Genomic DNA, 57671 nt, shown 5'->3' on the forward strand with positions numbered 1-57671 from the left:
TTTATTTACTCAAAAATAAAAAGCAATCTAAGTTTTAACTCTCCCTAGGTTGCTTCTCATCTTAATTTGTTATTTAATAAGTTTTACAAACTTTTTCTTTCCTATTTTCAAAATATCTCCTGATTGAATAGACCTACTAAGATCCACTACTTCTTCTTGATTAAGTTGTACACCTTTTTGTTTTACAATACGTCTTAGTTCACTACTACTTGGAACAAATCCTGCCTCTACTAAACTTGATACTATATCTAGTAATGTATTTGACTCTTTCCCTATTTGAAGCTCTGGTAAATCTGTAGGAATAGCCTTTTTACTAAATGCTTCTTCGTAGTATCTGATAGCACCCTCTACCTCTTCTCTTGAATGGTATAAGCCCGTAATAATACGTGCTAATTCTAATTTAATATCTCTTGGATTTTCCCCATTGGATAATGCTTGTTTAATTTCATCAATACGGTCTGGATGTTCATCTGTTGCTAATTCAAAGTATTTGATAATGAGTTCATCTGGTACTTCCATCACTTTTTTAAACATAATGTTTGCAGGTTCACTCACACCGATGTAATTTCCAAGACTTTTACTCATTTTTTCTATACCATCTAGCCCCTCTAGTATTGGCATAAACATAGCAATTTGCTGTTCCTGTCCCATAGTCTTTTGTAATGTTCTTCCCATGAGAATATTGAATGTTTGGTCTGTTCCTCCAAGTTCAATATCTGCTTCTAATTCTACTGAATCGTAAGCTTGCATAAGAGGGTAGAAAAATTCATGAATTCCAATAGGCGTATTGTTATTGTAACGTTTTTGGAAGTCATCACGTTCTAAAATACGTGCAACAGTAGTGGTCGCTGCAAGTCTTAATACATCTTCAAAATTCAATTTAGAGAGCCATTCACTATTAAAACGAACCTCTGTCTTATTTTTATCTAATACCTTAAAGATTTGTTCTGCATAAGTTTTTGCATTTGCCTCTACTTGTTCAGTGGTTAAGGCATTTCTACCTTTTGATTTACCTGTAGGATCTCCTATCTTTCCTGTGAAATCCCCAATAACAATAACTGCACGATGACCTAAGTCTTGCATTTGTTTAATTTTGCGTAGAACAACTGCATGGCCTAAGTGAATATCTGGCGCACTTGGATCTAATCCTAACTTAATCGTTAATGGTTTATTTTCCTTTTCTGCCTTGATTAATTTAGCCTCAAGCTCTGCCTCATTTACTAAGGTTTGTACCCCTTTTGTAATAATACGCATTTGTTCCTTTGTAGATTTACTCATATTCAACACTCCTTTTAATTTAAATAGTTTTAAAGTTTGAGTTTAATATAAGCAAGTTCTATAAGACTTAGAAACGCTTTTACGAAAGATAAACATAAAAAAAGCCCACGTCCTTTAAATTTAAAAGGACGAGAGCTACTCTCGCGTTACCACCTTTAGTTTATAGATCATTCACATGATCTACCTCTTCAAGTACGCCCTAACAAGGGATAATACTCTAGCACTATAACGTGTGCAGGAATCCGTCACAGCCTACTTTCCCTCAGGTTTCGGTGTGAAGCTCAAAGATGTATTCATAGCTAGCACGTACATGCACCTCTCATCAACCGGTTACTTTCTGTATGCGTTACTTACTATTACTTGTTCTTATCATCGCTTTTCTTCATCTTATACTCCGAAATATAGTCTTATAACTATAAGTCTTCGTTATGCATCAATTAAATTACAACTATCATATGCCTTAACCAATGAAATGTCAACCCTTTTTTCAACAACACCAAAATAAGCCTTTTCTAACCCTTATCTGCTAATAAGTAGAATTTTATATACAAAAAAGGTAGATACTTTATAAGTATCTACCTTCAAGAAGTAGCGGAAGACGGATTTGAACCGCCGACACCATGGGTATGAACCATGTGCTCTAGCCAACTGAGCTATTCCGCCATATGATGTTTTAAAACATGGTCGCTATAGGGCTCGAACCTATGACCCCCTGCTTGTAAGGCAGGTGCTCTCCCAGCTGAGCTAAGCGACCACATTAAACGACCCAGAAGGGACTCGAACCCTCGACCTCCGCCGTGACAGGGCGGCGTGCTAACCAACTGTACCACTGGGCCAACTTTTGTTATCCTATTGGATAGTGGAGACAAAGGGAATCGAACCCTTGACCCCCTGCGTGCAAGGCAGGTGCTCTCCCAGCTGAGCTATGCCCCCAAAAGTTGCTATTTGCTTCGGTATTACCCGCTGCTGACTTGTATTATTTTGCACTAAAACTAGCTTTATGTCAAGAGACTTTTTAAAATTTTAAAAGATTTTTTTGTTGCTTTAAAATGTTTATATTTAAAATTAAAAGGCTATGCTTACTCTACGCTTTCTAGAGATCGTTGCATAGCCTCTACTCATCAAATTTACTTTAGTAACTACTTTTAGTTTTTATATCATAATCACCCTATTCATCCCATGTATCTATACATATATACAAATTTAAATCCGAAGCTTGAACTTGTAGCAAAGAATATAGACCATGGGAACTTAAGCATACGGGGTGACTCTAGCATACACAAGTAGCGTTCACCATTGATCTCTACGATAGGTTCCATGCCTTCTTTTAAGATCGTTAATTGTTCTTTATTTTTTTCTGCGTATTTACATAGTTCTACTGTAAAATCATGACGATTAATAATGGGTTCATCTGGTTCAAACCATTTTTCACTATTAGGAGGTATAGTTGCTTTAATTCTCGTTAAGAAATCTCCTTTAAGACTTCCAAACTTTCCTCCTCCTTTTTCTAACCTATTTATTTTACTCAAATAATAATTTGCATCTATTAAATTATAATTTGTATCTTTTTCTATTATTTCTTTTGCTATACTTACCCATGAAGATGTTTTAGAACTGTCTTTTTCTTGTAACTTCTGAAGTTGTTGTTCTAGACATTGATTAAGTTGTAAAATACCTTTTTGCATCCACAAAATATCTTTATGTGCAACCTCTAACTTTCTCATCAGCTGGATTTTTTTAATGGTATCTACATCTTGTGCCTCATAGTCTTCTTTTTGTTTTAATAAATCTTCTTTTCTTAGAAAAATGATTTCACCTTTTGTAAGATTAGTTTGTTGTGCGAGTTCTTGTATTTTCATGTAAACTCCCTCCCTTTCCTTAACCCTACACCTTCCACCAAGTAGAAAGTCAATACTTTTTATATATTTTATTCATATTTATAAATATAAACGAACCTAAATCCATAAGTATTAGGGGTGAAAAAAATAGAAAACGGAAACCTAAGCATTCGTGGCGTTTCCAACATGCAAAAATACTTCTCACCATTAATTTGAACAACTGGTTCCATACTCTCTCTTAAAATAGTCAGATTCAACTTATTTATATCTGCATACTTACATAGTTCTAGTGTAAAATCCTTTTTGTTAATGATAGGTTCATCAGGTTCAAACCAAAAACTATAACTTGGTGGCATACACCCTTTAGCTTTATGTATAAAATCCTTTGCAATATCTACAAACTTATTACCACTTGCTTCATAGTGTTCTATTTTCTCTAAATAGATATCTATATCAAGGTCTTGTTCTTTTATAACATCTCTTTTTATCTCCACACAAATTTCTTTTGCTCTATTCATTTCCTTTATCTTTTTATCCATATAGTCAGCGTATTTATCCATACAACCTTCGATAGAAATAACACCTTTTTGGATAAGCTTAATATCTTCTATTGAAATATCCAATTTACGATAAAGCTTAATCTCTTTTAAAATACGTATATCTTCTTCTGAATACTCTCTGTATCTATTTTGACTATTACGATCAGGTGTAATCAGACCTTCCTTTTCATAGAATCTTATATTTTTACTTGTAATCCCTGTAAGTTCTTCTACTTCTTTTATACGCATAATAATCCCTCCATATATACCTATATTACACCTTCCACTAAGTAGAAGGTCAACTATTTCCAAAAAAACTCATAAAAAATGGAGTAACTTCGCTTTGAAGGTACTCCATTCTATCATTATTAATCTTCTACTGTAACAATATGTTCTATTTGATGAGCTATATTATTTAACTTTTCTCTAAAAAATTTTGGATAGGCTTTATACTTTTCTAATTCACTTATTGGAATCCAGTTCATAAACTCTTTCCCATCTGCACAGTAACTATCACTCTTTAGTTCTTGTGTCCCACGTGGTTTCATCAGAAAGTAAAAAGCAACCTCATGGCAATCCAATCCCTCTATACTTCCATTACCTTTAAAGAAATTTTCATGTATAAAAGCTAATCTCTCAACTTCATATGTGATACCTGTCTCCTCATACACTTCTCTTATGACTGCCTCTTCCGCTGTTTCACCCATATGTACACCACCACCTACAGAGTAAAAATAGTCAGCTGTTTCATTACTGGCCAAAAGAATACATCCATCCTCTATAATAATTGCTGCTGCACGATAGCGAAACCAGTTTGTATCTGCTGTCATACAACAATCCTTATTGTAATCCTGCTCCATCATTCACCTCCTGAAATATACTTCTATCTCATCTTCTACCTACTTTATGCATAGTACTGAGCTTGTGCATTCCATAATTCATGATACAGTCCATCTTCTATTTCCAATAAGTCCTTGTGGGTACCATGCTGTATCAATCTTCCTTGCTCAAATACAGCAATCTGATTACAGAAGCAACAACTTGAGAGTCGATGTGAAATATAAATAGCTGTCTTATTTTGGATTAAATCTCTATTTAACCTTGCATAGATATCTGCTTCTGCAAGAGGATCAAGTGCTGCTGTTGGTTCATCTAATACAATAAATGGTGCATCTTTATATAAGGCACGGGCAATAGCAATCTTTTGAGCTTCCCCTCCTGAAATTTCAACACCTTCTTCTGATATTTCATTATAAAGCTGTGTATGAAGCCCATCTTCAAAACTTTCCATTCTTTTTTCTAGCCCTGCACGATTTGCACAATCCATAGCCTTTTCTTCATCATACTCTGAAGATACAGCAATGTTTTCTCCAAGTGTAAAAGAAAATAAATTAAAGTCTTGGAAAACTACAGAAAAACTCGCTAAGTACTCTTGGTAGTTATATTCTTTAATATTCATACCATTCAATAAGATTTCCCCTTCTGTAGGATCATATAAACGACAGAGTAACTTAATAAAAGTTGTTTTGCCAGATCCATTTTTACCAACTACAGCAACCCTTTCTCCTACATTAAATCGTATAGAGATATTTTCTAAACTATAGTGTTCACTACCAGGATATTTAAAACTTACATTTTTAAATTCAATAATCCCATGTTTCATAGTTTCTAGATCAACCGGTTGTGTACCAGACTCCTTACGATTAGGAAGATCAACAAAGTCAAAATACCATTGTAAATAATCTGTATTCTGCTTAATATTAGATAATGTCTGCATAACACCTGTAAAACCTGTCCCAAACTGAGTAATAGCACCTGTATAAAGTACAATGTTTCCTACACCAAACGCACCTAGTAGTGCTTTTAAACCAACAAAAAGATAGGTTGCTACATTTACAATAACTTGTATTCCACTTCCTATTGTGCCATATTTAGCCCCAAACTCTGGTACACTACTTTGGAATCCAAGAATTTTGCTTAAGTGAAAATTAATTTGATTTTCTATTAAAGGTCTTTGACCATATAAACGAACGTCTTTTCCCGCATTATATTCCGTTGAAAGTTGATAGGTATAAAAACGGTCATAATTAAAGTGAGGACCTGATTCATTCATCGCCTCAAACTGCTTCTTTTGTGAAATAGCATTTATCTTAATACTATAAAGAATTGAAATCACTAACAGAGCAATCAATAGAATACCTGCTATAGGTGAATTCATCAGTAGATCTAATCTACTTGTTCCTATACTTCTTGTCATAAACATCTCTATCATTAACGATATGGAAATAACTACTGAAAATAAATTCAATGTCAAAGTATTTAACTGAAAAGCAATGGCTACAATGCCTTTATAATAGCGCCCTCTATTCAGTTTTTCACGCATTTGACGTATATTCGTATCATCCATATCTGCATAATCTAGTTGGTAACCTTTGTCTGCTAAATCTAACTGATTTTTGTGCCCTAATACATACTGTAATGTATCAAACATCTGAGCAAGGAAATTCACTATCAGTCTACATACTAAGTTCAGTACAAGGGTTAAAACAACCAGCCCCATAATATGTTTAAAATTCCTTGACGGTAAGCTTAACTCATTTATGATTAATGAGGAAAAATAAATTGTAATAAACGGTAAAATTGAAGAAAATACTCCAGAAGCTATAGAGACAACGAGTAGCCAAGGCTGTACACGATGTATAACTTTCATTCCTCTTACTATAAGGCTTATTTCTCGTTTCATATTACTAAGAAATACACTCATCTTGTTCTCTCTCCTCCTGTTCTTTATAATATTTTGCCTGTACTTCGAACATATTGGCATACTTCTTACCTAATGCTAGAAGCTCATCATGAGTTCCCATTTCAATAATCTCACCATTTTCAATCAATATAATCCGATCACAAAATCTTGTACTCGCTAATCTATGAGAAATAAAGATTGATGTTTTATGGGCTGTTAACTCATTATATTTTAAATACATTGCATTTTCAGCAATAGGGTCTAAGGCTGCTGTAGGTTCATCTAAAATCATAATAGGTGCATCTTTATATAACGCCCTTGCTAACATCAACTTCTGTTCTTCTCCACCTGATAATTGCACAGCCTTTTCATTCATATCCCTTATTAAAAGCGTATCAAGTCCACCTGGAAACTTCTTAATAACCTTGTCCATTCCTGAAAGTTTAAGGCATTTTAGAAGATGTGGTTCATCTACCTCATGTTCTGCGCATAAAGTTATATTTTGCTTAATAGAAATTGGTAATAGACGAATATCTTGAAAAACAGGTGCTAAATATTCGTAATATGTACTTTTATTTACCTTTGCTAAATCATATCCTTCTACACTAATTTTACCCGTTGTCGGTGTATATAGGCCGCAAATCAATTTGACAAAAGTTGTTTTCCCTGCACCATTAGCTCCAACAACTGCTATTTTTTCACCAGCATTTATACTTAAATTGATATTTTTAAGGGTTGCTTTATCTTCACTTTCATAGCGATAGCTTACACCTTCTAATTTAATCCTACATGGCTGACCTTTATCTAAAATCATTTTTTCACTTGCTTGTTCTAGCTCATACTCTTCTAGTTCCAGATACTCCCTAAAATCACATACATTTAGACTTATCTGATTTACCTTAGCTAAACTGGTAATAATTGCTGAGCACCATGAAGCAAATCCTGAAATAATGCCAAAGTATAAAACAAAGTCAGATACTGAAATACTACCTTTCCATACTAAATAAATAAGATAGCCATAGGCAAGGCCATCTCTTAGTAAAACCATAATCGCCTCTACTACATTATTTAAGAAATAGAAAAGCTGCATTTTTACAGTCCATTTGATTCTTCTATTCATAAATTTATGGAATGCACCATAGAACCACTTTTTCATATTGTACAAGCGTATGTCTTTAGCTGTTTCAAAGGAACTTGACTTATATGTAAGATAAACTAATTTCAAATCTAGCTTCAACCATTTATCTCTATTACGAAATACCCAAGTATTCACCGCCTTACTTACAAAGTAACTTACAATTGTAGTTAAAATAATAAAAACAATGATAAGTGGATTTAGGGTTCCTAAAATCCCTGTATAAACACCAAAACCTAATCCATTTGCAAAAATAGTTATAAAAAGAATCAACAGTGCCTGAATGCCTTCATTTTCCCCACCATGAGCAATATCATAAGCCTTCTTAATCATAACTTGTGTATGAGGTCTATCCATTTTCTCATAATGAATGGCCATTGCCTTTGAAGAAATCGTCTGTTCCATCTTCTTAGTAACTTCTAACGTGTGCAAACTAGTCTTTTCCTGTATAAATCGTTGAAGTATGGTCAATATGAGCATAGCTATTGCTATACTTAATACCGAGTAAATCATCTGCCTTGCATTTGCCCCATTTTCAATCTCTCCTACTATAATCTTGGGAAGGTATACACCACATAATGGTAATAATACAATAATAGGCATCTTCCCTAAAATATAGAATAAAATTAATTTATCCCATTCCCATAGCTTTTTAAATGTAAAAACTGCATTACTTACTACATTATATTTAGGCTTCTTCTTTTCTTCCTGATTCATAATCTCACCTACCCCCATGTTGTTAAATTTATGTATACTTTCATATATTATCAAGAATATACTAACTTATCAATAAAAATGTTTATTTAAAGAAAAAAGAGACCATCTAGGATGATCTCTTTTATAATTTATCAAATTTTAAGTAGTCCTATCTACTAATGACTCTATATATTTTATCTTAATAAAAAAGCTTAAGTTCTTTTGAACTTAAGCTTTTGAACAGGGGCAGAAGGAATCGAACCCTCCTCTGGAGTTTTGGAGACTCTTATTCTACCGATGAACTATGCCCCTATATGAAAGGTTTATACTTTCAAAACTAAACATAACCATTTTAAAACAAGGATGTTCTACTTACAGCAGAACGATTGAAATTCTAAACTCACTTACGTTCGTTAAGATTTTCATATCTAGGTCAAACCCTCGAACCGTTAGTATTGGTCAGCTACACATGTTACCATGCTTACACCTCCAACCTATCTACCTCGTAGTCTACAAGGGGTCTTACTCCATTTCTGGATGGGAAGTCTTATCTTGAGGTCTGTTTCACGCTTAGATGCCTTCAGCGTTTATCAGCTCCAGACTTAGCTACTCTGCTATAGGCTTGGCAGCCTAACAGATGCACCAGCGGTCTGTTCATCCCGGTCCTCTCGTACTAAGGACAACGCCTCTCAAACTTCCTACGCCCACGACGGATAGGGACCGAACTGTCTCACGACGTTCTGAACCCAGCTCGCGTACCGCTTTAATGGGCGAACAGCCCAACCCTTGGAACCTGCTTCAGCTCCAGGATGCGATGAGCCGACATCGAGGTGCCAAACCTCCCCGTCGATGTGAACTCTTGGGGGAGATAAGCCTGTTATCCCCGGGGTAGCTTTTATCCGTTGAGCGATGGCAATCCCACTTTCATACCACCGGATCACTAAGTCCTACTTTCGTACCTGCTCCACCCGTCGGTGTCGCAGTCAAGCAACCTTCTGCCTTTGCACTCTACGAATGGTTTCCGACCATTCTGAGGTTACCTTTGAGCGCCTCCGTTACTCTTTCGGAGGCGACCGCCCCAGTCAAACTGTCCACCTGACATTGTCCCAAACCCGGATCACGGGCTATGGTTAGAAGTTAAGTATTACAAGAGAGGTATCCCACCGGCGGCTCCATGCAGACTGGCGTCCACACTTCTTAGCCTCCCTCCTATCCTGTACATGTAATACCCAACCTCAGTATCAAGTTACAGTAAAGCTCCACGGGGTCTTTCCGTCCTGTCGCGGGTAACCAGCATCTTCACTGGTNTATTGGCTGTATGATGACTGAGGTTTGCTCAGCCGGGTTTCCCCATTCGGACATCTACGGATCAAAGTTTATTTGCAACTCCCCGTAGCTTTTCGCAGCTTATCACGTCCTTCATCGGCTCTCGGTGCCAAGGCATCCACTCTACGCTCTTAGTAGCTTGACCTATATACAATGATTGTGTCATTGAATATTTGCCTTGTTCTTGTTAAATATAACAGAATAAGTATTAATTTCACTCATATAACATCTTGTAACGTTTCTACGAAACTAACAATCTGTAATATTAGTATTTCGAATTTCTAAAATTTATTTTCACTAACGTTCAATAAATTAAGAACTTCGTTATCGGTTAAATTGTAGATTCAAAATTTCTTTCAAATCTATTATTTGATTATGTTTAGTTTTCAAAGTACAATGTTGTCCAATTATGGACAATGGAGACGAAGGGGTTCGAACCCTTGACCCCCTGCGTGCAAGGCAGGTGCTCTCCCAGCTGAGCTACGCCCCCAAAATGGGATATTCTATTTGTGTCAGTGCTTTACGCCCGCCGCTGACTCTATGAAGTATACTAAAAGTGCATATGTATGTCAACAGTTTTTCTGCATTTTTTTGTCGTCTTTTTTAAATCAAACTTTCCTATATTTTTCCTGTAAATTCTCAACTTTCTTAGTATAAAAAAAGAAGTTACATGCTATATTATTTATACACATGAAACTTCTTCTTAATATCTATTTATCTTTTTTCTATAAGTTATATCCATTATAGAATTTATAGAAAAAAGATAATACTCGAAAGCATTATCTAAAGATAAAACGATCTTTATTTATATTTACCCATTCTCTTGCTTGTTCTGATTCAGGTACCATTTTAGCTAAAACACTATTACTATCTTCGATTCCATTAAATCTACAAAGTGCTTCTACTAAAACACTGTCAATTAAATTCACAGGGCCTACTCCAATATTCACATCGAAAATGATTTGATCTTCGTCTATATACCAAAGTCTATTTTGAAGTATTTTCACATCAACTTTCTTTGGCATTTTTTCAAATTGCTCATTATAAACTTTTACGCGTTCTTTAAGTTTACTCATTGTTTTTGTTATGTACCATTCACATAAAGGCAACATCATTGTTTCTTTAGTAATATTTTGTCCTTCAACAACAAATTTTCCTCTTACTAATTTAACAACAGGATTTTCCTTTGTTTCATCTTCTACAAATTCAATTCCATAGTTTTTACCTAAATACATACAGTGATTTGCATATTCTTTTGCACGTTGTATACGTAAAAGTTCACCTAAGATCCAATCTGCATTCCCCTTTACTTTATCCATGACACTAAATAGAGGTGTACCTACAGGAGCTAACACTTTAACACTACCATCTTCATCTACATTAATAGCAATGCTAGTTCTTTTTTTGTATGTTAGGTCATAATCGATCTTGGTTCCTTCAAAATTAAAACTTAGTTTCATATCATACCTCTTTACTTATATATTCTGTCCTCTTACTGTACAATGTAGTATTATAACATAAATTCACTAAAAGTTTGTATATTTTTTTTTGGTTTTTTTATCCATCTATTAGTTTTACAACTTTCAAAATTTTTCCATTTATGCTATACTACTATCTAAAGATACACCAACGTTATGGTTTAGGAGTGATGTTTAAAATGATAGAGTCTACTGAACTTGAACAATTTCAGAACTTTATAGATGACTTAATTTTACGCAATAAAAGTATACTAGATCAAATGACAAAATTACAAGATGCTTCTGCTCGTTTAAACCGAGCCATATCAAAATCAGCAACTATGTGCGGGTGTATAAAACTCGAAACTGCTAAGCAACAATTAGATTTTTCTAGCATTTCCAGTTCCGAGGAATTAAAATCCCTTCTAAGTACTCATCTTGAAGGCTATCCATGCCCTGATTGTAATGAATCCATAGAAAAAGAAATGGGACGTGTCCTATTCTATCTAGGAGCCCTTGCAAATACATTAGGCATTTCACTTTCTTCTGTCGTAGAAAATGAAAAGGCACGTACAAATATTTTGGGGAAATATTCATTAAAATAGCATTTAAATAAGTCTTTAAAAATCATAAATTATGATTTTTAAAGACTTATTTTTATACTTATCCCCAATTTATCCACATTTTGTGTATAAATTGGAATTTTTTAACATTTATTCTTCTAAAATCATGCCTCTTTGATAAACTTCACAGTTTTTAAAATCATTTTCTAGGTCATTCCAAAATTGTTCTCTAAATACTGGTGGAAAAATCGGAATTTTGGATGTTTGAATTTCTTTCTTAGATACAAAACGACATTCTTTAATAAATTGAACTTCAACTTCTGGATCGTATCCTGCCCTAATTGTACTTTCATCTTCTATTGCAGTTAAAAAGAACATACCTAAATGATGTGTATCGAGCTCATAGTCAACGTATTCACTCATATAAATTAATCTAAGTGGTCTGCACTTAGCATTACATTCTTCTTCTACTTCCCTTACAATGGTATCAATAACACTTTCCTCTGGCTCCATACCACCACCTGGAAGTGTCCACCATTCAAACCCTGTCTCTGGGTTCTTCTGTCTCAATAAAAGTAACTCTTGCTGCTCATTTAAGATAATAGCCGCTGCCCTTGGTCGTATATACATCCTGTCCCCCACTCTCTTTGTATTCCTACATTTATTATACCATACTTTCTACTTCTTAACCTACAAAATCACCCTTTCTCCTTGAAACACAGTCATTCCTAAGTTATACTGGCAACAATAACAGCAAGTATTTACAAAAGAAAGAGGTTAATTTATGAAAGATTTTAACTTAGAAATATGTATTGATTCTGCTGAATCTGCTATTATAGCTGCTGCAAATGGTGCAACTCGACTTGAACTATGTGGTCATCTCATGATAGGTGGCGTTACACCTTGTACAGGCCTTATCAAAATGGTAAAAGATGTTGCCAATATCCCTGCTTATGCTATTATTCGTCCTCGTTTTGGAGATTTTGTTTATTCTGACCTAGAATTCGAACAAATGAAAAGAGATGTTGTAGCATGTCGTGAGTTAATGGTTGATGGCCTTGTACTAGGTGCCCTTACACCAGACGGTCACTTGGATATAGAACGNAATTTATTATACCATACTTTCTAATTCTTAACCTACAAAATCACCCTTTCTCCTTGAAACACAGTCATTCCTAAGTTATACTGGCAACAATAACAGCAAGTATTTACAAAAGAAAGAGGTTAATTTATGAAAGATTTTAACTTAGAAATATGTATTGATTCTGCTGAATCTGCTATTATAGCTGCTGCAAATGGTGCAACTCGACTTGAACTATGTGGTCATCTCATGATAGGTGGCGTTACACCTTGTACAGGCCTTATCAAAATGGTAAAAGATGTTGCCAATATCCCTGCTTATGCTATTATTCGTCCTCGTTTTGGAGATTTTGTTTATTCTGACCTAGAATTCGAACAAATGAAAAGAGATGTTGTAGCATGTCGTGAGTTAATGGTTGATGGCCTTGTACTAGGTGCCCTTACACCAGACGGTCACTTGGATATAGAACGTCTTAAGCCACTAGTTGAACTGGCAAATGGTATGCATCTAACATTACATCGTGCATTTGATGTATGCTCTGACCCTTTCCGCGCCTTAGAAGAAGCAATAGAACTTGGCTTCCATACAATCCTTACTTCTGGTCAAGCTGCTAATGCTTACGAAGGTCGTGAATTATTAAAACAACTTATAGAAGCTGCTAATGGCCGTATTGACATTATGCCTGGAGCTGGTGTTACAAGTTCAAACTTAAAAGAAATTTTAACTACAACAGGTGCTACCAGCGTTCATTTATCTGCCAAAACACTTCGTCCATCTTTAAGTACACATAGAAATCCTAATGTTTATATGGGCTTGCCATCGATTGATGAATCAATCATCTATGAAACTAATCCTGAAGAAGTAAAAGCCGCTCGTCAAGTTCTTGAAACGCTTTAATCTCCTCTATAACTCCTACATATTTTTGTAGGAGTTTCTTCTATATATATATATATATATATATATCTTTTTACATATACCCTTTCCACTTACTTTTATAGCATTACTAAAACTGTTTCTTTTCTCATAGTAAAAAGGGCTGTTTCACAACAACCCTTTTATTATGAGAATTATTATTTTAATTTTGTATCTAAGTATACCCATGCTTTCCAGCATATAAATCCCCATCCGCAAAATAATCCTATAATAAGAAGAGGATTTAAGTTCTGCACGAATCTATGATTAAAGAAATATTTTTCCCAACCTGGAATGTCACTATAATAGTATGATCCTGGACCAAAGTTTAGTCCTTCTATTAATCCTATATCATTTTGCATAATATAGATTGCACAGCCTATTATAATAATGAAAATTCCTAGAGCTATGTAATTTAATACTTTAACTATTTGTGCCTGTTTCACAATAATCCTCTCCTCTGTTTAGTTTAAGCGATAATATTAGGAATTGGTAAGAAGATACCACTTAATAATAGCCATGCTACAAATAAAGTTAAAATTAAGTTGAATACTTGCCCAACTACATATAGTGTAAGTGGTTTACCACCTTGCATTTGACTTGCCATTTCTTTGAAGTTTGTTTCAAGACCAATACTCATAAAAGCAAGACAGAAGCACCATCCTTTAAAACCACTTAATGATTTAATAACTGCTTTAGTTGTTTCTGTACCAAATGCTGGTTCAACTAAGAATGAAAATACAACTGAAGCTAATACAAATCCAATAATAAATTTAGGGAATCTATGCCAAATTTCTGAAACCCCTACTTTATTTCCAGCTGTGTTATCTACTTTTGTTGTAAAGAAAATTGCTACTGCAAAAGCAATAAATCCAATTAAAATATTTTGAATCATTTTTACAAGTGCTGCTACTTGACCACCTATAGGACCTAATGCTTCACCTGCTAATACTACTGCTCCCGTTGAGTCAACAGTACCACCAATCCAAGCCCCACCAATCATTGGATCAATATTCATCCACTTACAAACAAATGGCATTGCTACCATCATAACAACAGTAAAGATAAGTGAAAGACCAACTGCGAAAGTTAAGTCATTCTTTTTCCCTTTACAAGCTGCTGCACTAGCAATTGCTGCTGATGTACCACAAACAGATGTTGCACAAGCAATAATCATAACCATTGATTTATTTGTGATCTTTAAGAACTTTGTACCGAAAAGCCACATGAAAATAATAACAACCGGTGTTACTAACCACGCAATTCCAAGTCCGTAAATTCCAAATTCAGCAATATTTGAAAAAAGTACTTCCGCTCCCATAATTACTAAACCTGTTTTAATATAAAACTCTGTCTGAATTGCTGGCTTTATCCATTCTGGTGTCTTTATGGTATTACATACTAACATCCCAATAAGAAGTGCCCAGAACGCATACTCAAGATAATTTTTCATTGTTACTTGTGCAGCTAATGTATACGCAAGTAATGCTAATAAAAATACACCTGCAAATCCTGCTATAAATTTAACAGGGCTTTTTCCCATACATTTCATACCAATACTAAATAATAGCGCTAGAACAATGAATGTAAACCCAACACCCATAATAAATTTACCATCTGCTAAAACACTTAATACTGATGGATTCTCTGCTGTTCCCCAAGTGGCTACTTTTACACCCTTAAATGTAAAAGCTTCAGTTGTTACACTGATAAATCCTAATGTGATAACAATAAACCCTAACCAAATAGCCCACCAATCTTCATTCTTATAAAGATCTGACCATTTAAATTTACTTGCTACTACTTGTTCAGTATCAACAACCTGATCTACTACTGCTGTGTTATCCATACTTTCCCTCCCATATTTTGTGTTTCTTCAAATATATCCACTGTTAAAAAAATAACAGTTATTTTATACTTTAAAAATAGCATATGTTATATTTATTCGTCAATAAAATAACAAAGTAAATTTTATTTTTGTACACTATATACAACCTATTTCTTTATCTCTCTATCAATTATGTAAATATTTTTCTCTTGGTATAAAAAAAAGAGATGAATATAAATATTCATCTCACTGCAATAGCATCTAATGCTTCTCCAATATTCGATACACCTATTATTTTAATCCCCTTTATAGGTGGTAATTTCTCTACATTAGCCTTTGGCATAATACATATTTTGAATCCTAATTTAGCAGCTTCAATAACACGTTTTTCTGCCATTGGCACACCTCTTACTTCTCCGGTTAAACCAATCTCCCCAAAAATAACTGTATGAGGGTCTATGGATGTATTTCTAAAACTTGAAGCAATTGCAAGTGCAGCTGCTAAATCAAGTGATGGCTCATTGATTCTAAGCCCACCTGCCAAATTGACATAAACATCATAATTACCTAAATCCAGTCCTGCACGTTTTTCAAGTACTGCAATTAAGATGACTACACGATTGTAGTCAAGACCTGTTGCTGTACGACGTGGCATCCCAAAACTTGTAAAACTTGCTAATGCCTGCACTTCTATGAGCATAGGTCTTGTTCCTTCTAGTGAACAACTTACTAACGATCCTGCAACATCCATAGGTCTTCCTGCTAGCATAATCTCTGAAGGATTTAAAACTTCTTTAAGTCCTATATCTTGCATCTCAAATACGCCAATTTCATTTGTAGAACCAAAACGATTTTTTACTGCACGTAGTATTCTAAATGAAGCATGTCTTTCCCCTTCAAAGTAAAGTACTGTATCTACCATATGTTCTAGGACTCTTGGGCCTGCAAGTGCACCTTCCTTTGTTACATGTCCAACAATCATAATAGTAATACCATATCCCTTACCTAAATTCATTAACTTGTGAGTCGCTTCACGAACCTGGCTCACACTTCCTGGTGCTGAAGTAACATCATCACAATAGACCGTCTGGATTGAATCTAGTATAACAAGATCTGGTTTAGTTGTTTTTATTTGGTTTTCAATAAAGTTCATATTTGTTTCTGCTAAGAGATTTAGATTATTTGTATGAACATTTAATCTCTCCCCTCGCATTTTTATCTGACTGACAGACTCTTCACCTGAGACATATAGTACTTGTTTATCTTGTCTACCGAGTTCTTCACAAATTTGTAAAAGCAAGGTTGATTTCCCTATCCCTGGATCTCCACCAACAAGGATTAAAGACCCTCTTACAATCCCTCCTCCTAGTACTCTATCTAATTCATTCATACCTGTGGTTGTACGAATTTCATTTTCTATCTTAATATCTTTAAGTCTTATTGGAGCATTACTTGTCCCCTTTACACTACTTGAAGTTAAAGGTGTCTTTTTAGCCTCAACTACTTCTTCAACCAAACTGCCCCATTCATTGCAACTTGGACATTTTCCCATCCACTTTCCTGACTCATAGCCACACTGCTGGCATACATAAACTTGCTTAAGTTTTGCCATAATCTATATTTCTCCTTTTATTAACTAACTTTTTATAGTATAACCTATTTAGGTATTCTTAAAAACTTCATTTCTTATTATCATATCACATTTCTACAAACTACACATTCTATAACCTGTCACTCTCTGTACTACTAAGTCTTTTCCCATTATACTTTATAGAACTAAATCCTATCTGCTATAAATTAAAAGAGCCGTTCACATCGTGAACGACCCTTGCTTTAATTAGCCTACTCTTTTAAGAACTACATTTTTAGGTTCTTTATTAAGATCTACTGAAAAAACAACTTTGCCTGTACTTGATGTTTTAACATGATCAACAAGCACATCTTCAATTAATAATTTATATTCAGTATCTGGCTGTATCTCTAATGTAATTTGAGCCATTTTGTTACCTTCAACTTCAAACTTCACTACTTCGTCTGTTACCGAAAAGTGATGTACAGCTGTACCTGGTAGCGATTCGTAAACAAGTGCACCATCTCTTTTGAGTTTTGTTACCTCATAAAATGATTTTGCTTTATAGAAACGTCCATCTACCTCAAAATCATTTACTTTTGTCTTTTCTTGTAAGTCATAATTTCCAAAACTAAGTGTGCCATCCTCGTTAAGACGAATAATTTCTGTAATAACAGCCATGATAAAACCCTCCACTAAATAATAAATTCAACACTTATCTATATATATGTCTATTATACACGATTTACTATAAAAAGTATAGGATTATTGTTTTTTCAGGATAATTGTGTCATTTTCTAAATTTACGTATACACTGTCCCCTTCTCTTAAATGCCCTGCAAGAATTTCATCAGCCAACTTATCTTCAATATAACTTTGAATGGTACGTTTAAGAGGTCTTGCTCCATACGCCTTATCATATCCCTTTTCAGCTAAGAAATTAAGCGCTTCAGCTGTAAGCTCAATTTGAATACCTACATTCTTGGTAATACGAGAAGTTAAATCTTTAATCATAATTTCAGCAATTTGTTTGATATGTTCAGTTGTAAGAGAATGGAACACTAACGTCTCATCAATACGATTTAGGAATTCTGGTCTGAATGAACGTTTTAACTCATCCATTACATTCTTTTTCATCTCTTCATAGTTTTTCTTCTCATCATTGACAGAAATAAATCCTACACGCTTAGGTTCAACAATATTACGAGCCCCCAAGTTAGAAGTCATAATAATGATTGCATTTTTAAAGTTAATACGTCTTCCTGTAGAATCTGTTATATGTCCATCATCAAGTATCTGAAGTAAAATGTTAAATACATCTGGATGTGCTTTTTCTATCTCATCAAATAGAATAACACAATAAGGTTTACGTCTTATTTTTTCTGTTAGCTGCCCGCCCTCTTCATAACCTACATATCCTGGTGGTGAACCAATAAGTTTGGATACAGCATGTTTTTCCATATACTCACTCATATCAAGGCGTACCATGGCATTTTCATCGCCAAACATGACTTCTGCCAATGCTTTTGTAAGCTCTGTTTTTCCTACACCCGTTGGTCCTAAGAATAAGAAAGAACCTATTGGACGATTTGGATCTTTCAATCCTACACGCCCACGTCTTACAGCCTTAGCTACTGCTATTGTAGCTTCTTCTTGACCAATCACGCGTTCATGTAAAATATTTTCTAGATTCTTAAGCCTTTCAGCTTCTTCTTGAGCCAGTTTAATAACTGGTATGTGAGTCCATGTACTTACAACTGTTGCAATATCTTCTTCTGTCACAGCTTGACGTTCTATTGTATGTGTTGCTTCCCATTCAGCTTGTGCTTTTACAATTTCTTCTCTTAATTCAGCTTCTAAGCGTTTAATTTCACCAGCTTTTAAGTAATCTTCACTAATAATAGCCTCTTCTTTTTGAAGTGCATACTCCTCTAATTTAGCTTCTAATTCTTTAATGTGTTCTGGTGAAGTATAACTTCTAAGACGTACACGAGATGCTGCTTCATCAATTAAATCAATTGCTTTATCTGGTAAGAAGCGATCTGCTATATAGCGACTTGAAAGACGTACTGCTGCCTGAATCGCTTCTTTTGTAATTTGCACTTGATGATGCACTTCATATTTTTCTTTAATACCTTCTAAGATAAGAAGTGTTTCAAGTTCAGTAGGTTCATCAACAGTTACAGGTTGGAATCTACGTTCAAGCGCTGCATCTTTTTCAATATGTTTACGATATTCTTCTAAGGTCGTTGCCCCTACAAGTTGAATTTCTCCCCTTGCTAATGATGGTTTTAAAATATTAGATGCATCCATTGCCCCTTCTGCGGCACCTGCTCCAATAATAGTATGCAACTCATCAATAAAAAGAATAATATCACCTGCTAAACGTACTTCTTCTAGTACTTTATTGATACGTTCTTCAAATTCACCTCTATATTTCGTTCCAGAAATCATAGAAGATAAATCAAGAGACACCACACGTTTTTCTCTTAATAAATCTGGTACAATACCCTCTACAATTTTTTGAGCTAACCCTTCTACTACAGCTGTTTTACCTACTCCTGGCTCTCCAACAAGACAAGGGTTATTCTTTGTACGTCGTGAAAGAATTTGTGTTATTCTTTCAATTTCCTTTTCACGTCCTATAATTGGATCAAACTTATCTTCTCTAGCAAGTTTTGTTAAATCACGACTATAACGATCTAATGTTGGTGTTGTTGATTTAATATTACTTTTTCCTTGTGGGGAATGGAACTGCCCTGGACTTACTGAAGGTTCATTTGAAACCATGGTTAAAATCTTAGAAGTAATATCTCTTGGATCTCCATTTAATACTTCTATCAATTTAACCGCTACACTATTTTTTTCTTTTAGAAGAGCAATAAGAAGATGTTCTGTCCCAATAGTTGTCATATTCATTTGAGCTGCAATATTGCTACTTGATTCAATCACACGTTTAAGACGAGGTGTATAGTCTCTTGAAATAACATTTGATTTGTTACCAAATCCAAGCACTTCTCTCATCTTTTCTATAACATCATCTTCCTCGATGCCGGCTTGCTCACATGCTAAACACGCTATTGAATCTTTAACATGTAAAAGCCCTACTAACAAATGCTCTGTTCCTAAGTAACTATGTCTAAACTGCTCTACTATTTCCTGTGCATAGGAAATGGCAGCTTTTGCTTGCACTGTAAACTTACTTTGCATGGGTTTCCTCCTGCTTCAATTGTTATAATTTCTCTCCACAATGGATGCAAAATGCTGCTTCTGGTGGATTACCTATATTACAATGTGGACAAAATTTAAGAATTTTAATACCATTCTCATCTCTTTTTACACTGGCATAGGTAGGTTGGTCTTCATTCCATGTTTGACGCACTTCTCTTTTATAAGCATCAAAACTATCTTTTTGTACATTAACTGTTTGCTCAACCTCTTTTTCAAGTTTTTCTAACTCTTGTGTAAGACTTGAAATACGATTACAAAGGGCATCTGGTGTTTCTTCCACTTTCCCTTCCATATAGTTTTTATAATAAACTTCACCTAGTTTTTGATAAAGTTTCTTTAGTTCATTTTTCAGAGTTAAAATGTCACTACGATATTTCGCTTGATCTACAGTTTTTTGAGTTTGGTCTAATGCTTCTTTACAAGTATTTTTAAGACTTGAACTAAGCTTATCAATTATATCTTTCATATTCAACATCGCCTCCATTTTCTTAATTGTATCACAAAAAGCGAGACTAGTGAACCAGCCTCGCTTGTGCATTATGTATCTAGTGCTAAACTTTGCTTAAGTGCTTTATCCACAAGCCTCATAAAGTCATCTTCTAAATGACATATTTTCTCTTTGAGACGTCTTTTATCAATTGTTCGAATTTGTTCAAGCAATATGACTGAATTACGTACAAGTTCATATTGTGTTGCATTAATTTCTACATGGGTTGGCATTTTAGTTTTGTGAACATTGGAAGTAATGGCTGCACATATAACAGTTGGGCTAAACTTATTGCCTACGTCATTTTGAATCACTAAAACTGGCCTTACCCCACCTTGTTCAGAACCTATAACTGGACTTAAATCTGCATAAAATATATCTCCACGTTTCACCTGCATTCTACTCACACTCCGTGGCGTGGTCGTAATAGGATTCGACCTCTCTTTCTACTTCAAAGTATAACTTTGATAACGATAAATTTAAAGCTGCCATCTCTTGATAGCCTCTTCTCATGGTATCTAAATCCACTTTTTCTGTATTGTGCTTTAAGGAAGTTTCTCCCTTTGTATGTTCACTTGGATGAATCATTTAAATCACTCCCTCATGCATACCTTTTGCCAACTTTTTTAAAATTATACATAAATACGTGGGACTCTTTTACCTATCATACACATGATTTCATAGTTAATTGTATCTGTTAATCTAGCTAATTCTTCGATAGATACTGTCTTATCTCCTTGGCTTCCAAATACAACAACTTCGTCCCCTACACTAATATCATCGATATGGGTTACATCTACCATAAATTGATCCATGCAAATATTACCAAGAACATTAGCGTACTGACCTCTTATGAGCACCCGCCCTTTATTAGAAAGTCTTCTAGAATAACCATCTGCATACCCAATAGGAATCGTTGCAACCTTCATCTCTCTAGGTGTACAGAACTTTCTACCATAACCAATATAATGCCCTTCCCCTAAAGTCTTTACATGTACAACTTGTGTCTTTAAGGTCATAGCTGGTTGTAAGTTAATTTTCTTTCCAAATAAATAATCAGACGGGTAATAACCATACATAATAATCCCTGGTCTTACCATGTTGACATATGCATAGCTATGTACCATTACTGCTGCACTATTGGCTGCATGCACAATAGGGAATTCTATACCTGCTTCATGGAGTTCATTTAGAAAACCTGTAAAAATGCTCCACTGTTCTTTTGTATAAGAAGGATCACTCTCATCTGCAGTAGAAAAATGAGTGAAAATCCCCTCCATATTAATGTTTGGCAATGTGGCAATGCGTTTAATCTCTTCCACACTTTGCGGATCTGCTAAAAAGCCAATACGTCCCATCCCTGTATCTACTTTAATATGCACATTAACAGATTTATTAAACTTAGCTGCTTCTTCTGAAATAAATTCTGCCATTTCATAAGAAAATACAGTTTGAGTCAAGTCATATTGAATTAATGCTTCAATATCTGCAGCAGGTGTGTATCCTAATACTAAAATAGGTTTTTCTATACCAGCCTCTCTTAGTTCTTCCCCTTCTTTTGCAATGGCAACTGCAAAACAATCTGCGCCTTCATCTTGAAAAATCTTAGCAATTTCGATTGCACCATGACCATAGCCATCTGCTTTAACAATACTCATTATTTGAGTATTGTGAGGAATAACTTTTCTGATTTCGTGGTAATTATGCCTAATAGCTTCTGTACTTACTTCTGCTACAACGCGTGGTCTTAGAGATAACATATTGAGCCTCCTTTTAAGACCTTACTTTATACTATTATACCCAAAACTTTCAAATACAATAGATATTGTAAGGTTGCCTTCTGTATCGTATATTTCCATTTTCTTTGGGTATTTTGTCTGTTCATCAAACCATACTTTTTCGCTTGCCATATATCTAAATCTGCCTGGTATTGGAATTGTAATTGTAGAATCCGTAGCTTGTGCTGGATTCTCTTTGTACTGTTTAACAAAGGTTCCAAATAAAAGCTGATTTAAAACAGGACTAACTTTTGTTTGAATGGTTTCCCCTGTTGAAGGATGATACTCTGACATTGTATTCCCATCATAGGTCGTACAATAACCTTTTAATCTTTCAGGTTCTAAAATAGTCGTTTGATAAGTACCATCTTCATTATAAACTTGCTTCACCTTAATGTTACTCTCATCTTTGTTTTTTGTAAACGTTATTGATAGGTCTGATTCATAATTTTTTAAGTTCTTAAGCATATCCTCTATACTTTGAACACTTTTTGTACCTAATGCTGGATTTTGGCATCCCCATACACCACCTGCTAACAAGAGAATACAGCCAATTACCAAAATTCTTTTTAATTTGTACATAAAAAACCTCCTAAACAAGTATGAAAAGGAAGGGTTTAATCACATCCAAGCGTACTCTTTGGTGCACTCACATTCATTTCCTCTATAAATAATATACTCGTCTGAAGGTTAATATATGATAAACTTTACAAACTCATTAAATTCTTAAAACTATCTCCTACATAATCAAGTAAATCTGTAGGTAATACACTATATATACCTTTATGCTCTACTACATGTAAGCTAGTATCTCCATGTAAATACGCTCCAAGAATGGCTGCTTCTAAAGGTTGGTTATTACAAGCTAATATACCTGTAATAAATCCTGTTAAAACATCCCCAGCTCCACCTTTAGCAACTGCCTGATGCCCTTTAGCTGTTATATAAAGCGTTTCACTTGCAGGATCTACTATAAACATCCTCTCCAACTTTAATACAGTAATTACACCATATCGCTTACTAAAATCCCTAGCATATTTCATTGGATCTTTCAAAATTTCTTCAACACTCACTTCACATAGCATACTCATTTCTCCTACATGAGGTGTTAAGATGAGAGGGGTCTTACGTAGCTTCATTTGTTCTAAATAAGGCTTTAAAGCATATAACCCATCTGCATCTACAACAGTAGGCCTATCACTAGCCAGTACGACTTCCATTATTCTTTGTGCACTTATATCCCGCCCAAGTCCAGGCCCTATTGCAATTACACTATACCTAGCTATGATCTCTTTGAGTACATCTGCCGCTTGACTACTTAAATGTCCATCTTGTTCAGGAAGCGGTAATGTCATAGCCTCTGTTACCTTCTGCTCTACTATCTGGGTAAGTGATTTAGGTACAGCCATTGTAACTAGTCCTGCCCCTACCCTCATAGCACTCAGGCTTGTCATACAGATGGCACCACTCATTCCTATTTGCCCACCAATTACAAGAACCTTACCATAGGTCCCTTTATTACTTCTGATAGGTCTCCTTGGAAGTAGCTTAGAAGCTAACTGTTCTTCAATAACATAATGACTACATGCCATTTCTTCTACTAGTGCTTGTGGAATACCAATATCTACAACTCTAAGTTCACCACAATATTCTAAGCCCGGATAGACAAATTGTCCTACCTTACCTAGTTGAAAAGTAATCGTACAATCAGCTTTAATCGCTTCTCCTAATATTACTCCTGTATCACATTGGATACCTGAAGGTATATCTATACTCACTTTAAAGGCTTTTGATTGATTGACTCTCACAAATAACGCTTTGGTTGCACCCTCTACAACTCTTGTTAAACCCGTTCCAAATATGCCATCTACAATAACATCTGAACTTTCAATAACTGTATACAATTTATCTTGTTCATCTAGTAAACTTATAGATGGAATACACAACTTTTCACAAATTGCCTGATAACACTTACCATCTCTTGAGAGCTTCTCTGAATCTGCAACAAACCCAATCGTTACATTTTCTTTACCCAAGCAAACAAGTTGCCTTGCAAGTGCTAAACCATCTCCTCCATTATTCCCCGGACCACAAAGGATAAGTATTTCCTTTCCACTATGTTCTTGGCTTATATACTCATATAATCTACTTGCAGCTTGCTCCATTAACAATACACTTGGTATTAAATAATTTGAAATGGCCATCTCATCTAACTGATTCATTTCTCTTTTTGTTCCAAGCTTCATCTTAGTTCCCCTTTTCTAAAATAGCAACCGCCGTAGCGTACTCCTTAGTATGAGAAATAGTAAGGTGTATATGTGTGGCTCCAAGTTGATTACATAGTTCTAATGCTCCTCCATATAACTTCACCCAAGGTTTACCATTTTCATCTTTTCTCACTTCAATATCTCTCAACTCAAAAGCTACAAATCCTGTTCCAAGTGCTTTACTTACAGCTTCTTTAGCTGCAAAAATACCTGCAATAGATTCAAACTTTATCTTATCAACTTTTATGACACGCTCTTTTTCCTCTGCCGTTAAAAGCTTATCTACAAATGACTCTGTACGTTCAGTCGCTCGCTTAATACGTTTAACCTCTACTATGTCATTCCCTATTCCTATAATCACTTTTATGAATCACCTAATTTCTTATCCAATTTATCAATATGCTTATAGCCTACTATATTATGTAAGTAATGGTAAAGGGTTGTTATCTTTTGATCGTATTGTTTCTTTTCAGTTGCCTTTTCTAATAACTTTGCTCGCAGAATATCTATTTCCTCTTGTAGCTGGCTACTTGTTTCTTTATAACTTTCCATATAAGTATAGCTTAACGCTACTGCTTCTTCTGTCAAGTCTCTATTCGTTGACTCTATCAAACCTTGAACCTCTTCAAGCCTCGTTTCTTGACTCTCTACATCATTATTTATTTTAGTAATAGCTTGATGTAAAGTATCTAGCTCTGCTTCCCTTTTACTATCTCCCTTACTATTAATAGCTTCACTTACTTCTAATACTTTTTTTAATAAATTTTGTTTTACTGCATGGTTTTCTTTTAGAGCATTATTTAAGCTACCTTGTTCTTTTAAATAATCAACAAGTTCCTTTTCTTTTTGTTCAATCACTTCATTTATAATAAGTTCTTTGACATTATACCAACTCTTATCTATAACAAGTATAGGTAATTTCTTTTGCTCCATTATACTTTTTACTATTTTTTCTCTTTCATTAATCACTTGGCGTGAAACATTTATCTCTATATCGTGAGCCTTTTGATTTGGCATTTTCTTCTTAAAATTAAAGAACATAATTTTTCCTCCTGCTTTATCCTATATCCTATTTACTATATCGTCATCATAAACGCTACCTAATAGCTTATTTTATCCAATTAAATAAATTTAGGCCCTTTTCATAGTCTACTAACTTCTATGAAAAGGACCCTTCTATAGTTATTTACTATTCAAATAATAATTAGTTATTACATCCCCAGCCTGTATTTCTTGGTTGTGGTCTATTACATCCACAGCCACAGCCACAGCCGCAACCTGGAGTAGTTGTATCGGCTACACCCTTAATACAACCTTCATCTTCTAACGCATCCCAAGCATCTTGTAAATCTTCAGCTAAATCTTGAATTTCTTGAATAAGATTATAAACATCGTTAGCTAAACATTTACAACCCTTCCTCTGACCACAGTTACATCCACAACTATTCCCACAATTACATCCACATCCACGATTACAACATGCCATACTAAAACCCCTCCTAATTTTTTATTCTACTATTTATTATTAGTTATTCCAGCCACAATTTGTATTTCTTGGTTGTGGTCTATTACAGCCACATCCACATCCACAGCCGCAGCCTGGAGTAGTTGTATCGGCTACACCTTTAATACAACCTTCATCTTCTAATGCATCCCAAGCATCTTCTAACTCATCCATAAGTCCTTGAATATCTTCAATAAGATCATAAACTTCATTTGCTAATGTTCTACAATTTCTCCTTTGCCCACCATTACATCCACATCCACAATTACAACATGCCATATTAAAATCCCTCCTAAAGCTTATTTACATTTATATCATATGTATAAAAAGACAAAGTGTGACATATTAGTCCAGAAATATCATTCTTTTTCATTATCAGTAGTTGTACTTTTCCACATAAAAAAAGCAGTGGAGTAATTCCCACTGCTTTCCCTTTAATCTATTGATTTAGCATACCCATTAAAACCTTTTCTGGTGTAATTGGAAGTGATGTAACATAAACATTTGAAGCATTATATACAGCATGTGCTATAGCTGGAGATGGTGTATTGATTACAACCTCTCCTATTGATTTTGCTCCAAATGGACCTGTTGGTTCATAGCTGCTTTCAAAGTCTACACGAATATTTCCTACATCAAGACGTGTTGGAATTTTATATTGCATAAAGTTATTGTTCATCATCTTACCTTGTGCATTGTACCTCACATCTTCATACATAGCCATACCAATACCTTGTGCAATACCACCTTCAGCCTGTATTCTTGCTAGATTTTTATTAATAACTGTTCCACAGTCTACAACACCCACATAATCAATTAACTCTATCTTTCCTGTTTGCTTATCTAATTCAAGTTCCACAAAACCTGCCATAAATGGTGGTGGTGAACTTTGACTTGTATGAGCAGTTGTAACAGATATATAATCACACTCCCCACCTACTACTTGCTGTGCACCCAGTTGGTCTAAAGTCAGTACTTTATCACCATCTATTGTCTCAAATAAGTAACCATCAAATGTAATATCATCTTTTGATACTTGTAAAAACGTAGCCGCTGCTACAAGCATTTTATCTCTTAGCATTTCACTTGCTTTTATAACCGACATACCCGTTAAATAAGTTGTACGAGATGCATAAGAACCTGGATCAAATGGTGAATAGTCTGTATCAACGCCTGGTACTATAATACGTTCCACATTACAATCTAAAACTTCTGCTGCAATCTGAGCAAGGATTGTATCACAACCAGTTCCCATATCTGTTGCACCTATCATAAGTGTGTAGAAACCATCATCATTAAGTCGCATTTCTACTGCTGATACATCTAGATTTGCAAGTGCTGATCCTTGCATAGTCATCGCTACACCTACTGAACGCACTTTATCCTTACTAACTTCTTTACTTGGATATTTTTCTTCCCATCCAATTAACTCGCGTCCTTTTTCAAGACATTCTTTAAGTTTCGTGCTTTTAAGTTCTTCACCATAGTAAGCTGGCATGATTTCTCCAACCTCACCAATATTTTTAAGACGAAGCTCTACTGGATCCATTCCCAGCTTTTCTGCTAATTGGTTGACTGTACTTTCAACTGCAAAAGTTCCTTGAGTAGCCCCATATCCTCTAAAGGCACCACCGCCCATTGTATTGGTATAAACAACATCATAATCAAAAAGATATGCCTTTGCTTTATTATAAAGTGGCATTGTTTTATGCGCTACAAGCCCAATAGTTGTAGATGCATGCTCACCATATGCCCCTGCATTAGAAAGAGTATAGATTTGAATCCCTTTAATATTTCCTTCTTTATCACTACCTATTTTAACTTTAATTTTCATTTCATGGCGGCTATTAGATGCTCTAAAACACTCTTCTCTTGTGAAAACAATTCCTGCTGGCTTACCTGTTTTCATTGTTACAAATGCAGCAAACATTTCACTTGCAGCAGTTTGCTTTGCACCAAATCCACCTCCAATACGAGGCTTAATAATACGTACTTTAGATTTTGGCATTTCTAATGCACGTGATAAAATATGTCTTAAATGGAATGGAATTTGTGTACTACTTACAACTGTTAATCTGTTTTGGTGATCTAAGTAAGTATATGTTTTAAAAGGTTCCATCATTGCTTGAGCATTGGCTTTTGTATGATAAGTTTCTTCTACGATAACATCACTTTCTGACCATGCAGCTTCAATATCTCCATGTTCAAAATGTCCTGAAGAACAAATATTACGTTTAACTTCATTACCTATATCAAAGTTTAAAGAATAGTTATCTTCTGGATGGATTACTGAGCTATGATCAATAGACTTTTCCATATCTAATACAGGTTCCATTTTTTCATATTCTACTTTAATAATACGAAGTGCTTTATCTACTGCTTTTTCACTTGTTCCAGCAATAATCGCTACAGGATCTCCTACATATCTTACATATTCATCTAAAATAAGACGATCATATGGACTAGGCTCTGGATATGTTTGCCCTGCTAAAGTAAATCTTGTTTGAGGTACATCTTCATATGTATAAATAGCTTCAATTCCTGGCACTTTTAAAGCGATTTGCTTATTAATACTTTTAATTTTTGCATAGGCATGAGGGCTTCTTAATATTTTTACAACTAAACATTCCTTTGGCATTAAATCTTCTGTATAAACAGGCTTACCTGTTAATAAAGCCATTGCATCTACTTTTACAACCTTTTGATTGACTACCTTCATATTTATGCCTCCTCTGAATGCAAGAATTTCTCAACAGCACGCATTTGCCCCATATAACCTGTACAACGGCATAAGTTTCCTGCTAAATAATGTTTAATCTCATCTACTGTTGGATTAACTAATTCTTTTTTCATTGCTAATACGTTCATAATAAAGCCTGGGCTACAGTAACCACATTGTTCTGCACCCTCATTAGCCATAAATTCTGCAAATGCATTAACTTCTTCTTCAAGCCCTTCTAATGTTGTCACCTTTCTTCCATTTGCACGTGCTGCTAATGTTGAGCAAGATAAAACAGGCACTTCATCTAACCACACTGTACATAAGCCACAATTAGCTGTATCACAACCACGTTTTACACTGTAATAACCTTCACTACGCAAGAAATCAATAAGGAGTAAATCACTTTCAATTTCTCTTTCATGTACTTTACTATTAATCCATACTTTTATTTTCATGATGCTCTCCTCACTTATGCTCTAATCTCGTCTATAGCTCTTTTAACTAATGCTTGTGCTAACTGTTTGCGATAAGCTTCACCTGCTCGTAAGTTAGTCCCAAAATCTAACTCCTCTGCAACCTTTTGTGCAGCCACATCAATTGTAGATTCTGTTAAACCACCTTGTAATAAAGCTTCTGCTTCATAGGCACGTTTTGCTTTATGAGGTCTTGCCCCTACCGAAATTTTTACCCCTTCATCAGCCTGACTTACAGCTACTGCAAGTACTGGGAAATCTGTTGCACTATTGCGCTGAGTATGATAGCTTGCTTTACTATCACTTTTTCGGATCATAACTTTTACAAGTATATCTTTATTTCTCTTTGCATTTACAAAGTCTTCTAAAGGCATAACACCACCTTTGTAAAGTTCCACATAAGTATCTAAAGCAAGCAGTGCTGTTAATACATCTGAAAAACCAAATCTTCCAAATACACTTCCACCTATAGTTGCAACATTTCTAAATTGTGTTCCTACAATGTCCTTAACACAATTTGCTACAATACCATTAAAATACTCTTGTAAAAGCCTACTTGTTTCTACCTGTCTTAGGCTTGTCATACATCCGATTTCAATGTATTCATCTGTTTCTGTAATTTGGTCAAGTCCAAGTTTAGATAAATCAATAGCAGTATGTACAGCTTGTTTACCCATTTTAAGCCATAGCATGCCCCCTAAAATAACATTTTTCTTGTTGGCTACAAGCGTTTCGTACGCTTCTTCTAAACTAGTTGCTAATAAATACTGGTTAATGGTAATCACGCAAGACTCTCCTTTTATATTAAATCTATTTTTAAAATATTTTAGGCGCTAAAAAAGAGAAAAACTACAGTTTTCTAGCTTCCCTCTATCTATTTTCTTAATTATTTTTTTAAAATCCTATAATAATTTCTCTAATTATTATATTAGAATGTAAACTTACGTAAGTCAATACAATTTCGAACATTTTTCATTTCTTTCGACTTTATAGTTCTATTTTTTCTTTGTTTTATACAGAACCACTTATTTTTCAAAAAAAAATGTTCGGAATTCTTTTATTACATTCTGCCATCATTCTTATCTTTTTTCTAAGATAAATGTACAAAAAAAATGTCCATCTATCTCTGTTATTTTTCAACGTATGATAGACGAACATTTTAAGTTTACGACTTTCCATATAGTTTGGAAGTTATTGATTTTATTCACCTTCACATTCATTAATTCTATAAGCTAATGTCATTAATGAATGTGATAAATGTACATTTTCTACTTGTACGCCGTCTGGTACAAATAAATCTACCGGTGAGAAGTTCCATAAACCTCTTACACCCCATTTAGCCAGATTTTCGGCTGTTTCTTTAACTTTAGTCTTAGGCATTGTCAAAATAGCAATATCTACTTTATGTTCCTTAACGAACTCTTCCATTTTGTCTATATCCAGAACTTCTATTCCACGAATACTCATACCTACAAGTCTTGGATTGACATCAAATAATCCGATTAAATTAAAACCACGCTTTTCAAAGCTTGTATAATTTGCAAGAGCCTGTCCTAAATTCCCTACCCCTACAATAATCATACTATGTGTATTTTCAAGTCCTAATATTTTTCCGATCTCTTTGTGTAAATATTCAACATTATATCCATATCCTTGTTGTCCGAAACCGCCGAAGTTGTTAAGATCCTGCCTAATTTGAGAAGCTGTAACTTTCATTTTTTCACTTAGTTCTCTAGAAGATATTTTAGTTACGCCGTTGTCAAGCAATTCTCCTAAATACCTATAGTACCTTGGCAATCTTCTAATTACTGCCATTGAAATCTTTCTCTCTTCAGTCACATCTTTACCTCCTTCTTTTTACTCTTATTCTATAGTATAGCATTTTAGTTTTTTTTTTGTCAATCTACATAGTTCATTCATAGCTTTTATTTTTGTCGTTTTTCTGTTAATATGAAACTACAATAATGAGGAGGTTCACTTATGATTGCTAATTGTCATGGTATTCGTAAGTCTTTTAACGAAGAACTTGTGTTAAAAGATGTTTCATTTCATATAGAAGATACAGAAAAAGTTGCCCTAGTTGGAAATAACGGGGCCGGCAAAACAACTTTATTCCGAATTTTAACTGGGGAACTTCACCCTGATGAAGGTGATCTATTTTTTGCAAAAGGATCCACTATTGGTTACTTAGAACAAAATATGCAGTTTAATTCTACTCATACGGTATATGAGGAATTACTTCATGTATTTGATGAGGTCATTGCATTAGAAGCTAAGCTTCATCAAATGGAAGAAGAAATTTCTCGTACCCATTCTATGGACTTAACCCATACGTATGATGCACTCCGTATAACTTTTGAAGATAAAAAGGGCTATGAATATAAAAGTCTTGTAAAAGGCGTTCTAAAAGGATTAGGCCTTAAAGAAGAAATTTATAATCAACCCATTATCACTTTATCTGGTGGCCAAAAAACACGTGTTGCCCTTGCTAAGCTTCTTTTAGAAGAGCCTAGTCTTCTCCTTCTTGACGAACCAACTAACCATCTTGATATCGCAGCTACAGAATGGTTAGAAAATTATTTAAGAAGTTACAAAGGTGCAGTTCTTGTAATCTCTCATGACCGTTACTTCCTTGATCGTGTTGTAACGAAAGTCGTTCACTTAGAATTTGGTCGTGCTATGGTCTATAATGGCAATTATAGTAACTTTATCATTGAAAGTGAAAAAGTCTATGAAGCAGCTATGCATCAATATGAAAAACAGCAACAAGAAATTGCCAAACAACGTGCTGTTATCGCTAAACTTCGTCAATTTAATCGAGAAAAATCTATCAAACGTGCAAGAAGCCGTGAAAAACTTTTAGATAAAATAGAAGTTATGGACCTACCTACGATAGATGACAAGCCTATGAATCTAGTACTTACACCACGTATTACTAGTGGAAACGATGTCCTCACTGTTAAAGAATTATCTAAGTCATTTGAAGATGGGGCACTCTTTAGCCATATTAACTTTAATATCAAACGCGGTGAGAAGGTTGCTATTGTAGGTCCTAATGGAATTGGTAAAACCACTCTTTTCCGTATGATTATGGGTACAAGCGATATTACAACTGGAACAGTTACACTTGGCACCAATGTATACATTGGTTACTATGATCAAGAACATGCTACCCTAAATCAACATGCTAGTATTATAGAAGAAATTCAAAATGAGTTTCCTGATCTTACAAATACTGAAATCCGTAATATGTTGGCATCTTTCCTATTTACAGGTGAAGATGTTTTTAAACCTATTCATGCCCTTAGCGGTGGTGAAAAAGGCCGTGTTGCACTTGCTAAGATCATGCTTTCAAAAGCTAACTTCCTCATCCTTGATGAGCCAACTAATCACCTTGATATGATGTCCAAAGAAGTTCTTGAAAATGCACTGAATCAATATGAAGGTACAATCCTTTATGTTTCACACGACCGTTACTTCATCAATCAAACAGCTACTAAAGTTTTAGATATGTCAAAAGATAATATGGCTATGTATTTAGGTGACTACGATTACTTTATGGAAAAGAAAAAAGAACTTTCTACTTCTCATTCAGTAAGTACAAACACCCCTACTGGCACAAATTTATCTTATCAATCTATAACTACTTCTCCAACAGCTTCTACCAAAGAAGATTGGCAAAAACAAAAGGAATTACAAAATCGAATAAAAAAACTTCAAACAACACTTAAAGATATTGAAAGTCAAATTGAAGTTCAAGAAACTCTCGTTCTAGAATTAGATGAGCAACTTTGTCTAGAAGAAGTCTATACTAACCCTGATAAATCTCGTGAAGTCATGAACAAAAAATCCGAAGTTGAAATATATATTACAGAGCTTTATGCTAACTGGGAGTCTACTTCAGAAGAACTGGAAAGTTTAAACTAAACAAAAAGGGCCATTGCATGACATTGCAAGGCCCTTTTATTATTCATTTGTATTAATATGCATATTGTATTCAACGTTTTTAATATGTTGTCCAACAAGTTTTTCCGCTTTTTCACCATCTCGTTCTTTAAGTGCTAAATAGATAGCTTCATGCTCTTTCCAAGACTCTTTAGCTCTACCTGGTGTAGAAATAGAAGCCTTCCTTGCTTTTTGTACATAATGATGAAAATCCGATAAAATATGGTTAAGCGTCTTACTACGCGTTGCATTATAAATAATATCATGGAACTTATGATCTAACTCTTTTAATTGATTAAACTCATTCTTCTCAACATAAAAAGCTGTAAGTGCTAGAATCTCTTCCATTTGTTTTAAATCTTCTTCTGTAATTTTTGTTGCAGCTTTTCGTGCTGCTAACCCCTCTAACCTTGATCTAATAAGATAAATATCTTCAACATCTTCATCTGTAATCCCTGCTACAACGGTCTCTTTATTTGGAATAGATTGTACTAATCCTTCAAGTTCTAGCTGTCTAATCGCTTCTCTTACAGGTGTTCTACTTACCCCTAGTTCATTGGCTATTGTACTTTCACGTAAAACATCCCCTGGCTTATAGCTCCCATCTAAAATAGCTTCTCTAATTGCATTAAATACTCTTCCCCTTAAAGAAGCTTTGTCTGTTCCAGCTGTACTGTAACTCACTTTTGTCCTCCTTACCCGCACCTTTTGGTACGCGTATCTATGTATACAAACCTTATTCTAACAAATTCTAAGAAAAGTGCAATGGTTTTTTCTATTTTTAATAAGCAACCCATCTTCCATCTTTATCCTTATAAGAAACAAGGCTTTCTGCTATGGTTCTATCCTTCAATTTATAACTTTCACCCTCACGAATAAGCTCCATAATCCACTTTAAAGTAACTTGATATTCTCTTTCATAAATCTTTCCGCCTGCATCTGCTTCTTTATTAGTCATTTTTACAACTTCAAGAGTTTCTACTTCTACTACACCTTCACTGTTCATATTAATTTGTTCAATTTCTACTTCCATCCTAGCATCTTTTAAATTCTTTCCATCCACAAACCATGCTTCAAATTCTTCTATTAAATGTGCACTAATTTCTGCTACAGCAAAATCATTGATAAAATTACTTTCATGATTTTTAATTCCATCAATATAGGCACTATAAAAATTATCAACACTCTTTTTAAGCCTTTCATTCCCTAAAGTAGAAAGTGTAAACTTTTCAACATTGAAACTTCTATTCTCTTGTGAAACACTAATAGGCTCTTCATATGTTTCAATATTACCATATGTATCATAAATCTTTAAAGGATATGTCCCTTCTAATACATTCTCAAATAACACAACCCCATCTTTATTAACTTGTTGCTCTCCTCCTAGCTCTACAACTGTACCACTCATACACTCTACGCTTACTTCTACAGTTTGATAAGGTACAATTACTTCTGTTTCTGTAGGAACATTAATAGTCGTTACATAATCTCCACACATTTCATTAGGAAAGACAACACGTACCACATAATTCCCAGGTAATACATTCTTAACCACATATTTATTATCCTCTTTATCTGTTACTTGCTGATCGTCAAACCATACACTTGAACCTAATGGTGTATAAATATGAATATCTTCTATACGAAACGGAAAAACAACCTGCCACTTATTTTCTATCTGTATAAGGCTTAGTGTATTAGTAATACTTTTCGTTGCGAAATTATATTTAACCTCATAAAATTTCTTTTTAGCATCTTTACTTTGGTCACCTATCTTACTAGATGTCGCCTTTACTTTTATAAATTCTTTTTCCTCAAAATAATTTTGTATAAAATTAGATAACGCTTCTTCAGTAAAGCTTAAAAGCTTTTCATCTTTATACATATATGACACTGCAGTACTGTAATCTCTATTATTAATAGCTTCTAAATATTTATTCAAAATATACTTGGGCTGACCTTTATAGCTACTCCATAAGCAACATGATGTAATCACTATAAGACATACCGCAATACCAACTCCTATAATAACCCTTTTTCCCACCTTCATTGGTTTCCCCCCATTTTATTATACTTTTGTACTAATAAAATATATGAAGATGGTTGTCCAATTTATGCCTCCCTCTATATAAAATTTTTTTATCTTTTATTAAATAAATTCTCCTATAATAAATACAATAAATATAAAATAAAAGGTTCCAGCTAATACCTTTGCCCATATTCCTTCCTTATATGTAAGGAGCAAGCCTCCACCTAAACAAAATAATTCAACCACATCATTCCAGTAATTACATTGTTGTATATACATCATAAGAACTGAGATCAAGCTCATACCTATACATGTTATTCCGATCCATTCCCCTGGCGTTTTAACAAAATCCCATTTTCTCTTCATCTTACTCCCCCCTTCAATTACTTCACCTTTTATAGATAAAATGTAATTTCACTTAGCCCTTTGACTTTTTATTTAAATATATGAAATATATTCTTTTTTAATGCTTTAGATATTAAACAAGGCTGTTACACCTGGTGCAACAGCCTCTCTTGTACTCTATTAAAACCTTATATCTTATAGATTATTAATTACACAATCTGCAAATTCAGCACCTGTAGCACCATCACTACGGCCTGTCAATTTTACTGTTTCATTGGCAATATTCAGCGCCCTAATGACGCAATCAGCTTTATCTTTATAACCAATATGACGAAGAAGAAGTTCTGCTGCTTTGATCATACTTGCTGGATTAGCATACTGCGCGCGCCCTGTTTCTACCATACGTGGTGCACTACCATGGATAGCTTCAAACATTGCATAACGATTCCCAACATTGGCACTACCTGCTGTTCCTACTCCACCTTGAATTTGAGCCGCTTCATCAGTAATGATATCACCATATAAGTTTGGAAGTACAAATACTTCAAAACCACTTCTTACTTTTTCATTGATTAAGTTAGCTGAAATAATATCTACAAACCAGTCATCAGCCTCAATCTCTGGATATTCACGAGCTACTTCATAGCAAAGTTCTAAGAACTTACCATCCGTTTTCTTGAGAATATTTGCTTTTGTAATAATTGCAACACGTTTTTTTCCATTTTTACGTGCAAATTCAAAAGCTGCTCTTGCAATACGTTTAACCCCTTGTGTTGTGATTACTCTAAAATCAAAAGCTACATCCTCATCAATATGTATACCACGACTACCAAGTACATATTCACCTTCTGTATTCTCGCGGTAGAAAGTCCAATCAATACCAAGTTCTGGGACACTTACAGGACGTACATTTGCAAATAAGTCTAATTCACGGCGCATTGCTACATTGGCACTTTCAATATTAGGTCCATCACCTTTTGATGGTGTAGTTGTTGGTCCCTTAAGAATGATATCACAAGCTTTAAGTTCTTCTAATACATCATCTGGAATTGCTTTATTTACAGCAATACGATTTTCAATGGTCAAACCTTCAATGGTTCTAAACTCAATTTTTCCACTTTCTACTTCATCTTTTAAAACAGCTTTAAGTACGCGTTCTGCTTCTGCTGTAATAGCAGGCCCAATTCCATCTCCACCACAACATCCGATAATAATTTTATCCATGGTTTCATAGTCCACAGGTCCTGGATCTTGTTTCATACGTTCTACGCGTGCTAATTGCTCTTCAACGATTTTTGCAAAATGTTCACTTGCTACCTGTAATTTTTCCATTCTTTATGTCCTCCCTTAATATCACTCTTTGTCTTATTTCATTTGATCTACTTTCTTATTGTGCTTCTTTAATCATGTTGATTTTCCCACCTAAAAGGAGCATTTGTCTTTCACGATCAGATATTTCTAATTTCACATTATAATCTAGACCCTTCGTTGTATTTCTCACTGTTAAATAGTCTTCTGTCTCTACTTTTGCTTTAACATCTAAAATATCTAATTCATCCATCACATCAATAGTGTCATAGTCTTCTGGATTTACAAACACAAGTGGTAAAATACCTGAATTAATTAAATTTGCTTTATGAATACGTGCAAAGCTCTTTGTAAGAACAGCACGAATACCAAGTTGGAGTGGTGCAAGTGCAGCATGCTCACGGGAAGAACCTTGACCATAATTGTCCCCACCTACAATAATTCCTCCACCATTTTCTACTGCACGTTCTGGGAAACTTTCATCACATGGTGTTAAACAGAATTTTGCAAGATATGGTACATTCGAACGGAATGGCAGTAAGCTTGCATTAGAAGGCATAATATGGTCAGTCGTAATATTATCTTCTACTTTAATAAGTACTTTTCCACTACATGTCTCAAGTACCTTATTAAGAGGGAATGGTTTAATATTTGGTCCTCTTACAACTTCCACTTCATTTGGTGAAGTACTTGGAGGGATAACCATATTATCATTTGCAACAAACGTTTCTGGCATTTCGATAGTTAAGTCTATATCTTCTATAGTAAGTGGTGAAGTAAGAACACCTGTTAAAGCACTTACTGCTGCAGTTTCTGGACTTACGAGGTATACCCCTGCTGAAGTGGTACCACAACGACCCTTAAAGTTACGATTGAAAGTACGAAGTGAAATGGCATCAGTTGCTGGAGCTTGCCCCATACCGATACAAGGCCCACACCCTGATTCTAATATACGTGCACCAGCAGCTACTAAATCTGCAAGTGCACCATTAGCTGCAAGCATAGTTAAAACTTGTTTAGAACCTGGTGCAATAACCAAACTTACATCTTTATGAACTGTTTTACCTTTAAGAATCTTAGCTACTTTCATTAAATCTAAATAAGATCCGTTTGTACAACTTCCAATAGCTACTTGGTCTACTTTAACACCGGCTGCTTCACTAACTGTTTTTACATTATCAGGACTATGAGGAAGGGCTACTAATGGTTCTAACTCATCTAAATTAATAGTAAGTTTTTCATCATATACAGCATCTTGATCTGCAGTTAATGGTGTGAAATCTGCTTCTCTAGATTGAGCTTTTAAAAAGGCATGTGTCACTTCATCACTTGGAAAAATAGAAGTTGTAGCACCTAATTCTGCTCCCATATTGGTAATGGTTGCACGTTCTGGAACAGATAAAGATTTAACCCCTTCTCCTGTGTACTCAATAACCTTGCCAACACCACCTTTAACACTTAAGTTACGAAGTACTTCTAAAATGATATCTTTAGCTGATACGCCAGATTTAAGCTTACCTATAAGCTCAACATTTACTACTTTAGGCATCGTAATATAATAAGTACCGCCTCCCATAGCAACTGCTACATCTAGTCCCCCAGCTCCTATAGCTATCATTCCTATTCCACCACCTGTTGGTGTATGGCTATCAGAACCTAATAGAGTTTGCCCTGGCACACCAAAACGTTCTACATGTACTTGATGGCAAATTCCATTTCCAGGCTTAGAAAAATAAATTCCATGTTTATGTGTAACTGTTTGAATGTATTTATGGTCATCTGCATTTTCGAACCCTTGTTGAAGCATATTGTGATCAATGTATGCTACAGAACGTTTTGTCTTAGCTTGATCAATACCCATTGCTTCAAATTGTAAATAAGCCATTGTTCCTGTTGAATCTTGTGTTAATGTTTGATCTATACGAATTCCTATTTCTTGCCCTTTTACCATTTCACCTTCTACAAGATGAGCTTTTAATACTTTCTCAGTTAATGTAAATCCCATGCTTCCCCTCCTATATTCTAATCTATATAAAATATTATATATAATTATAAAAATTTAATCTAGAGTATATTTGTACAACCCTGTTTTCATTAGTACATTATTTTTTTATCCATTTCCTATAGTTCTATTGTTTTTTACTCATATATTCTTCGATTAATTGTTCTAACTCTTCATCTGTAATTAAAGTTACACGTCCATTTTCATATTCTTCATCTACCCATTGCTTCAAATATAGACACAGTGGATCATTTTTATCTAACTCATTTAAATCATAAAGACTTGGGTTACTATTAATCCAATGAGCGATACCTGCTAGCCCTGATGTGTTACTAATAGCAACACGTGCTGGACGATTCAATAATTTATCTGTATCAAAAATATTATAGATTTCTTCATTTTTAAGAAGTCCATCTGCATGGATTCCTGCACGCGTTACATTAAAGTTCTTACCTACAAATGGTGTTCTTGGTGGAATAACTTCACCGAGTTCTCTCTCATAGTATTCCGCAAGTTCTGTTATAACTGTAGGGTCCATTCCATCTAATGTACCTTTTAACTGTGCATACTCTATAACCATTGCTTCTAATGGTGTATTTCCTGTGCGCTCTCCTATTCCAAATAAAGAACAGTTAACACTACTTGCTCCGTATAACCATGCTACTGTTGAGTTTGCTACTGCACGATAAAAGTCATTATGTCCATGCCATTCAAGAAGTTCATGAGGTACACCTGCATCTTTGTGCAAGTTATAAATAATGCCATGCACACTTCTTGGAATCATAGAACCTGGGTAGCATACGCCATAGCCCATAGTATCACAAGCACGAATTTTCACTGGTACACCAGTTTCTTCCATTAATTTCATAAGCTCGCGTGCAAACGGAATAACAAAATGGAAAATATCTGCTCTCGTTATATCCTCAAAGTGGCAACGAGGTTTAACACCAGCTTCAATACACTCCTTCACTACACCTAAATAATGTTCAATTGCTTCGCTACGTTTCATATGAAGTTTATGGAAAATATGATAATCCGAGCAACTTACTAAAATACCCGTTTCTTTAATCCCCATATCCTTTACAAGTTGGAAATCTTTCTTTGAAGCACGAATCCATGATGTAATCTCAGGGAACTCATATCCTAGCTCCATACATTCTAATGCAGCACGCCTATCTTGCTCACTATAAAGGAAAAATTCCGTTTGTCTGATAATCCCTTTAGGTCCACCTAATCTATTCAACATCTTATAAATCTTAACTATTTGCTCTGTTGTATAAGGGGCTCTAGACTGTTGGCCATCTCTAAAAGTTGTATCCGTAATCCAGATATCTGATGGCATGTTAATTGGAACATGCACATTATTGAAGGCAATCTTAGGAATTTCTTCATATGGATAAAATTCTCTAAACATAACTGGTGCATCAACTTCTTTAAGCTGATAGCGGTATTCTGGTAATTCCAACAAATTCGATTTCTTATCTATTTCAAACATTCTAATCCCCCTTTTGAATTAACATGTATTGTATACATTAAATTTCTGAAAATTATTATTGGTATAATTGTATACAATAGTAATTTAGATGTCAATATATAATTTTCATTTTTGTATATAAAATTATATAAGCTCATATTATAGTACAAAACATTTCATTAAAAGGAAGTGAATTTATGCATCTTTTTACTCCAGACCAAGAAAATCATAAAGATATTGATCCAAATTTCTTAAACACTGCAAATTCTAAAAGACAACTTCATTCCTCCTTTTCTACAGACACTATCCTCCTTTTTTTACTTTTAATTTTTTTATTAGATAAAAATGGAAAAAACGAGTAACATTTTTTCCCTAATCTCATAAGATAATATTGAAGTAACAATCAAAACTTCAAACTTCAAACTTAGGCTTTATAGCTTAAGTTTGACTCTAAACTTAAAACTTAAATTTAATTGTAAATAACTCCAAACATTAACTTTGTGAAATTCATGAAAGGTGGTAACTATATATGTGTAACAATACTTGGATCTGGATCATTATCGCTTTCTTCTTCTTCTGCTGCTTAGATGGATGTGAATTAATTGAGAATTTATTTAGTGGAAATAGTTGTGGCTGTGGCTGCAAGAACGAATGCGGATTTGGAAACTACTGGTGGATTATCATCGCTGTTCTTTTCTTCTGCTGCTTTAACAATGGCGGTTTATGCTAATCCTATCTTAGCCCATTGATTAATTAGTTATTTTTTGCCATATCCTATAATAAAATAGTTGTAGATAAGTATTTCAGGAGGTATTTCCTATGTCAGACTTTATCAACACTCATTCTCAAGCGGAAGACTCAACAAACTGCTTCTACAACTCCACTACTGAAAATACATCTCAGGCACAGACTTCACTATTTAGATTCGGTTGTGGCAATAATGAATGGATATGGCTTATCCTTATAGCACTTGTCTTTTTAAACGGCAAAGACCTATTTGGAGGATGTGACGGCAAATCATCCAACATGCTTATTCTTATTATTCTTGCTTTCTTTTTCTTTTCCAACACATCCTTCAGCAAATAAAAAAACGCTAGAACATTGAATGTTCTAGCGTTTTTCAATTGTATTCATAATCTTAAACAAAAGTACTTTAATAATAATTTCTTGCATAAACTGTTCATTGCTATCTTGTCGCATGCCATCATGCTGATGTGGAATCGCTATTTTAGGCAATATCATATCTGCCACCTGTTCATATCTTAACATCTTACCTACTTCTTCAAATAATCCTCTTTTTTCTACAGGTAAAAAAGGTGTCAATGCTTCTAAAAGTTGTACTTCTTTAGAACGATTATTATTACATAAATCTTCACATCTGCTTACTTCCCTTGTTAATTCATCTATATAAGTTTTGGTCATATAACCTTTGATAAGTTTGGTAATCTCATTAATATCTCTTTCTAAATTAATGCGCATAAACTGATCCATAACTTACCTACTTTCTCTATAGGTTCGTTATTATTATATTCCACCTATTATGTAAAAATGACCTTTTCTCTATTCATACTGAGGTATAGTTCCTAAGCGCCAATAAGATACATTATTAACTCCAAATAATTTTGCTAAATCTATTTTTGCCTTAACACTTTTATTATTCTCATACCATATAACATTTTTAATACCTTCTTGTTCATAGGTTGCATATGCATTTTGATATTGTTCGTTATATATTCCTTTCGTGCCCTCCATATTAAGCCTGCCATAAATTTTATCATAGCTTGGTGTATAAGGTTTTGCATTTATTATCTTATTATCTTTTACTTGCCATTGTACACTTCCATAAGAAATTTGAAGTACAATCTTATCCCTATTTTCAGTTCCTGTTACTGGATGAGTAATCTCATTAAGTACTTTATAAATTTCATTAATAGGAGTAATTGGTGTCATCACAACTCCTAGTTCTTGCTCAAATACTGATAATTTTGTAGGTGCATAATCGTGAGCCATAAGAATTATTTTATCTGCTATTTGGCCTATTCCTTTATAATCATATCCCTTAAAATAGGTATTAGGTTGTAATGCTACATTTAACTTTTTATTATTCTTTTTTAATTCTAGATTTAACTTGTCTAAAAAATTTATATATGCTTCTTTCAAATCACTACTTATAAAGTTTTCAAAGTCAATTGTTACACCATCAAAACTTCTTGTAACACCATCTTTTGAAACCTGGTTACATAATCCCACTATTTGACTAATTAGATACTCACTTTTTCCAGAGTCATTTAACAACTTTTGAGTCAATTGATTGTGGTCTTCAAAGAAAACCATAAGATAGGCTTCTCCTCCATTTTCTTTTACTAAATCCAATGGTATAGAAAATCCTGCTGGTATCTTAAAATCATTATTTCCATTAGTACTTTCCAAATTAAAATTTTGGTTAGTATCATCATATACTACCTGAGACCATCCAAAACTAATCGCATCATACTCAGGTATTAAATCCATCTGGTTACTGGATGAAATCGCATAAAATGCATGATTCCATTTAGTAGGTATACTTAATTTAGTCATTAGACGTTCATAAATAGTATCTGCCTGTTCTTTAGAAACTTTCCCTGTAGGATTAAAAGTTGTTTCACTCACTCCACTCATAATTCCTAATTCCTTAACAAGAGCAATATTGCCCTTATATTGGGTTACATCTTTAAACTCACTACTATTTTCATAATCTTTTGCTATACCTTCATATCCCATTAACTTCACCAATATGTTTGCTGCATCTTTTCTAGTAAGTACTGCTTCTATATTACTTACATCCTCTAAACGTCTATAGGTATCCAATGATTCTAATAACTTTACAAACTCACCAGTTGTCATGTACCCTTGGCTAGTAGATGCATACATTAGATTAGGTATCACTAAACAGCTTATAAGCATAATACTCATCAATGCATTCCTTATACTCTTCATTGACTTTTACATCCCCTTTTCTCATTTTATTAACTATCACTATTCCTTTTTCTGATTTCTATTATATATTAGTATACAATAATTACCACTTTTAATGGCATTATTTTCTGACTTTTTGTTCTATGCCAAGTCTCCTCTCACATACATTATATAGATAATTAATAAGGAGGGGCCACTATGACCACATCACCAGTACCTTATCGCAGTGGTAATCAATTAGATGACCAAGTGAATACAGAATTTATGCGTGTATGTAAAAGTGTTCTACCCTATTTAGATAGAGGAATGCAAAAAAATTTGGCTATTTCCCTCAAACTCTTAGAATTTATTTCTGTTGTTCAGCTTTATAATAGTGATACTATCCCCGTTGAACCCGAACCTTCTATGATGCGTGGCGAAAACTGGGAAAATAGATTGCTTACAGATATACGTAATAGCTTGGATTCAGATAAAACATATATTATAGATGCTCTCATGAAATTAAGTGAGGTTAAAAATATTATGAGTCGTTCTAATCAACAAGCTGATACATCGACTGCAGATATTGTCTCCTCTATAGATCCTGAACCAACATCCGACTCAGCATCTTCACCTTTTAACTTTGCAAACTTCTTTAATAGTATGCCTTCATCAAATACAGGAACAGATCCAGAGCCTCAACATAACACATCATCCGGTCCTAACCCTGCTGATATGATTAATGCATTTGCACCTTTGTTAGATGATAAGCAAAAACAATTACTCAATTTGCTTTCTGTTTTTATGAAACCAAGTAATTCTTAATTATTTAAATATAAGGAGGTATTATTTATGGCATTTGTTGATCATCCTGCTTTTGCAGGTATAAATAAAAACTTTTTAATTACCCTAGAACGTACTTTACGTTCTATAAAGGACCCTTCACAATTGCTCCCTGCTATGATGACTATTTCTAATGAAGCACAACGCTATAATGTTCAAATGACACCCGAAAGGCAACAAGCACTTATGGTTGAATTGCGTAATTCTCTTCCACCATCAAAACGTACTCAATTTGATGCCTTTATAAGGATGATGCAAAATAATATGTAAATGTTCTTTAACATGTTTGGGCACGTTAAAGCATATAATAATACTAGATAGGTTATATAACTTTCCAATATCAGTCCTCCTTTTCTAGTAATACACCTCTATTAAGGTGTATACATCGTAAGAAAAACATCCCACGATATCTTTTATCGTGGGATGTTTTTTCTGTTTCTCTGAATATATTTTTCATTTTTATCAGCTATATAAAAGCATCAGAAAATTATTTTTATATTTTCTATATTATGTTATACTATTCTCATAATTATTTCTATAGGAGGTGGTTTTATTGAATAAGAAAAGAATAGTTTGCTATGGAGATTCTAATACTTGGGGCTATGATGCTGAGACCAATGATCGCTTTGAAGATGATATACGTTGGACTCAAGTCCTTCAGCAATTGCTTGGCAATGAATATATGATTATAGAAGAAGGGGTAAGCGGAAGAACAACCGTATTCGATGATCCTCTCAACGAAGGTCTAAACGGAAAATGGCATCTACATACAACTTTAATGTCTCACTGCCCTATTGATGGATTAGTTATTATGCTGGGCACTAATGACTGTAAAGAACGTTTTTCAGCCAGCCCTCAAAATATTGCTGATGGTATTGACCGTCTCATTCAAAAAGCTAAAAGTATGCCTGTTTGGAAGTCAGATATAAAAATACTTATAGTCGCACCTATTATTATTTTAGATGAAGTCTATGCTTCTCCTGTAGCTGGTGAAATGGGAAAAGATTGTGTAAGGAAATCACAACAACTGCCTGAGCTTATGCGAATTTGTGCCAAACGTCATGGATGTTATTTCTTCAACGCTAACGAGGTCGTGACTGCCAATCCTATAGACTTTATGCATTTTGATAAAGAAAGCCATGCTCACTTCGCCAAGGCACTTGCTCCTATTATTCTCAAAAATATGTAAGCCAGAGTATTTTCTTAAAATATAAAAAGAGCTGTTTATAAACAGCTCTTTTTATATTTTATTATTTAGCTACAATGTTAACGATACGACCTTTAACATAGATTTCTTTTACAATTTGTTTTCCTTCAAGACGTGCTGCAGCTACTTCATGAGCTTTTGCAAGTACACTCTCTTCTGCTTCTTCTACACCAACTTTAATCTTACCAGCCATTTTACCACTTACTTGAACAGCTACTTCGATTTCATCTTCTACCATTTTAGACTCATCATATGTTGGCCACGCTTGTTTGAATACACTACCTGCTTCACCTGCTTGTTCCCATAACTCTTCACTAATGTGAGGTGTAAATGGTGCAAGTAATACAATAAGTGTTTTGATTGTTTCATGATCAATACCACCAGCTTGTTTTTGGATATCTACTAAGCTGTTTGTGTATTGCATAAATCCACTTACAACGGTATTTAAGTTGAAACTTTCCATACGTTGTGTGATATCGTATACCATTTTGTGACGAATACGCTCCATTTCTTTTGTAGCAGGTACTTCTTTGTTTTCACTAATAAGTCTCCATACTTTATTTAAGAAACGGTATACCCCTTCAATACCTCTATCATCCCACTCACTATCAAGTTCTGGTGGTCCAATAAAGAGTTCGTACATACGAAGTGAGTCACAACCATATTTAGAAACAAGTTCATCTGGAGAAACAACATTTCCTTTTGATTTACTCATTTTAGCACCATCTTTTGTAACCATACCTTGGTTGAAAAGACGTTTGAATGGTTCTGCAAAGTCTACTACACCAATATCATTTAAGAATTTTGTATAGAAACGTGCATAAAGTAAGTGAAGAACAGCATGTTCGATACCACCTACATACATATCAACAGGTAACCATTTTTTCATATCTTCTTGGCTAATAAGCTCTTTGTCATTGTGTGGGTTTGGATATCTTAAGAAGTACCAAGAAGATCCAGCCCATTGTGGCATTGTATTTGTTTCACGTTTAGCAGGACCACCACATTTTGGACATGTTGTGTTTACCCACTCTTCAATAGCAGCAAGTGGAGATTCACCTGTACCTGTTGGTTCATAGCTTTCTACATCTGGAAGTCTAACAGGAAGATCTTCTTCTTTAACACCAACTACGCCACAGCAGTCACAGTGTACAACTGGAATTGGCTCACCCCAGTAACGTTGACGTGAAAATACCCAGTCACGAAGTTTGTAGTTTGTTGTTTTTGTACCAATACCTTTTGATTCAAGGTAATCTGGAATTTTAACTTTAGCCTCACTTGATTTCATACCATTAAACTCACCAGAGTTAATCATGATACCTTCTTCAGTAAAAGCTTCTTCAAGTTTTTCTTCTTCACCAGTTTTTGAAATAACTTGGATAATTGGAAGTTCAAACTTAGTTGCAAATGCAAAGTCACGTTCATCATGTGCTGGTACACACATAATAGCACCTGTACCATAGTCTGCAAGTACATAGTCTGAAATCCAAATTGGAAGACGATTTCCGTTAAGTGGATTAATCGCATATTTACCTAAGAACACACCTGTTTTTTCTTTGTCAGCCATACGGTCAACTGATGATTTAGTAGATGCATCAAATACATATTTCTCAACAGCTTCTTTTTGACTTTCATCTGCAAGTTCAAGTACATCTGCATGTTCTGGAGCAAGTACCATAAAACTTGCCCCATAAAGTGTATCTGGGCGTGTTGTGAAAACTTTAAGACTCTTATCAGTTCCTTCTACATTAAAGTCGATCTCAGCACCATAGCTTTTACCGATCCAGTCAGCTTGCATTTTCTTAACTTTTTCTGGCCACTCTAAACCATCTAAGTCGTTAAGAAGTCTTTCTGCATAAGCTGTGATTTTAAGCATCCATTGACGAAGGTTTTTCTTTGTCACTGTGCTACCACAACGTTCACATCCACCATCTTTAACTTCTTCGTTTGCAAGACCTGTTTTACATGATGGACACCAGTTAATTGGCATTTCTTTTTCATAAGCTAAGCCATTTTCAAACATTTTAAGGAAGATCCATTGTGTCCATTTGTAGTAGTTAGGATCTGTTGTATTAACTTCTTTATCCCAGTCATAAACTGCACTGATTTCTTGAAGCTGACGTTTGAAGTTTGCAACATTTTCTGCTGTAGCAGTTGCTGGATGTACTTTCTTTTGGATTGCATAGTTTTCAGCTGGAAGACCGAAGGCATCCCACCCCATTGGATGAAGGACATGGTATCCATGAAGGATTTGATAACGACTCCAAACATCTGATAAAACATATCCTCTCCAGTGACCTACATGAAGACCATTACCTGATGGATATGGGAACATATCTAAACAGTAGTAATGTTTTTTGTCTTCAGTATCTTCATTAATTGGGCTTTCTTCCCATCTTTTTCTCCACTTTTGTTCAACTTCTTGTGGGTTGTATTGCATGATGATTCCTCCTTTATAGTTAACTTAAGATATTTTGTTTATAGTATTAACTGGAATGATGAAATAATTTCCATATTAATATAAAAAAGCCCTTCATCTCTATTCTTTTATAGAGACGAAAGGCATTATTTCGCGGTACCACTCTAATTCAACCTACACGGTTGCACTTGTATCTTCTATAACGGGAAGTCCCGCTTAATCTACTCTAGTTCAATCAAGATGCTCCACGACGAGTTCATACACTTTCTTGCTATTTCTCACCACCCAATAGCTCTCTGAAAAGGAAGTTGGTACTACTACTTCGTTTCTTCACATTACACAAATATTCATATTTCTTTATATTATGTCGAAGTAATTTTATCATATCATTTATGCAAAATCAACGTCTTTAGGAAATTATTTATAATTCTTCAATATACTCTACTTCTGAAATAAGAGCCAACGTCTCAATTAGATTTAAGTGGGTGCAATGCCTAAAAGGTTTTAATGTAATAAAAAGTCCTATTTTTTCCAACCCCTCTAGTCTACACTTAGTAATTTCCAAAGATATTATTTGAATCTTTTCTTCCTTTAAGCTTTCTAATACTCCTTTTAGATCTTGAATACTAGCAATCTCTATATAAAACTCTGCTTCTTTTGCTTTGTCAATTAATTTCCTATCTAGTTTATGCAGAACAGTCATACCTCCTAAAATAAATAAGCATCCTATAACTGCTCCTTCGTAAAAGCCTATACCTATAGCTAATCCCATACAGGCAGATGCCCATAATCCTGCTGCTGTTGTTAAACCTTTCACCTGTTGTTTACCTGTTACTAATATGGTTCCTGCACCTAAAAAACCTATTCCACTAATAACTTGTGCGCCTAATCTTGTTGGATCACCATCCATCCCTAATATTTGTACAATATATTGATTGGTAATCATCGCAAGACTGGCTCCAATGCACACTAATATATGTGTTCTTAGCCCTGCTGGCCGTTTCTTTCTTCCTCTTTCAAATCCAATAATCCCCCCAAAAAGTGTGGCGAGACTTAATCTAAGGATAATAGATACTGTATTAATTTCTCTTAAATACTCAATAAGCTCCATGGTCCCACCTCTTTTTCTCTCTAGAATTTGTTTTATCAAACGGCTAACCGCCCTATTATTCCATTTTAAAAAATAATGTATAAATAGCTGGTCTCCACTAGATATTTTGGGTATGTTCTAGGTATATGCCAAGACTATAAGAAAGGTGACATTTAGTTTTAAGTGATATATACTTAAGCTATAATCATATACTTGTTTTAATCAAACTATTTAGGGAGGAATCTTATGAATTGCCCAATCTGTCATACTGAACTACATGGGGAAAACTTTTGCCCAAAGTGCGGTCAAGCAATTACTTATGATGGTATTAAAATGAACTATCAAACTCAAGCTGGGATACCTGTAGAAATTAAAAAATGGAACTGGGGTGCTTTTATCTTCAATATATGGTGGGGCGTTGGCAATAAAACCTATCTACCTCTTTTATGTCTTATTCCTTACTTTAACTTTATTTGGATGTTTGTTTGTGGATTTAAAGGGAATGAGTGGGCTTGGAAAAGTAATAACTATCAACATGAAGATCTTCAAAAGTTCTTAACAATCCAAAAAACCTGGAATCGTGGTGGTATTGCTAAATTTATCTTTTCTCTTGTAATGGGTGTATTTGGCGTAATCCTTTATACTGCACTCTTTTCTATGTTACTTTATTGGTAAAATTTAATTTAAAAGGAGATTATATCTATGAACTGTCCAAAATGTAATGCCCCTCTTGAAGGGAATGAAGCCTTTTGCCCTTCTTGTGGTGTTTTCATTTCACAAGAAGCTCCTATGGTACCTACAATCAATGTAGAACCTTCTTCTGATAGTACATATAACTATACAGATACTGCTCCAAATATGCATGTTCAAGCTACATACTCACATCAACCTGGTACTGTGCCAGCTGAAATTAAAAAATGGAATTGGGGTGCCTTTTTCTTTAACATCATGTGGGGAATTGGTAACTATAGCTATTTACCACTACTTTGTCTTATACCTATATTTAATATTGTTTGGATTTTTGTATGTGGTGCTAAAGGCAATGAGTGGGCTTGGAAAAGTGGAAAATTTAATAATGTTGAAGACTTTTTAGCAACTCAAGCTACATGGAATCGTGCTGGATTTGTTGCTTTTATTGTAGGCATTATTTTCTTCGTACTTTATATTCTTGTTCTCATTAGCATTTTTGCCGTTGGTGCATCTTCTTATTTATATTACTAAATTCTATTGTCGTACAATCACTTTATATGATTATATAACTAAAGCCCCTATATAATTAGATTAATACTCTAATTATATAGGGGCTTCACCTTTATTAAATCCACTTATCTATTTACATGACAGATATTCTATGCCATTTCTTTTCTTGCTTCAATCACTTTATCTTGAACATCTTGTGGTGCTTCCTCATAACGTTCAAAGTTGTATTCTACAACACCGCGTCCCTGTGTTATAGAACGAAGGTCTGTAGCATAACGATAAATTTCTGACATAGGTACTTCAGCAACAATGATTTGCTTCTTACCTTTAAGTTCCATTCCAATTAGGCGTCCACGACGCTTTTTCATATCTCCCATAATATCACCAGTGTATTCTTCTGGCACACAAATTTCAACGTGTGCAATAGGTTCAAGAATAGTTGGTTTCGCCTTTACTACACCTTCTTTAAAAGCAATAGTTGTTGCCATTTTAAAGGCCATTTCTGAAGAATCAACTGGATGATAAGAACCATCTAATAACACAGCTTTTAGCCCCACTACAGGATATCCTGCAAGTACACCTCTATGAATACATTCTTCTAAACCTTTTTCTACAGCTGGGAAGTATTGTTTGGGAACTGCTCCACCAAAGACCTTTTCTTCAAAGATATAAGGCATCTCTAAATCACCTGATGGTTCAAACTCCATAACCACATCTCCATATTGGCCGTGGCCACCTGATTGTTTCTTATGCTTACCACGTACTTGCATTTTCCCTTTAATTGTTTCACGATAACGTGTTGTTGGCCTTTCAAGCTTAACAGCTACTTTGAATTTGTCTGCTAGCATACTTACAATGACATCAAGCTGTTGCTCGCCAATACCATGAATAACTGTTTCATGTGTTTCTTTATCATACTCTGTATAGAAAGTCTTATCTTCTGCCATAAGTTTAGCAAGAGATGTAGACATCTTTTCTTCATCACCTTTTCCAAGAGGGAAGATTGCCATTTTTACATAAGGTTTATCAAATTCTATAGGTTCATATTCTAAATTTGCATCTTTATCACACAAAGTATCATTTGTGCTTACATCTTTAAGTTTAGCAACAGCTCCAATATCACCTGCATTTAAAGTCTCAACCTCTGTTTGTTCTTTACCTTGTAGAACATAAATATGAACAAATTTCTCTGTGTCACCTGTACGCACATTGAGTAAGCTGTCATCTCGACTAATCTTACCACTTCTTACTTTAAATAAGGAGAATTTACCAATGAATGGGTCTACCATTGTCTTAAACACAAAGATGCCTGCTTTACCATCAATATCACATGCATGGATCGCTTCATCTGGAGAAGGAAAACAACGAATAATATTATCCATTAACGTACGAATACCTGCACGATCTACAGAGTTACCACATAATACAGGTACAATATCACCATTTGCTACACCCACTTTAAGGGCTTTTTCTATCTCACTAATTGTAATCTCTTCTTCAGCAAAATATTTTTCCATAAGCATTTCATCTGTCTCAGCAACAGCCTCAAGAATCATTGTACGTACAAGGTGAAGTTCATCCTCATAGCCTTCTGGAATAGGACATTCAACAACCCTATCACCTTCAAATCTTCTTGCTACCATTTTTACTGCATGAATATACCCAATATACTTTTCACCATCATACCAAGGTACTTGCATAGGTGCTACACTAGGACCAAATTTGGCTTTGCAATTTTCTAAAATGGCTTCATAGTTTACATTGGGTGCATCCATTTCTGTAATATAAAGCATACGTGGTAACTTCATTGTCTCACAAGCTTCCCATGCTTTCTCTGTCCCAACTTCAACACCACTTGATGCTTTCATAACAATAACTGCTGCATCTGAAACACTTAAGGCCTCTTTTACATTTCCTACAAAATCAAAATATCCTGGTGTATCTAATACATTTATCTTGTGCTCTTTCCATTCTACAGGAATAAGAGATGTACGAATCGAAATCTTACGTTTGACTTCTTCTGGATCAAAATCACTAGATGTTGTTCCATTCTCTACCTTCCCATATCTATTTTTGCCTCCTGCTGTATATAGCATACCTTCTGCGAGTGTAGTCTTGCCGCATCCTCCGTGTCCCAATAGCGCAATGTTACGAATATTTTTTGTTTCATAGACATTCATAGACATACCTCCTATAGAATTAGATTAAGCATATTCCCTTATAATATATGTTCTACAAAGTACATAAAAATCCTTCTATATTTTTTAAATTTTTATGAAATATATATTATAAAAGTTGTCCTTTCAAATTATATGAAAGAAAATGTGAAAAAATACCTATTCCTAGTATGGTTGAATAGGTGTAAAAGTATACAAAATAAATTTCTTATCTTAAACATCATATTATAAATATTAAACCTCCCCCCTATACATAAAATCAAAGTATTTATTTTCTCATAAAAAAACTCCTCCAAGATATCTCGGAGGAGTTTTTTTATTCTCTATAAAGTGGATACTTTGCTAATAGTGTATGAACACGTTCTTGACATACACTACGATTTGCTTCAAAGTCTGAAATTGCAAGATACATAATTTCTGCTATTTCTTTCATATCTTCTTCTTTCATACCACGACTTGTTACAGCCGGTGTACCAAGACGAATACCACTTGTAACAAATGGACTTTCTGGATCAAATGGAATCGTATTTTTGTTACATGTAATACCAATCTCATCTAATAAATGTTCTGCATTTTTTCCTGTTACATGCATATTACGAAGGTCTACATTCATCAAATGATTTTCTGTATCTCCTGATACAATTGTAAAACCTTTCTCTTTAAGAGCTGCACAAAGTGCTTTTGCATTATCTAAGATTTGTTGCTGATAGGTTACAAACTCTTTGGTTAATGCTTCTTTAAAACATACTGCTTTAGCTGCAATAACATGCATAAGTGGTCCACCTTGAATACCTGGGAAAATAGCTTTATCAATTGCTTTAGCATGCTGTTCTTTACATAGGATCATACCACCACGTGGTCCTCTTAAAGTTTTATGCGTCGTTGTTGTTACAAAATCTGCATAAGGTACTGGAGATGGATGAAGATCTGCTGCAATTAATCCTGCAATATGTGCCATATCTACCATTAAATATGCGCCTACTTCATCTGCAATCTCACGGAACTTTTTAAAATCAATAATACGACCATATGCACTTGCCCCTGCAATAATCATTTTAGGGCGTGATTCTAGCGCTTTTTCTCTTACAATATCATAATTGATCAAACCTGTTTCTTTGTCTACTTCATAAGATACAATGTTATAATGTTTGCCTGAAATATTAACTGGGCTACCATGAGTTAAATGACCACCATGGCTTAAATTCATCCCCATTACTGTATCTCCTGGTTTAAGTACAGCAAAGAATACTGCTTGATTAGCTTGTGATCCTGAATTGGGTTGAACATTTGCGTGGTCTGCTCCAAAAAGTTGCTTTGCACGTTCTCTTGCTAAGTCTTCTACTTGATCTACTACTTCACATCCACCGTAGTAACGCTTACCTGGATAACCTTCAGCATATTTATTTGTTAAAGTACTTCCCATAGCTGCCATTACTGCTTCACTTACAAAATTCTCTGAGGCAATCAACTCAATTTTACTTTGTTGTCTTTTTGTTTCTTGTTCTATTAAAGCTGCAATTTCTGGGTCTACTTTTTTAACTTCATTTATTGAATACATTTTTAACACCTGCTTTCTATTTTTATCTTACAAGATAACCATCATTATGTACAGATAATTATTATCTGTTAAGATAAGCTTCATATCCCTTTTTAAGAGCTACTTTATTCATCTCTACTGTATGTTTAGGAACTGTAACTTCTACAATTTCTTCCCATTCTTCTAGACTATCCCCAATATATGCTGCATATGCACCGATCATAATCATATTTACTACTTTGACATTACCGATTTCTTTCGCAATCGCTAATGCATCTATTAAGCATGCATCCTTATTAATTTCTTTAATTGTTGATTCTATATCCTCCGGATACTTAGCTTGCCCCATCACGACTGGCATGGGATCAATGCGTTGAGTATTTGCAATAATAATGCCATCTTTTTTAAGATAGTGACTGTATCTAAGCGCTTCTAATTTTTCGAAAGCAAATATAATATCAGCTTCTCCTACTTCTACAAGTGGAGAGTATACTTTATCACCATATTTTACTTGCATCACTACACTCCCACCACGTTGTGCCATACCATGCACTTCTGACATTTTTACATCTTGCCCTTTGCTTAAAGCGTAGTTACCTATAATGCGTCCTGTAAGCAATGTACCTTGACCGCCTACGCCTACAATAAGTATATTTTTAGTCATCTTAGTTCTCTCCTTTTCTTATAGCTTTTTTAGGACAAATAGACGCACAAAGTCCACATCCTGCACACAATGCATCATTAATCTCTGTACAAGACTCCCCTTTTACGATTGCTGGACATCCAAGTCTCATACAAATTCCACAGTTGATACAATCTTCTGTTACTTCATAAGGTACCCATCTCTCTTTAATGAGTAATTTACATGGTGCTTTGGTAATAATAACTGATGGCTCCATTCTTTCAGTTTCTTCTTTAAGTGCCACCTCTACTGCTTTCATATCATATGCATTTACAACACGCACATTTTTAACACCAATTGCTTTAACCAGTTCTTCCAAGTTCAGCGTACTTGTAATATCACCTCTTAGTGTCTTACCTGTTGCTGGATGGTTCTGATGACCTGTCATACCTGTTGTAGAATTATCTGCAATAATTACAGTTCCTACACCGTGGTTATAAACAATATTTATAAGCCCTGTAATACCTGAATGAATAAATGTTGAATCTCCAATAATAGCTACTGTATGTTTCATAGATTCTTTACCATGAGCTTTTTCAAAGCCATGTGTCATACCAATACTTGCGCCCATACATACACAACTATCCATTGCCGCATGTGGCTCAGAAGATCCAAGGGTATAGCATCCAATGTCTCCTGTTACAGTTAAATTAAGTTTCTTAAGAATGGTATAAACACCTCTATGAGGACATCCTGGACAAAGTACTGGTGGTCGAATAGGGAGTTGTATTGGTGCTTTAGCTGTCTCTACCTTCATTCCAAGAACTTCACGAATTTTACGTACCGTTATTTCTCCTTGCCTTCCAAAAAGTTCTTTTCCTTTTGCATCAATCCCTAAACTTCTTACCTGCTCTTCTATTGCTGGCTCTAATTCTTCTACTATATAAAGTTGGTCGACTTTACTTGCAAAAGTCTGAATAATATCTAATGGTAATGGATTAATCATATCTAATTTTAATATATTTGCTTTAATACCACTCTCTTTTACATATTGATAACATACACCACTAGTAATAATTCCTATTGGACTATCATTTAGCTCTTCTGTATATAATCCTAATGTTTTTATATCTTTTGCAAGACGATTCATACGTTCTTCTACAATAAGGTGCCTATTTTTTGCATTCGCTGGTGTCATAACATATTTACGTATATTCTTTTCATAAGGTTTTACTTCAAAAGCTACTTTATCTTCACACTCAACAATACTTTGTGAATGGGAAACTCTTGTTGTAAGTCGTATAATAACTGGTGTATCATAAGTTTCACTCAGTTCCATAGCACATTTTACAAATGTTTTGCACTCCATACTATCGCTTGGTTCAAGTACAGGGATATTAGCAGCCCTAGCAATAAGTCTTGTATCTTGTTCATTCTGGGAACTATGCATCCCAGGATCATCAGCTACAAATACAACAAGCCCTGCATTAACCCCTGTATAAGCTGCTGTAAAGAGTGGATCTGCTGCTACATTAAGCCCGACATGTTTCATAGATACGACTGACCTTGCACCTGCAATAGAACTTCCTATTGCAACTTCCATTGCTACCTTTTCATTAGGTGACCACTCTGCATATATTTCATCATACTTTGCAATACATTCTGTTATTTCCGTACTTGGTGTCCCTGGATATGCAGCTGCTACGCTAGCCCCTGATTCATAAACACCTCTTGCTATCGCTTCGTTACCAAGCATTAGTTTTTTCATAGTATCCCCCTTTATTTTACCCAATAATATACTTCTTATATTTTATAAAATTGAATTATATTTTAATATTAACATCATTATTCTGTATTTTACAAGCATTTACTCATAAGAATTCTAAATCCCTTTACACACCTTGTCTCACATTGTATACTTATGTTAAATATTTTTACTCAGTGAGGCCTTATTATGGAACAAAACAATGACTTTGAAGCAGTACTTGCTTTTGCTGTTAACCTGGGTGAAATCATGCTAAAAAGTGGTGCTGAAACCTATCGTGTAGAAGATACTATTTGTAGAATTCTATCTCATCACCATTTTGATAAAGTAGATACATTTGTTACACCTACTGTAGTTATGGCAACCCTCAAAACAAAAAATTCTCATAACGCAACGACGTTAACACGTATTAAAAATCGTAGTACGCGTATGGATAAAATCGAAAAAGTCAATCAACTTTCTCGTAATTATGTTGAAGGTACCCTTACTCTAGATGAAGCTATCGTTACTTTAAAAGCAATTGATACTGCCCCTTCCTATTCACCTAGAATCATGACCTTTGCTACAGCCTTTAGTGCTGGCTTTTTCTCCATTATGTTCAATGGGAAATTAACAGAGTTTTTGATTGCTTGTGTTATAGGTGCTTGCGTCTCTGTTATACAACAGAATCTACGCTCTAAAGAGATCGTAAACTATTTAATTCTCTTTATGGTTTCTCTCTTTATTGGTACAATTATTGCAATCCTCAACTTATTTGTTGCCAATATTGTAGATACAGAAGCGATTGTTATTGGTGGTATCATGCCACTTGTACCTGGACTCGCCTTTACTAATGGTATTCGCGATACTATAGGAGATGAGCTTCTTTCTGGTATTTCACGCCTTGCTGAAGCACTCTTTATTGCAGTTGCCATTGCAGCTGGTGTTGGTATTCCAATGAGTATTGGTTTTTATCTAGGAGGTTTAATATGATTTTATCCTTTTTCGTCCATGTAATTAGTGCCTTTTTTGCTACAATCTTCTTTTCTATACTTTTTAATGTCCAGAAGAAGCATCTTATTGCTTGTGGCATCATAGGTGCTATAGGATGGGGTATTTATATTGTTGGAGTACTAAATAATTATTCAGATGTACTGTTTACTTTTTTAGGTGCTTATTTTGTAGCCCAAGGCTCTTACTTTTTAGCTAAATATAAAAGAGCACCTGTTACAGTCTTCTTAATTCCTGGTATTATACCTCTTGTTCCCGGTATAGGGCTTTATCGAACCATGTATGCACTACTTTTTTCTGATCATACAAAAGCATTAGAATATGCACTTACCACCTTTCAACTTTCAGGTGTTATA

At 34.6% G+C, this 57671-nt stretch carries 54 protein-coding genes, 6 tRNA genes and 3 other annotated features (1 of these 63 only partly in view); of the genes, 13 read left to right on the forward strand and 47 right to left on the reverse strand.

The window, feature by feature from the left end:
• Window positions 1-69: 69 nt before the first annotated feature.
• The 13 genes from tyrS to BN2390_RS18470 form a co-directional block, all read right to left on the reverse strand.
• Window positions 70-1278 carry a tyrosine--tRNA ligase gene (tyrS, locus tag BN2390_RS18405; protein WP_053985762.1) on the reverse strand — a complete coding sequence of 403 codons (1209 nt, stop codon included), beginning with the start codon at window positions 1276-1278 and terminating at the stop codon, window positions 70-72.
• A gap of 121 nt (window positions 1279-1399) precedes the next feature.
• Window positions 1400-1660, reverse strand: a binding site (T-box leader).
• 207 nt (window positions 1661-1867) lie between these two features.
• Window positions 1868-1941: transfer RNA gene (locus tag BN2390_RS18410), tRNA-Met, on the reverse strand.
• Between the two features lie 18 nt (window positions 1942-1959).
• Window positions 1960-2032: transfer RNA gene (locus BN2390_RS18415), tRNA-Val, on the reverse strand.
• 8 nt (window positions 2033-2040) lie between these two features.
• Window positions 2041-2114: transfer RNA gene (locus BN2390_RS18420), tRNA-Asp, on the reverse strand.
• Between the two features lie 24 nt (window positions 2115-2138).
• A tRNA-Ala gene (locus tag BN2390_RS18425) sits at window positions 2139-2211 on the reverse strand.
• Window positions 2212-2450: 239 nt separating this feature from the next.
• Complete coding sequence (locus BN2390_RS18430) at window positions 2451-3137, reverse strand: MerR family transcriptional regulator (protein ID WP_053985763.1); 687 nt, start codon at window positions 3135-3137, stop codon at window positions 2451-2453.
• A gap of 68 nt (window positions 3138-3205) precedes the next feature.
• A complete protein-coding gene (locus tag BN2390_RS18435; RefSeq protein WP_053985764.1) occupies window positions 3206-3904 on the reverse strand; it encodes a MerR family transcriptional regulator in 699 nt (232 codons plus the stop codon).
• 119 nt (window positions 3905-4023) lie between these two features.
• A complete protein-coding gene (locus BN2390_RS18440; RefSeq protein WP_053985765.1) occupies window positions 4024-4515 on the reverse strand; it encodes an NUDIX hydrolase in 492 nt (163 codons plus the stop codon).
• 44 nt (window positions 4516-4559) lie between these two features.
• On the reverse strand, window positions 4560-6398 hold the full coding sequence (locus tag BN2390_RS18445; RefSeq protein WP_198524946.1) for an ABC transporter ATP-binding protein: 1839 nt from the start codon (window positions 6396-6398) through the stop codon (window positions 4560-4562).
• A 4-nt stretch (window positions 6399-6402) separates the two neighbouring features.
• Window positions 6403-8250, reverse strand: a complete 1848-nt coding sequence (locus BN2390_RS18450) for an ABC transporter ATP-binding protein (RefSeq protein WP_053985767.1) — start codon at window positions 8248-8250, stop codon at window positions 6403-6405.
• 220 nt (window positions 8251-8470) lie between these two features.
• Window positions 8471-8541: transfer RNA gene (locus tag BN2390_RS18455), tRNA-Trp, on the reverse strand.
• 117 nt (window positions 8542-8658) lie between these two features.
• Window positions 8659-9700 (reverse strand) — a sequence feature (23S ribosomal RNA rRNA prediction is too short).
• Between the two features lie 272 nt (window positions 9701-9972).
• Window positions 9973-10045, reverse strand: a tRNA-Ala gene (locus BN2390_RS18465).
• Window positions 10046-10334: 289 nt separating this feature from the next.
• Entirely contained in the window at window positions 10335-11015 is a 681-nt protein-coding gene (locus BN2390_RS18470) for a YgjP-like metallopeptidase domain-containing protein (protein WP_053985768.1), read from the reverse strand.
• Between the two features lie 197 nt (window positions 11016-11212).
• Between BN2390_RS18470 and BN2390_RS18475 the strand changes: the two genes are divergently transcribed.
• Window positions 11213-11617 (forward strand): nucleoside triphosphate pyrophosphohydrolase family protein, encoded by a 405-nt coding sequence (locus tag BN2390_RS18475; RefSeq protein ID WP_053985769.1) that lies wholly within the window; start codon window positions 11213-11215, stop codon window positions 11615-11617.
• Window positions 11618-11725: 108 nt separating this feature from the next.
• Here the strand turns inward: BN2390_RS18475 and BN2390_RS18480 are convergent, their stop codons facing one another.
• Window positions 11726-12205: an NUDIX domain-containing protein gene (locus BN2390_RS18480; RefSeq protein ID WP_053985770.1), complete on the reverse strand. Its 480-nt coding sequence runs from the start codon at window positions 12203-12205 to the stop codon at window positions 11726-11728.
• A gap of 154 nt (window positions 12206-12359) precedes the next feature.
• On the opposite strand from BN2390_RS18480, the gene BN2390_RS18485 reads away from it, so the two are divergent.
• On the forward strand, window positions 12360-12704 hold the full coding sequence (locus tag BN2390_RS18485) for a copper homeostasis protein CutC (RefSeq protein ID WP_053985771.1): 345 nt from the start codon (window positions 12360-12362) through the stop codon (window positions 12702-12704).
• A gap of 102 nt (window positions 12705-12806) precedes the next feature.
• A complete protein-coding gene (locus tag BN2390_RS18490) occupies window positions 12807-13553 on the forward strand; it encodes a copper homeostasis protein CutC (protein WP_053985772.1) in 747 nt (248 codons plus the stop codon).
• Between the two features lie 173 nt (window positions 13554-13726).
• Here BN2390_RS18490 and BN2390_RS18495 read toward each other — a convergent pair whose 3' ends face one another.
• From BN2390_RS18495 to BN2390_RS18585, 19 genes are all read right to left on the reverse strand, one after another.
• Window positions 13727-14014 carry a hypothetical protein gene (locus tag BN2390_RS18495; RefSeq protein WP_053985773.1) on the reverse strand — a complete coding sequence of 96 codons (288 nt, stop codon included), beginning with the start codon at window positions 14012-14014 and terminating at the stop codon, window positions 13727-13729.
• A gap of 23 nt (window positions 14015-14037) precedes the next feature.
• Window positions 14038-15417 (reverse strand): YeiH family protein, encoded by a 1380-nt coding sequence (locus BN2390_RS18500; RefSeq protein WP_053985774.1) that lies wholly within the window; start codon window positions 15415-15417, stop codon window positions 14038-14040.
• Between the two features lie 220 nt (window positions 15418-15637).
• Window positions 15638-17008, reverse strand: a complete 1371-nt coding sequence (gene radA, locus BN2390_RS18505) for a DNA repair protein RadA (protein ID WP_053985775.1) — start codon at window positions 17006-17008, stop codon at window positions 15638-15640.
• A gap of 225 nt (window positions 17009-17233) precedes the next feature.
• The gene (locus BN2390_RS18510) at window positions 17234-17647 is read right to left on the reverse strand and encodes a hypothetical protein (RefSeq protein ID WP_053985776.1); all 414 of its coding nucleotides are present in this window, start codon (window positions 17645-17647) and stop codon (window positions 17234-17236) included.
• 84 nt (window positions 17648-17731) lie between these two features.
• Complete coding sequence (locus tag BN2390_RS18515) at window positions 17732-20176, reverse strand: ATP-dependent Clp protease ATP-binding subunit (protein WP_053985777.1); 2445 nt, start codon at window positions 20174-20176, stop codon at window positions 17732-17734.
• Between the two features lie 22 nt (window positions 20177-20198).
• Complete coding sequence (locus BN2390_RS18520; protein WP_053985778.1) at window positions 20199-20663, reverse strand: zinc ribbon domain-containing protein; 465 nt, start codon at window positions 20661-20663, stop codon at window positions 20199-20201.
• 71 nt (window positions 20664-20734) lie between these two features.
• Complete coding sequence (locus tag BN2390_RS18525; protein ID WP_053985779.1) at window positions 20735-21082, reverse strand: type II toxin-antitoxin system PemK/MazF family toxin; 348 nt, start codon at window positions 21080-21082, stop codon at window positions 20735-20737.
• 1 nt (window position 21083) lies between these two features.
• Window positions 21084-21272 carry a hypothetical protein gene (locus tag BN2390_RS18530; RefSeq protein ID WP_053985780.1) on the reverse strand — a complete coding sequence of 63 codons (189 nt, stop codon included), beginning with the start codon at window positions 21270-21272 and terminating at the stop codon, window positions 21084-21086.
• Window positions 21273-21316: 44 nt separating this feature from the next.
• Entirely contained in the window at window positions 21317-22444 is a 1128-nt protein-coding gene (gene alr, locus BN2390_RS18535) for an alanine racemase (RefSeq protein ID WP_053985781.1), read from the reverse strand.
• Window positions 22445-22465: 21 nt separating this feature from the next.
• Window positions 22466-23044 carry a LolA family protein gene (locus BN2390_RS18540; RefSeq protein WP_053985782.1) on the reverse strand — a complete coding sequence of 193 codons (579 nt, stop codon included), beginning with the start codon at window positions 23042-23044 and terminating at the stop codon, window positions 22466-22468.
• A gap of 125 nt (window positions 23045-23169) precedes the next feature.
• On the reverse strand, window positions 23170-24708 hold the full coding sequence (locus tag BN2390_RS18545) for a bifunctional ADP-dependent NAD(P)H-hydrate dehydratase/NAD(P)H-hydrate epimerase (RefSeq protein WP_053985783.1): 1539 nt from the start codon (window positions 24706-24708) through the stop codon (window positions 23170-23172).
• A 1-nt stretch (window position 24709) separates the two neighbouring features.
• Window positions 24710-25090: a holo-ACP synthase gene (gene acpS / locus BN2390_RS18550; protein WP_053985784.1), complete on the reverse strand. Its 381-nt coding sequence runs from the start codon at window positions 25088-25090 to the stop codon at window positions 24710-24712.
• Between the two features lie 2 nt (window positions 25091-25092).
• The gene (locus BN2390_RS18555) at window positions 25093-25770 is read right to left on the reverse strand and encodes a hypothetical protein (RefSeq protein WP_053985785.1); all 678 of its coding nucleotides are present in this window, start codon (window positions 25768-25770) and stop codon (window positions 25093-25095) included.
• A 163-nt stretch (window positions 25771-25933) separates the two neighbouring features.
• The gene (locus BN2390_RS18560; protein WP_053985786.1) at window positions 25934-26215 is read right to left on the reverse strand and encodes a hypothetical protein; all 282 of its coding nucleotides are present in this window, start codon (window positions 26213-26215) and stop codon (window positions 25934-25936) included.
• Between the two features lie 39 nt (window positions 26216-26254).
• Window positions 26255-26512 (reverse strand): hypothetical protein, encoded by a 258-nt coding sequence (locus BN2390_RS18565; protein ID WP_053985787.1) that lies wholly within the window; start codon window positions 26510-26512, stop codon window positions 26255-26257.
• A gap of 160 nt (window positions 26513-26672) precedes the next feature.
• The gene (locus tag BN2390_RS18570; protein WP_053985788.1) at window positions 26673-28952 is read right to left on the reverse strand and encodes a xanthine dehydrogenase family protein molybdopterin-binding subunit; all 2280 of its coding nucleotides are present in this window, start codon (window positions 28950-28952) and stop codon (window positions 26673-26675) included.
• A gap of 2 nt (window positions 28953-28954) precedes the next feature.
• Window positions 28955-29410: a (2Fe-2S)-binding protein gene (locus tag BN2390_RS18575; protein ID WP_053985789.1), complete on the reverse strand. Its 456-nt coding sequence runs from the start codon at window positions 29408-29410 to the stop codon at window positions 28955-28957.
• A 14-nt stretch (window positions 29411-29424) separates the two neighbouring features.
• Window positions 29425-30213, reverse strand: a complete 789-nt coding sequence (locus BN2390_RS18580) for an FAD binding domain-containing protein (RefSeq protein ID WP_053985790.1) — start codon at window positions 30211-30213, stop codon at window positions 29425-29427.
• 415 nt (window positions 30214-30628) lie between these two features.
• Window positions 30629-31267: a redox-sensing transcriptional repressor Rex gene (locus BN2390_RS18585; RefSeq protein WP_082238863.1), complete on the reverse strand. Its 639-nt coding sequence runs from the start codon at window positions 31265-31267 to the stop codon at window positions 30629-30631.
• A gap of 141 nt (window positions 31268-31408) precedes the next feature.
• Between BN2390_RS18585 and BN2390_RS18590 the strand changes: the two genes are divergently transcribed.
• The gene (locus tag BN2390_RS18590) at window positions 31409-33355 is read left to right on the forward strand and encodes an ABC-F family ATP-binding cassette domain-containing protein (protein ID WP_053985791.1); all 1947 of its coding nucleotides are present in this window, start codon (window positions 31409-31411) and stop codon (window positions 33353-33355) included.
• A gap of 39 nt (window positions 33356-33394) precedes the next feature.
• Here the strand turns inward: BN2390_RS18590 and BN2390_RS18595 are convergent, their stop codons facing one another.
• From BN2390_RS18595 to BN2390_RS18620, 6 genes are all read right to left on the reverse strand, one after another.
• Window positions 33395-34057, reverse strand: coding sequence for a GntR family transcriptional regulator (locus tag BN2390_RS18595; protein ID WP_053985792.1), 663 nt, complete (start codon window positions 34055-34057; stop codon window positions 33395-33397).
• Between the two features lie 97 nt (window positions 34058-34154).
• Window positions 34155-35423, reverse strand: a complete 1269-nt coding sequence (locus BN2390_RS18600) for a zinc ribbon domain-containing protein (protein WP_053985793.1) — start codon at window positions 35421-35423, stop codon at window positions 34155-34157.
• A gap of 99 nt (window positions 35424-35522) precedes the next feature.
• Window positions 35523-35768 carry a hypothetical protein gene (locus tag BN2390_RS18605; RefSeq protein ID WP_053985794.1) on the reverse strand — a complete coding sequence of 82 codons (246 nt, stop codon included), beginning with the start codon at window positions 35766-35768 and terminating at the stop codon, window positions 35523-35525.
• Between the two features lie 174 nt (window positions 35769-35942).
• Window positions 35943-37079, reverse strand: coding sequence for an isocitrate/isopropylmalate family dehydrogenase (locus BN2390_RS18610; protein ID WP_053985795.1), 1137 nt, complete (start codon window positions 37077-37079; stop codon window positions 35943-35945).
• Between the two features lie 55 nt (window positions 37080-37134).
• Complete coding sequence (locus tag BN2390_RS18615) at window positions 37135-39060, reverse strand: aconitate hydratase (RefSeq protein WP_053985796.1); 1926 nt, start codon at window positions 39058-39060, stop codon at window positions 37135-37137.
• Window positions 39061-39184: 124 nt separating this feature from the next.
• Window positions 39185-40552, reverse strand: coding sequence for a beta/alpha barrel domain-containing protein (locus tag BN2390_RS18620; RefSeq protein ID WP_053985797.1), 1368 nt, complete (start codon window positions 40550-40552; stop codon window positions 39185-39187).
• 508 nt (window positions 40553-41060) lie between these two features.
• On the opposite strand from BN2390_RS18620, the gene BN2390_RS21825 reads away from it, so the two are divergent.
• Entirely contained in the window at window positions 41061-41261 is a 201-nt protein-coding gene (locus BN2390_RS21825) for a hypothetical protein (protein WP_154668857.1), read from the forward strand.
• 89 nt (window positions 41262-41350) lie between these two features.
• Window positions 41351-41617 carry a hypothetical protein gene (locus tag BN2390_RS18625; RefSeq protein WP_053985798.1) on the forward strand — a complete coding sequence of 89 codons (267 nt, stop codon included), beginning with the start codon at window positions 41351-41353 and terminating at the stop codon, window positions 41615-41617.
• 24 nt (window positions 41618-41641) lie between these two features.
• On the opposite strand, the gene BN2390_RS18630 is transcribed toward BN2390_RS18625, so the two are convergent.
• The gene (locus BN2390_RS18630) at window positions 41642-42022 is read right to left on the reverse strand and encodes a hypothetical protein (RefSeq protein WP_053985799.1); all 381 of its coding nucleotides are present in this window, start codon (window positions 42020-42022) and stop codon (window positions 41642-41644) included.
• A gap of 69 nt (window positions 42023-42091) precedes the next feature.
• On the reverse strand, window positions 42092-43507 hold the full coding sequence (locus tag BN2390_RS18635; protein ID WP_053985800.1) for a glycosyl hydrolase family 18 protein: 1416 nt from the start codon (window positions 43505-43507) through the stop codon (window positions 42092-42094).
• Window positions 43508-43684: 177 nt separating this feature from the next.
• Between BN2390_RS18635 and BN2390_RS18640 the strand changes: the two genes are divergently transcribed.
• The 3 genes from BN2390_RS18640 to BN2390_RS18650 all read left to right on the forward strand — a co-directional run bounded on the left by BN2390_RS18640 (window position 43685) and on the right by BN2390_RS18650 (window position 45497).
• Window positions 43685-44290, forward strand: coding sequence for a hypothetical protein (locus tag BN2390_RS18640; protein WP_053985801.1), 606 nt, complete (start codon window positions 43685-43687; stop codon window positions 44288-44290).
• A 27-nt stretch (window positions 44291-44317) separates the two neighbouring features.
• Window positions 44318-44578: a hypothetical protein gene (locus tag BN2390_RS18645; RefSeq protein WP_053985802.1), complete on the forward strand. Its 261-nt coding sequence runs from the start codon at window positions 44318-44320 to the stop codon at window positions 44576-44578.
• 283 nt (window positions 44579-44861) lie between these two features.
• Window positions 44862-45497 carry an SGNH/GDSL hydrolase family protein gene (locus BN2390_RS18650; RefSeq protein ID WP_053985803.1) on the forward strand — a complete coding sequence of 212 codons (636 nt, stop codon included), beginning with the start codon at window positions 44862-44864 and terminating at the stop codon, window positions 45495-45497.
• A gap of 61 nt (window positions 45498-45558) precedes the next feature.
• On the opposite strand, the gene leuS is transcribed toward BN2390_RS18650, so the two are convergent.
• Together leuS and BN2390_RS18660 are read right to left on the reverse strand one after the other, a co-directional pair.
• Entirely contained in the window at window positions 45559-47955 is a 2397-nt protein-coding gene (leuS, locus tag BN2390_RS18655) for a leucine--tRNA ligase (protein WP_053985804.1), read from the reverse strand.
• 108 nt (window positions 47956-48063) lie between these two features.
• Window positions 48064-48274 (reverse strand) — a binding site (T-box leader).
• 81 nt (window positions 48275-48355) lie between these two features.
• Window positions 48356-49045, reverse strand: a complete 690-nt coding sequence (locus tag BN2390_RS18660) for an MgtC/SapB family protein (RefSeq protein WP_053985805.1) — start codon at window positions 49043-49045, stop codon at window positions 48356-48358.
• A 225-nt stretch (window positions 49046-49270) separates the two neighbouring features.
• Between BN2390_RS18660 and BN2390_RS18665 the strand changes: the two genes are divergently transcribed.
• Both BN2390_RS18665 and BN2390_RS18670 read left to right on the forward strand, forming a co-directional pair.
• Complete coding sequence (locus BN2390_RS18665; RefSeq protein WP_330373823.1) at window positions 49271-49699, forward strand: hypothetical protein; 429 nt, start codon at window positions 49271-49273, stop codon at window positions 49697-49699.
• 27 nt (window positions 49700-49726) lie between these two features.
• The gene (locus tag BN2390_RS18670; protein ID WP_242847696.1) at window positions 49727-50245 is read left to right on the forward strand and encodes a zinc ribbon domain-containing protein; all 519 of its coding nucleotides are present in this window, start codon (window positions 49727-49729) and stop codon (window positions 50243-50245) included.
• 128 nt (window positions 50246-50373) lie between these two features.
• On the opposite strand, the gene BN2390_RS18675 is transcribed toward BN2390_RS18670, so the two are convergent.
• The 4 genes from BN2390_RS18675 to iorA form a co-directional block, all read right to left on the reverse strand.
• A complete protein-coding gene (locus tag BN2390_RS18675) occupies window positions 50374-52404 on the reverse strand; it encodes an elongation factor G (RefSeq protein WP_053985806.1) in 2031 nt (676 codons plus the stop codon).
• Window positions 52405-52717: 313 nt separating this feature from the next.
• A complete protein-coding gene (glyA, locus tag BN2390_RS18680; RefSeq protein WP_053985807.1) occupies window positions 52718-53959 on the reverse strand; it encodes a serine hydroxymethyltransferase in 1242 nt (413 codons plus the stop codon).
• Window positions 53960-54020: 61 nt separating this feature from the next.
• Window positions 54021-54602 (reverse strand): indolepyruvate oxidoreductase subunit beta, encoded by a 582-nt coding sequence (locus tag BN2390_RS18685; protein WP_053985808.1) that lies wholly within the window; start codon window positions 54600-54602, stop codon window positions 54021-54023.
• A 1-nt stretch (window position 54603) separates the two neighbouring features.
• A complete protein-coding gene (iorA, locus tag BN2390_RS18690) occupies window positions 54604-56328 on the reverse strand; it encodes an indolepyruvate ferredoxin oxidoreductase subunit alpha (RefSeq protein ID WP_053985809.1) in 1725 nt (574 codons plus the stop codon).
• A gap of 186 nt (window positions 56329-56514) precedes the next feature.
• Between iorA and BN2390_RS18695 the strand changes: the two genes are divergently transcribed.
• Both BN2390_RS18695 and BN2390_RS18700 read left to right on the forward strand, forming a co-directional pair.
• Window positions 56515-57297, forward strand: a complete 783-nt coding sequence (locus BN2390_RS18695; protein WP_053985810.1) for a threonine/serine exporter family protein — start codon at window positions 56515-56517, stop codon at window positions 57295-57297.
• Window positions 57294-57671, forward strand: partial view of a threonine/serine exporter family protein gene (locus tag BN2390_RS18700; protein WP_053985811.1) — the 5' portion only. Its footprint extends 66 nt past the window's final position; 378 of the gene's 444 nt are visible here — the first part of the coding sequence; its start codon is at window positions 57294-57296; its stop codon lies beyond the right edge, outside the window. The genes BN2390_RS18695 and BN2390_RS18700 overlap by 4 nt, the downstream gene beginning before the upstream one ends.

Origin of the sequence: Niameybacter massiliensis (assembly GCF_001282685.1) — a bacterium.
GTDB classification, from domain to species: Bacteria; Bacillota; Clostridia; order Lachnospirales; family Cellulosilyticaceae; genus Holtiella; species Holtiella tumoricola.

What these genes read in the sequence shown, in the direction of transcription:
- BN2390_RS18530 (WP_053985780.1), bottom strand. Translation starts at nt 21,272, where the DNA reads ATGATTCATCCAAGTGAACATACAAAGGGAGAAACTTCCTTAAAGCAC.
- BN2390_RS18605 (WP_053985794.1), bottom strand. Translation starts at nt 35,768, where the DNA reads ATGAAGAGAAAATGGGATTTTGTTAAAACGCCAGGGGAATGGATCGGA.
- BN2390_RS18480 (WP_053985770.1), bottom strand. Translation starts at nt 12,205, where the DNA reads ATGTATATACGACCAAGGGCAGCGGCTATTATCTTAAATGAGCAGCAA.
- BN2390_RS18490 (WP_053985772.1), top strand. Translation starts at nt 12,807, where the DNA reads ATGAAAGATTTTAACTTAGAAATATGTATTGATTCTGCTGAATCTGCT.
- BN2390_RS18625 (WP_053985798.1), top strand. Translation starts at nt 41,351, where the DNA reads ATGTCAGACTTTATCAACACTCATTCTCAAGCGGAAGACTCAACAAAC.
- BN2390_RS21825 (WP_154668857.1), top strand. Translation starts at nt 41,061, where the DNA reads ATGTGTAACAATACTTGGATCTGGATCATTATCGCTTTCTTCTTCTTC.
- BN2390_RS18475 (WP_053985769.1), top strand. Translation starts at nt 11,213, where the DNA reads ATGATAGAGTCTACTGAACTTGAACAATTTCAGAACTTTATAGATGAC.
- BN2390_RS18645 (WP_053985802.1), top strand. Translation starts at nt 44,318, where the DNA reads ATGGCATTTGTTGATCATCCTGCTTTTGCAGGTATAAATAAAAACTTT.
- BN2390_RS18685 (WP_053985808.1), bottom strand. Translation starts at nt 54,602, where the DNA reads ATGACTAAAAATATACTTATTGTAGGCGTAGGCGGTCAAGGTACATTG.
- radA (WP_053985775.1), bottom strand. Translation starts at nt 17,008, where the DNA reads ATGGCAAAACTTAAGCAAGTTTATGTATGCCAGCAGTGTGGCTATGAG.
- BN2390_RS18555 (WP_053985785.1), bottom strand. Translation starts at nt 25,770, where the DNA reads ATGTTCTTTAATTTTAAGAAGAAAATGCCAAATCAAAAGGCTCACGAT.
- glyA (WP_053985807.1), bottom strand. Translation starts at nt 53,959, where the DNA reads ATGTATTCAATAAATGAAGTTAAAAAAGTAGACCCAGAAATTGCAGCT.
- tyrS (WP_053985762.1), bottom strand. Translation starts at nt 1,278, where the DNA reads ATGAGTAAATCTACAAAGGAACAAATGCGTATTATTACAAAAGGGGTA.
- BN2390_RS18615 (WP_053985796.1), bottom strand. Translation starts at nt 39,060, where the DNA reads ATGGGATTTACATTAACTGAGAAAGTATTAAAAGCTCATCTTGTAGAA.
- BN2390_RS18610 (WP_053985795.1), bottom strand. Translation starts at nt 37,079, where the DNA reads ATGGAAAAATTACAGGTAGCAAGTGAACATTTTGCAAAAATCGTTGAA.
- BN2390_RS18640 (WP_053985801.1), top strand. Translation starts at nt 43,685, where the DNA reads ATGACCACATCACCAGTACCTTATCGCAGTGGTAATCAATTAGATGAC.
- BN2390_RS18695 (WP_053985810.1), top strand. Translation starts at nt 56,515, where the DNA reads ATGGAACAAAACAATGACTTTGAAGCAGTACTTGCTTTTGCTGTTAAC.
- BN2390_RS18445 (WP_198524946.1), bottom strand. Translation starts at nt 6,398, where the DNA reads ATGAAACGAGAAATAAGCCTTATAGTAAGAGGAATGAAAGTTATACAT.
- BN2390_RS18520 (WP_053985778.1), bottom strand. Translation starts at nt 20,663, where the DNA reads ATGAAAGATATAATTGATAAGCTTAGTTCAAGTCTTAAAAATACTTGT.
- BN2390_RS18525 (WP_053985779.1), bottom strand. Translation starts at nt 21,082, where the DNA reads ATGCAGGTGAAACGTGGAGATATATTTTATGCAGATTTAAGTCCAGTT.
- BN2390_RS18470 (WP_053985768.1), bottom strand. Translation starts at nt 11,015, where the DNA reads ATGAAACTAAGTTTTAATTTTGAAGGAACCAAGATCGATTATGACCTA.
- BN2390_RS18440 (WP_053985765.1), bottom strand. Translation starts at nt 4,515, where the DNA reads ATGGAGCAGGATTACAATAAGGATTGTTGTATGACAGCAGATACAAAC.
- BN2390_RS18430 (WP_053985763.1), bottom strand. Translation starts at nt 3,137, where the DNA reads ATGAAAATACAAGAACTCGCACAACAAACTAATCTTACAAAAGGTGAA.
- BN2390_RS18560 (WP_053985786.1), bottom strand. Translation starts at nt 26,215, where the DNA reads ATGGCATGTTGTAATCGTGGATGTGGATGTAATTGTGGGAATAGTTGT.
- BN2390_RS18500 (WP_053985774.1), bottom strand. Translation starts at nt 15,417, where the DNA reads ATGGATAACACAGCAGTAGTAGATCAGGTTGTTGATACTGAACAAGTA.
- BN2390_RS18570 (WP_053985788.1), bottom strand. Translation starts at nt 28,952, where the DNA reads ATGAAGGTAGTCAATCAAAAGGTTGTAAAAGTAGATGCAATGGCTTTA.
- BN2390_RS18545 (WP_053985783.1), bottom strand. Translation starts at nt 24,708, where the DNA reads ATGAAGCTTGGAACAAAAAGAGAAATGAATCAGTTAGATGAGATGGCC.
- BN2390_RS18565 (WP_053985787.1), bottom strand. Translation starts at nt 26,512, where the DNA reads ATGGCATGTTGTAATTGTGGATGTGGATGTAATGGTGGGCAAAGGAGA.
- BN2390_RS18510 (WP_053985776.1), bottom strand. Translation starts at nt 17,647, where the DNA reads ATGGCTGTTATTACAGAAATTATTCGTCTTAACGAGGATGGCACACTT.
- BN2390_RS18670 (WP_242847696.1), top strand. Translation starts at nt 49,727, where the DNA reads ATGAACTGTCCAAAATGTAATGCCCCTCTTGAAGGGAATGAAGCCTTT.
- BN2390_RS18600 (WP_053985793.1), bottom strand. Translation starts at nt 35,423, where the DNA reads ATGAAGGTGGGAAAAAGGGTTATTATAGGAGTTGGTATTGCGGTATGT.
- BN2390_RS18450 (WP_053985767.1), bottom strand. Translation starts at nt 8,250, where the DNA reads ATGAATCAGGAAGAAAAGAAGAAGCCTAAATATAATGTAGTAAGTAAT.
- iorA (WP_053985809.1), bottom strand. Translation starts at nt 56,328, where the DNA reads ATGAAAAAACTAATGCTTGGTAACGAAGCGATAGCAAGAGGTGTTTAT.
- BN2390_RS18665 (WP_330373823.1), top strand. Translation starts at nt 49,271, where the DNA reads ATGAATTGCCCAATCTGTCATACTGAACTACATGGGGAAAACTTTTGC.
- BN2390_RS18660 (WP_053985805.1), bottom strand. Translation starts at nt 49,045, where the DNA reads ATGGAGCTTATTGAGTATTTAAGAGAAATTAATACAGTATCTATTATC.
- BN2390_RS18675 (WP_053985806.1), bottom strand. Translation starts at nt 52,404, where the DNA reads ATGAATGTCTATGAAACAAAAAATATTCGTAACATTGCGCTATTGGGA.
- BN2390_RS18515 (WP_053985777.1), bottom strand. Translation starts at nt 20,176, where the DNA reads ATGCAAAGTAAGTTTACAGTGCAAGCAAAAGCTGCCATTTCCTATGCA.
- BN2390_RS18575 (WP_053985789.1), bottom strand. Translation starts at nt 29,410, where the DNA reads ATGAAAATAAAAGTATGGATTAATAGTAAAGTACATGAAAGAGAAATT.
- BN2390_RS18540 (WP_053985782.1), bottom strand. Translation starts at nt 23,044, where the DNA reads ATGTACAAATTAAAAAGAATTTTGGTAATTGGCTGTATTCTCTTGTTA.
- BN2390_RS18435 (WP_053985764.1), bottom strand. Translation starts at nt 3,904, where the DNA reads ATGCGTATAAAAGAAGTAGAAGAACTTACAGGGATTACAAGTAAAAAT.
- BN2390_RS18635 (WP_053985800.1), bottom strand. Translation starts at nt 43,507, where the DNA reads ATGAAGAGTATAAGGAATGCATTGATGAGTATTATGCTTATAAGCTGT.
- BN2390_RS18630 (WP_053985799.1), bottom strand. Translation starts at nt 42,022, where the DNA reads ATGGATCAGTTTATGCGCATTAATTTAGAAAGAGATATTAATGAGATT.
- BN2390_RS18590 (WP_053985791.1), top strand. Translation starts at nt 31,409, where the DNA reads ATGATTGCTAATTGTCATGGTATTCGTAAGTCTTTTAACGAAGAACTT.
- leuS (WP_053985804.1), bottom strand. Translation starts at nt 47,955, where the DNA reads ATGCAATACAACCCACAAGAAGTTGAACAAAAGTGGAGAAAAAGATGG.
- BN2390_RS18620 (WP_053985797.1), bottom strand. Translation starts at nt 40,552, where the DNA reads ATGTTTGAAATAGATAAGAAATCGAATTTGTTGGAATTACCAGAATAC.
- alr (WP_053985781.1), bottom strand. Translation starts at nt 22,444, where the DNA reads ATGTTATCTCTAAGACCACGCGTTGTAGCAGAAGTAAGTACAGAAGCT.